Below are 57,671 nucleotides of genomic sequence, written 5' to 3' on the forward strand. Positions count from 1 at the left end.
AGCGCCTCAGCCTTCGCTTCCAAGTCCTCCGTCAACTCGTTGCGTTCGGCCTGCTCTTCCTCGAGCGAATACTTCAAGGTGTCGAGCAGGTCCTGCTCCATCATGGCCATGGCCGAAACGTTCACGCTTTCCGCCTCCGAGCTCGGCGCTTCGGAGGGAGGCGGCGCTTCCTCTTCCGTCTTCCACATGGAAAGGATGGTCAGCAGCAGGAAGTCGCAGAGTATGAGTAGTAAGGTCTTGTTCATCGCGTTCGCGGTTGGGCGCGTTTACGACTTTTGCGAGAGGCTCACGATCTGCTCCTCGCTAGCCATGATGAGCTTGGTCTTGTAGGGGCGTACCAGCCGTATCTTGACGATGGCTACGCAGAGAATGCCAAACAGGTTGGAAGAATAGGCAGCCAGCAGGTTGTGGTCGACGAGGTTGATCACCTGCATGACGAGGGCGATACAGGTGCCCGCGATGCCGACGTAGAGGCCGCTGTCGAAGAGGTTTTCCTCGTTCTCCATGAGCTTGAGCTTAACGAGCGGATCGAGTTCGCGCTTTTCGATCTCGCGCACCTTAAGCATGCAAATGAGGAAGACCAATGCCTGGAGCAGGAAGAAGAAGGCGATGGAGAGTAAGGTTGCTGGTTGCATAGATGTGGTAGACGTAGTTTCGACTATTTGAATTTCGCCGGCGACCTGGGTCAGGACGGGCATGACAAAGCTGAAGTTATAACCTTCGAAGGAACCGGAGGCCGAGAGGTAGGGCTCGCTCAAGACGGCGAAGATCAGCACCGAAGCGGTCGCCCCGAAGAATCGCTGCGTGAAGGCGAGCGCCGGCGAAACGGTTTCCCGGTAAAAGCGGCCAAACAGGCTGACTCCCCATAGCGCCACGAAGGAGCCGATGAAAAACGAACTGTACTTGATCCCCAAGGACAGCTGCGGGTTCCGCAAGCTGAAGGGGGAAAGCGCGACTTGGATCTTGGAAACCACGGATCCCGAATCTTCGAGGGCTTCGTCTTCGATCGGCAGCTGCTCCCGCAACGCGAGCTCGTAGCCTTCCACGCCCGTCCCGAGCGCAGACTGCAGGCGCTCGAAGCCGAGATCGCCAAAGTCCTCCAAATAGGAAAAAAGGTCGCCGAGTTCCGGAGCATTGAGGCTCATGGCAAAAACGAGAGCCTTCTGCCCGCTCTTGCGGTGGAGCAGGAATCGCAAGCGCTTGAGGGCGTCCGCTGACTCCAGCTTGGCGAAGGCTTCCTTGAGCTGCCCCCAGTCGAAGGCGCGCATCAGCGAAAGCGAATCGAGATAGAAATCCTCCAGCGAGCCGATGCTTCCCGTGGCCTTGGCGTCCAGGATTAGCCCTCGCAACTCGCTGCGCAGCGAATCGGTGAAATGGTCTCCCTGCGCCAAAAGGCCCAGTCCGAGGAGGGTCACTTCCAAGGGTCGCCCAGAGGTGCTGGAAACCGGAAACAAGCGGCGATAGGTCGTAAACTCGCCGGTCGCCAAGAGGTCTTTAACCAGCGGGTTCTTGGAATTCCCCAGCAAGTTAGCTACCGAGGAACGGCAGGGCTTCGCCAACAAAATGCCTAGCACGCCGGGCTCGGAAGAATAGGAATCCAGCGGAATGTCCTTCAAGGCCGCCTCCAGAAACGGATCCCACGCCCCCCAGCGAGCCAGTTGCGGATTCGCCTCCAGCTCCATGCTTACTTGGGAAAGCAGCAGCGACGCCTTGGCCTCTCCCAGCTCCTGCGAAGCCTCCGCCACGAGGCGGGCCGCCCCGAAATTGCCATCCAGCAGAAGGTCGCGTCCTCGCTCCGACAGGCTCTCCCCCGACTGGCCCGCTTCCCTCACCACCCCGAAGGGCACCGACTTGAAGCGGGATGGGACCACCCAACCGACGCCAATAATCAACACGCCCAGCAACAGCAGCAAACTGCCGGCGAGAGCGTGCGAACGGAAAGGTTTGGAGGGATTCGACATCAGCTAAGGGGCGCGAAGAAAGAAATTGATCTAGATTTGGCCTAAGTGTTGGTTAGGTCAAAAACGAAGACCTATGCTACTACAAATAGTTCAATACGGAGATAAAGTGCTGCACCAAGCGGGCGAGCCAATTACGGAGTTCGACGAAGAGCTGCGCACCCTCTTCCAGGATATGGTGGACACGATGTACGAAGCAGAGGGCATCGGACTCGCCGCCCAACAGGTCGGACTCGCCAAGCAATTCTGCGTGGTGGACCTCACTGGCTGCGATCCGGATTTCGAATACACGCTCGACGGAGGCAAGCCTCCCCTCGACCTCTTCATGCCCATCGGCATGTGCAATCCCAAGGTGGAGATCATCAAGTCAGAGCCGCTCGTCTACGAAGAAGGCTGCCTCTCCTTTCCCAATATCCGCGGCGACGTGGAACGCATCGAGTCGATCCGTTGCGAGTACCAGGACATCGAAGGCAACCCGCACGTGATCGAAGCCGACGGACTCCTCGGGCGCTGCATCCAACACGAAGTCGACCACCTCAACGGTATCCTCTTCACCGATCGCATGAAGAAAAAGGTCCTCAAAAAGATCCAACTCCCCGTAAACGCCCTGAAAGCGAAAACGCTCCAACGCCTGAAGCGGCGCGGAGCGTAGAAAAAGTACAGCGAGTTCGGGAATCGAGCGACCCGATCGCGCAGGGCCAGGCAAGATAGGATCCTACCGCCGCGCACGCGAGCCGAAGCTCCGCGTCACGGCCTTGTTGGAAATCTAGAGCAGGTCGGCAGCCAGTTCCGCCAGCAGCGAACGTTCGCCCTTGGTAAGCTGCACGTGGGCGGCGATCCCTTGATCCTTCATCCGGTTCGAACAGTAGACCAGCCCGTTGCTTCGCGAATCCACATAGGGATTGTCGATCTGGGCCGGGTCGCCGATCAGCACGATCTTCGATCCCTCCGAAATGCGAGTGATCACCGTCTTTACCTCGTGCGGCGTGAGCTGCTGCGCTTCGTCGAGGATGAAAAAGCGATTCGAGATCGAACGGCCGCGTATGAAACAAAGAGCCTCGATTTCGACCAAGCCGCTGTCCAACAGCTTTTCGTAGGGCTTCTGCGGCCCCTTGCCCGGAACCGAGGTTTCCTTGTCCTTCATCTTGTTCCGCTGGCGCTTGTTTTCGAACTGCGGATCCTTCGGCTCGCTGCTCGGAATCAAAACTTCCAAGGCATCGTAATAAGGCTGCAACCAAGGATTCATCTTCTCCTCCAGCGTGCCCGGAAGAAACCCGATCTCCTTGCCGACGCCGATCACCGGACGCGAAATAGAAACCCCGTCGTATTTGCAATCCGAGGACGAAACGGCCTGGTGAATCGCGCAAACAGTAGAGAGCAAGGTCTTGCCCGTACCCGCCTTTCCATAACAAGTGATCAAGGAAATCGTATCGTCCAGCAAGGCATCCATAAAGAAGCGTTGCTCCAGGTTTCGCGGACGAATCGGAACGCCGCCCGGCGCTTTGACGTACTCCGGAAGAATCAGCTTTCTCAATACACCATCCCCGTAGTGCCGAGCTGGAATGGTCTTCCCTTCTTCGGAAACCAACAGCACGTACTCGTTTACGAAAAGTTTTCCTTCCTCGTAGTCGACCAACTCGAAAGCGCCTTCGGAAGCGAAGCGCTGTAGTTCATATTTCGATACTTCAATTTTCTTGTAAGATCGAAACTCCGGCTCTTCCGGTGCCTTGTCGTTCAGGTAGTCCTCCGACTCCAAGCCAACTGCCCTCGCCTTTAACTGCACGTTTATATCCTTGGAAACGAGGATGGTCGGAGGCGGCAGATTCTCCTGCACAAAAAGGGCTGCCGCGATGATGCGGTTATCTTTCTTCTCGAAGTCCAGCAAGGACTTGAACTGCTTGAAGCGCTCAGGCACTTGCTTGGCGGAGTCGTGTATGTATTTATTAATTACAACCGACAAGGTTCCTCCTGTATCAAGAGTGACGCCTTCAGCCATCGACCGGGAATCCGGCAGCAGCTCCCTCAGCATTCGATGGACCCGGCGAGCATTCCTGCCTCGCTCGGAGCTTTGCTCCATCTTGATAGAATCCAATTCTTCCAATACTTCGATCGGAATAACGAGATTGTTGTCGTCGAATTTGAAGATGCAGTGCGGATCATGAATCAAAACGTTTGTATCCAAAACATACGTCTTTACGCGATTCACGGCAGACTTGCGTGACTTCAACTTTGAAGAACCGGCAGGTGATCCCATGTAACAACAAACCTAATACAACTCGCGGAATTGTCCACTCATAAATTCGTTACGTTCGTTTTTCATTCAAAACGAAAGCGCCACACGGACACGCAAAACTCCTTGCCGGAAAGGCTTCCGGCAAGGAGCGAAAAAGACAGCGTTGCCCCGAGCTAGCAGCTCCCGCGCCGCGGCCTGCGGAAAAACGGGGTCCGCTCGAAATTGACACTACCGCCCCTAGCGAACCCCACCCGAAACATAGGTGGCGTAGTCGACGCCGCCGCTCGCGAAGGCTTGCCCTTGGATATCGATGAGCACCACCTGCTCCTGGATGGCACCGCTCTGCTCCCGCAGCGCCACAAACTCGTAAAAGCCAGCCCGCAAGGGCACCCCCTCCAGCCTAGCCTCCTCCGCATTGAAAACCAAGCCGAGCGGCAAGGAGCTCTTCTCCCCTTCCGCATCCTTGCCCACTGCGCACGAGACCGGCCCAGCACCTTCCGCTTCCGCAAGCTCGAAACGGAAACGCTCACCTACCCGCGCGAAAACCATAACGCAGCGCGACTTGCCGCAATCGCTCTCGCTTAAGCTAACCGCCGGACAAGGTTCCGCCCCGGTTCCTCCGTAAGCGACTGGCTGAAGCGAGCAGGCAGCCGCAGTTGCGGCAACGAGAAGAGAAGATCGGAAGTTTGAAGGTACTTTCATTTGGGTGACGGGTATGAGCTTAGCCTAAGTTTCGATTGCGGAGCAGCGACGCTCCCGCATCGCACGAGTGACCCTTCCTCCATCGAAATTGCTCCCCGCCTTTCAACTTCCTGCCGTCGATCCAGCAGAATCTCCCTGAATTTCGGCAATTGCGTGGTTCCCAGCGCCTAGCGCATCCCTAGGCCTTAGCCGAAACGCCCCTACTCGCCGCTACCCAGACAAGCCCGTACCGCAGCCTTCCTGCCCCTCGAAACCGTACTGCTCCAGCATTCCATCCACGATCTCCGGCAAGGACTGACGATTCTCCGAGCTGCCGCCAAACTCAGCGCTGCACTGGAGATAACCCAAGATGGAACTCGCAGTCGCCCACCTGCCCTTGGTCGCCAGATGGGACTCCACGCTCTCGAAGGCGCTCAGCCAAGCTCGTAGGTCAAAGGCCGACTCGTCCACCAGCTCCTTGAGCTGGTCCAAAAAGCCATCGATTCCTCCCGCCTCATCGGAAACGCCCACGACCAACGCATCCACGGTCCGCGAACTGTTGAAGCCGTCCAGCAACAACAGAAGCGACGCTTCCGAAGCGCCCGAGGCCCGGGCGCTCTCCAGCGAACGTTGCCAAAGAAGTGTTTGCGATACGATGGAGCCACATTTCGCCGCCAGGGCGTTTCGCAGGGCTTCAGGTAGTGCAGGGTTACTCATAGGACGCGAACCATCTGGCAAGCCGACCGCCGAAGGCGAGCCTCAAAAATGCCAAGCCGGCCCGAGGCCTAACTCCAGCTCACAAGCTTCGGGTGAGGCGAAACGAGAGGTCGCGAGAGTCGCCCTCCAGGCGAAACCCGTCTGCTCGCAAGCGCATGCGCGAAACGTTGTGGGCATCGAAAAAGGGCGATTCGGCGGTGGCCGTGGTCGGCGCGTCGATCGAAACCGTACGCAAGCTCAGATAGCCTTGCTCGCGACCGCTCATGCTCTTCTCGAACTCGAGCGATCCCACGAAATGCTTCGACGTCAACTGCTTGTCGCCAGTGAGCTTCACGACTCCCTTAACGAATCCGCCGTCGTTGCGGACCTCCGTGATCACGAGCTGAACGTCCCGCGAGTTGGCGGCATCCTCGCCGAGAATGGCAAGACCATTAAAAAAGGCGCCTTCCGACAAAGCCATTTTGACCCGTTCGCGCTGACGCTCGTTCTCTCGCTTGAGAGCCAACAGGTTGCCTTCCTCGCGCGCTCGCATCCGATCGATGCGGGCCACGTAGTTCTGGGCCGCTAGCGAATAGTCCTCGTAGACCTTGGCGAACTCGGGCGAATGGATGTCATAAGCATTCTCTCCAAACGCGTACTTGGGATCGCCTTCCGGCCACTCCAGGTCGCCCTTGTAGCCGCTCACCTTGATCCGTGTGAGAGCCCAGTCATCCGCCTCGCTCTCGCGCTGCAGACCATAAGTCACCCGCAAAGGAAGCACTTCCTCCTTCTTAGCCGAAATCTCGTAAAGGCGATTCCAGGGACGATCCGGAAAGTGCCCGATCTCCTCCGGAAAATGATCCCGCGCGTAACCGAGCGATTCCATCAGCTTCTCTTCGTCGTAGCCCTTCTCCTCCTTGAGTCGCGACTCCAACACCGGACGGTACAGGTTCTCGCGCAAGCGAGCCCCCACCACCGCGTGCAAGCGAATTTCGTTTTCCGAGACGCGCCTCACTTCGCTGTCCACCCACTGCATGCGATAGAGCCCCTGCTCGTCAAACTTGCTCAAGGCATGTTTTCCGATCTCCTCGATCTCCAGCAACAAGGCCGAACCATCGATATCGCGACCGTCGTAGTACTCGACGATTTGCTGCTTCCAAACCGCCAGCACGCCTGCCAGCCCGACCAAAACCAAACCGGCGGCCACCGCCATCGAGTGGGTGACCCGCCAAAGCAAGCTGCGCTTGGGCATTTCGACGACATTCGCCGCAGCCACCTTCGCGTCGTCGCCATCCTCGGCGCCAATCACCTCTTCGCCGCTGATCTCCTCGGCACCGTCTTCCGCGCCTTCCTCGACATCAAGCTCGGCAAAGCCTTCGCTAAAATCATCTAGCGAGATCTCGCCTGCGAAGGGGTCTTCGATCACCTCCTCCGAATCTTCCACCTCCTCGGAGCCGGTATCGGGTCCATCGGCAATCACGGCCGCATTGCGGTCCTCTTCCGGCGGCTCGTCGTCGAGGATCTCGACCGGCGCAGGTGGAGGGGGAGGCAAGTCTCCCGCGCGATCGGCAACATTGCCCGGAGCCGGAACGTCCTCTTCGTCATCATCCTCGATAACAGCGACCGCTTCACCGTCTTCGGTGATCAGCGAGGAAGGATCCGGCAAAGCGACAACCTCGTCGTCCTCGTCACCATCCCCTGCCGCATCCGCAATCATCTCGTCCGGGGAAGGCATGGAGATGATCTCGTCGTCGTCATCCTCGAGCACATCGAGCAAGGCGCTGGCCCCTTCGGCCGGCTTTTCGGAATTTCCGTTCAGCAAGCTGCCTGCTTGCATCAATAAATCTTCGGCGGAAGGCGTGGATTTAACAACGCTGCTGGCCGCGGCCGCCTCTTCGGACTCCGCCTCAGGCTCCTCCTCAACTTCCACCAAAGCCGGAACCTCCGGCACTGGCAGCTCGACCAGCTCCTCCTCGTCATCGTCGAGGATGTCCAAGCCCGGAGAACTCGCCGGAGCCTCAGCGTCCGATTCCTCCCCTTCGCTCGCCTCATCGATCAAACTAGAAATATCTTCCTCATCCAGATCTTCGTCGACCTCGACCAAACCAGGAAATTCGGCTCCAGCTGCTGGTTCATCGGAAACGAGGGCCTCCGTTTCGAGTGCATCGGATTCTTCCCCGCCAGACACAGCAGGCTCTTCCTCTAGAATTTCCGTCAGGCCGGGAACTTCTTCCTCCTCTACTTCCACCAGCCCGGGAACTTCGGCTGCGGGCTCCGGCTCCTCCTGCTCCTCGGGATCATCCTCGACCACCGACGCCAAGAGCTCCGACAAATCTTCGTCTTCCTCGTCGTCGCCAAGGGTGGCTTCGATTTCGGGCGTTTCCGCTTCACCCGCCACGACCGGAACGTCATCGGCACCTTCCGGAGATGCGACTGAAGACTGCTCCGCTTCAGCGCTCTCCGTTTCATCCAACTTAGCGGAAAGGTCGCCCTCTTCAGCAAGGTCTTCCTCCACCGCGCCTAACAAAGCCGACAAGTCCTCCTCGTCTTCGGCCTCGGCTTCCTCGAAAGCCGGAGCTTCCATCGCTTCGGGCGCAGCGAGCTCTGGAGTTGCTTCGATGTCGGATTCCGAATCTTCCACCCCTTCCGCTAAGGCTTCTTCGATCAGCTCATCGCCGCCTGCAGACGCCGAAGCCTCTTCATCCTTCTGCAAAATCGGATCTTCGAGAAGCTCCTCGCTAGGCCCCTCAACCAACGGGTCCGGCAAAACCTCCTCGTCTTCAGCCGAAAACAAAACCTGCTCGCGCCCTTCGACCGGAGCCGCAGGTTCAACGGCTCCCAAATCCTGATCCAGCGACTCAATCGCCTTTTCTTCGGCTACTGCAGCAACCTCTTCGGCTTCCTCGACCGACTCCTCCAATCGATCGACTGGCCCTGAATCCGCTGGCGATTCTACCGCGGCAGTCACTTGAGGATCGACCGTGAGCTTCGATTCCCCAGAAGACCCAGAAGGCTCTGCCCCCGCCGCTTCTTGACGGCCCGAGGCGCCTATCGTTGCCCCCTCGCTCGGCTCAGCCGTTTCGGAGGATTTTTTCGAAGGCGGAGACGCAGGAACCTCCGCAGTCGATGGCGCTTCCGCCTGTGGTAAAACCTCAGCTACAACGGGAACCTCAGGCTCACCATCGGGCGCGACCACCGTGCCAGCCTGCGGAGCTGGTTGCGGCGCCGGCTGCGATGCAACCGCTGGGCTTGGGTCCGCAGGGATCTCAACGTCGGAAAAATCTGGAATCGTCTTCGCTGCGGGCTGTTCGCGAGGCGAAGCAGGCGGCGGCTGGACAGGCGCCTCCGAAACCGGCGTTTCGGAACGGGCAGGTTCACGAGGAGGTTCCGGATCTGCCGGAATCTCAAAATCCGCGGGCGGGCTCGGAAAAGCAGGAGCTTCCTCCAGTTCGTCCCCTTCGATAGCGTTCGGATCGACGGAGTTGCGAAGCGAATCGTCCGGATCGGCCATCTTGAACAAATCGTCCGAACTCGCCGAAACCTCGCTGGCCTCGTCTTCGTCGAGATCCACGAAACCGCCAGCTTCGTAGTCCTCTACTTCCTCCATCAAATCGTCGATCACGTCATCGAGCCCCATGCCGCCCAATTCCGATTCGATTTCCGCGAAAACGTCGGCTCCTAGATCGTCATCGCCCAAAACCCGACTCGAGCTCGGCTCGGGCTTGCGCTCCACCTTCTGCACCGGCTGCGCCTCCGGCTCCTCCCGAGCTGCTTCCGTCGGCTTGGCAGCTGACGCGACTTGAGGCGCCGAACTCGGCAAATCGTCGATTTCAAATACGTCCAATTCCCGATCCGATTCATCAAAATCGGCCCGAGGATCAGGCTTAACGTCATCGTCCCCAGCGACTTGCTCAGCAATTCCCTTCAGCTCTTCGTCGCTCGATCCAGACATGGAGCTATCGCTCTTGGAAGCGGCGCTTTCCTCGCGCTCAACTTCCAAGTCCGATATGTCGAACTCGAAGTCTGGAGAATCCGATTGAGTCATTTAGGTTTATTTCGGAAAAAGCGGTCATAAATAGAAGTGGGGACCGCATATTCCCTTATCGGCTGCGATCCAGTCTTGTTTAAGGCCAATCTCGACTGCATTCCGGTAGCCCAAGCCCTCTTTCCATTCCACATGAGCGACTTACAGATCCAAGATCTCCAAATAAAACAAACCTTCCTCGAACGACACATCGAAGAGCAAGATCGCGTCATCTACGCGATGCAAGCGGAGCTCGGAAAGCTGGCCAAAGAGATTCAGAACCTCAAGGCCCGGGCCGACTCCAATTCCGACGGCGACGACATGCCAGCCAACGAAAAGCCGCCTCACTACTGACACCTCCAAGCCGCGCTTTTTCTAATCGACTGAGCCCCAACAGCCTTCCAGTAAGAAGCCCTCCCGATGGAAGTTTCCTTTGTCGTACCAGTCCACAACCACCTCGACCTGACCCAAGAGTGCCTCGCGTCCCTGCAGGCCACCGTCAAGGGAGTCGACTATGAGGTGATCCTCGTCAACGACGGCAGCGACGAAGCCACCGCCCAAGGCCTTCGCCAACTGGCAGGAGACCGCGTCAAACTGGTCGAAAACAAAGTCAACCAAGGCTTTGCCCATGCCAACAACCTCGGCGTCGCCCACGCGCGCGGACGAATTCTAGTACTGGCCAACAACGATCTAAAATTCCGTCCCGGCTGGCTGCCGCCCCTCCTCGCCGGCTTGGATTCCGAGGAGCGGGTCGGGCTCGTCGGCAACGTGCAGTACAGCGTCTCGACCGGCAAGATCGACCACGCTGGGGTAACGGTAGACCCGAAAGGAAAAGCAAACCACGTAAAACGCCCGAACAGAACGCGACTCTGGACTCCCAAATACACTCGGTCAAAAATCGTCACCGGAGCCTGCTGTGCCATAAAAAGAGCCCTCTACAATGAAATTGGCGGTTTTGACGAGGCGTTCCTTAACGGCGGTGAGGATATTGACCTATGCTTTCGACTGAAAAAGTTAGGCTATCAAATCCTCGTAGCCAATCGCAGCATAGTCGACCACCACGTCAGCGCCACCCGAACTGAACCCAACAAAAGCAACGAATGGAACTCGCGACTCCTGCAACGCCGCTGGGGCAAGGAGCTAGCGCACCTCGCCGCCTCCAGCTGGCCGGACCGCTACCTCGCCCAAGTCGCAGCGACTCGACATCCCAAGGCCATCGACTGGCAACTCCTTAAGGAAGCCCTTCCCCGCTACCTCACTCTCAAAAAAGGTCCCGCCGAGCCAGCTCTCTACCACGCTTACTGCGAACAAGAGCGCAACGAACGCCACTGGAAGTCCACCCTCGACGGAATCCCCGACGAGGTGATCAAAAAGGAGGAACGCCAGCGCCACGGATCCCCGCTGCGCGACCAATATACCTGCAAAGGCCTCTACGCCGAAGCCACCGAGCATGCAGGGGCTTGGATACGCGAAACGGCATCCATCAGCATCCCCCGCGGTACCCTCGTCACGACCCTCAGCATTTCCGGACATGCCCACGAAGCCAGCTGCCATGAAGACTCCGGCAAGATCGGGCTTTCCCTCAAAGTCAACGACGCCGCCATCAACGCTCGCTACCCCATCGAGCCCGGCCCCTTCAAGGTCGACTTCGACAACCTCCCCGCCCGAGCCTGCGACAAAACGCGACTTGAGATCACCCTCCTCGGAGTCGAACGCAGCAATGCCTTCGCCTTCCTCGGACGCAAACTCGCCAAAGCCAGCTACATCCCCCAACGCCTGCGCAACTACCTCGCAAGATTTCGCGAGCAAAAGCTCAACAAGCGACTCGCCATCCACGGGATCCACCTCAACGGGGAAGACGTTTTCGACTTCAAAAAGGACCCCACTAACCCCCTCAACACCGACTACGTCATCAAGCACGCCCGCATGGGAGTAAACCTCGTCGGCTGGTTCAAGGCCGAACTCGGAATCGGCGAATCCGCACGCGTCGCCGCCAAAGCCATCAAGCACAGCCAACTCCCCTACTCCCTCGTCGACCTCAAGGTCAACTGCCTCGCCTCCCAAGGCGACCTTACCTACGCCGACGAACTCAGCGACTCCAACCCCAACCCCATAAACATCTTCCACATCGACGCTCCCCAAAGCGCCGACATCGACCACCACCACGGAGCCGACTTCCGAAAAAACAAGTACAACATCGCTTACTGGGCCTGGGAACTCCCCGACTTTCCCGACCAATGGACCCAATACATGCGCTACTTCGACGAGATTTGGGCCCCTTCGAACTTCGTCCGCGACTCCATCGCCATCAAATCCCCCGAACCGGTACTCACCATTCCCCACTGCATCGACTTCTCCATCCCAGACCGCGACTACCGGCAAGAGCTCAAGCTGCCCCGCGACAAGTTCCTCTTCACCTTCGCCTACGACCTCAACAGCTACCAAGAACGCAAAAACCCAAAAGCCGCGATCGAAGCATTCCGCCAGGCCTTCGCCGGCAGCGACCGAGCCAATGACGTCGGCCTCGTCATCAAAGTCCACTCCGCCGCCAACAATCCCAAATCCTACCGCGCCCTACGCGAACTCCTCGACGGGCTCCCCAATATTTACCTCATCGACAAAACCCTCTCCCGCGAAATGACCTACGGCCTCATGAAGGCCTGCGACAGCTACATCTCCCTCCACCGCTCCGAAGGCTTCGGCCTCACCGTCGCCGAAAGCATGCTGCTCGGAAAGCCAGTCGTCTCCACCAACTGGTCCGCCACCAGCGAATTCGTCAACGCCACCAACGGCTGCCCCGTAGACTTCAAACTCATCCCCCTGACTAAAAACCACGGTCCCTACAAGGTCGGGCAAATCTGGGCAGACCCAGACCCCGAGCACGCCGCGAACTACATGTACAAGCTCGTATCCGACTCCGACTACGCCGCAACCCTCGGGCAACACGCCCAAGCCACGATCAAGGAGCTCTATTCCAAAGAGCGGATCGCCAGCCTTTACCGCAAACGCCTAAGAGCCATTTCCCTTTGGTAGCCAAAGACTTCTGCAATCAAACGAAGGCGTACTTGGAAATCACATACAAGGCACGAAAGCCGTCCCGAGCTCCAATCTTCTTCCCCTCCTCAAAGCTACGCCTCGCGTAGCTGATCGGGACCTCCAAAAATCGCAGATCCATCGCCGCCGCCTTCGCAGTGATCTCCGGCTCCACCCCGAAGCGGTCCTCCGTGAGCTCGATCTTGTCGAGCACCGCCTTGGGAAACATCTTGTAGCACGTTTCCATGTCAGTCAGTTGTAGACCCGTGAAAAAGTTTGAATACATAGTAAGGCCCTTATTGACAAAACGGTGCCAAAACGGGCTAACCGACCTGATCGACGGATGAATAAACCGCGAACCATAGACCACATCAGCAACTCCACTTTCTAAAAGCTCGAGCATGCTCCGCAATTCTCGAGGGTCGTACTCCAAATCCGCATCCTGAAACACCACAAACGTCCCACTCGACGCCTGAATGCCACTTCGCAATGCAGCACCCTTTCCCCGATTCACCTCATGCTTAACAACCACATCAATCTTATCTCCCAATTCCCCGTCCAGAAGCTCTCGCGTACCATCACTTGAGCAGTCATCCACAACCAACAGTTCCAAGTTTCCGATACCACAGCCTCGAACCGCCGCGACAACCGAGGCTAAAGTCGAAACCTCATTAAAGACAGGGATGATTACAGAAAGCAAAGGCATGTGGCGAGCATCATTTCATGAGCGAAGAAGTGTCAATTCAACAAAATTAAGCCCGACCAAGACCTCACCATCAGCATCCTACACACAACAAAAGGCTAAACAAAACAGTCGAGTCCTTTTGGTTAAAGCTCTCATCGAAAGGTACAATCCCAGCTCACAAATTTACACAACAGCCCCTAGCACCTGTGAACATACTCTTTGCCAACTACGGAGACTACTCTACGAACAGCCTAAATCACATCGGACCGTTCGCAAACTACCTCTCCTCAAAGGGCCATGACTGCATTGTAGCAGTTAGATCAATAAACGATACCCTACGTTTCCTAGAAGAGAAGCGGTTCAAGACCTTCACCTTCGCTGACATTCTAGCAACTCCCTTCCACTTCCATGACGGAAACCCAGCCAACATCCTGCACGCATGGACACCCAGAATCAACGTGCACACCTTCACATCCAAATACAAATCCTCCTACCCCAACACCCCCGTAATAATACACTTCGAAGACAACGAGGAAGCTATCTTAGAAAAGCACTATCGCAAGAACATAGCTGATCTCTCAAACGCTGCATTCACCAATATACACGTCGCATGGGAGGAGTCACTTTCGCACCCTATAGACTACAAAGCCTTTACGCGAAGTGCGGACGCGTTCACATACATAATCGACCCTCTAAAAGAATTCCTTCCCACAAACAAACCGTCTTGCAGGATCTTCCCAGGATTAGCCCCAAGCAGTCCCTTTAAAGCCACTACCATAAGCCTTAAAGAAGAAGCTCTTTTCACAGAATCCGAATTCATCATAGCATACCCCGGAGGGGTGTCAGCAAGCAACCTTAACGACATACTCGACCTCTACAAAGCAATAAAGAAGCTACAGAACAAGGGGCATTCGATCAAAATAGCCAAAACAGGCCCAAACAGCAATGCTATCGAAAGTAGCCTACCTTTCAACATAGACGAAGTATCCATCGATCTCGGATTTCTATCAAAAAAGGAACTAAACGCCCTCCTAAACAGGGCTTCATTCCACGTACAACCAGGAAAGGATGACGAATTCAACAAATATAGACTCCCGAGTAAACTCCCAGAATTTTTAGCGACAGGAAAAGCCGTAATAACCGGAAACACAAACATCGGCCCATCCCTTAAGCAAGCAAACGCCTGCCTGCTTCTAAACGAAAGCACCCCAGAAGAAATAGCAGAAAAAATCGAGTACCTCATCCAGAATCCGACGATTAGAAAGAGAATCGGAACAAACGGGAGGCGATTCTCAGAAGAAAAATTCAACCTCGAAGTGAACGGAAAAAAACTCGAGCAATTTTACGCAGATGTAATCAAAGAAGCAAAATCAGATACATTTCCGAGCCGAAACAACCCCCTTGCACCATCACGGATCGCACGCTCTCGCTTCGCCAACACACTAATCAAAACCTTCAAGTCATTGCGATACACAGCACGACCAAATTTCAACATACCACTCCCTAAAAAAACACCAGAACCCGAACGCAAGCCCCCCCAGCCCCAAAGGGCGATTACCTATGAGGAGTGGATTAAAGAGGAAAAAACGCGAGATAAAGCCTTTGAAAAGGCATTTTCCGAAACGTATAAAACCTCTCACTTTAATCCGTTAATCTCAATCGTTCTTCCAACATACAATCCTCATATTCCCTTCCTCGTGCAGACGATCGAATCTGTACTCTCCCAGACATACAAAAACTGGGAACTCTGCATAGCAGATGACGCAACCCAAAACGTAGAAACCAAACGCCTGCTAACGTCATACGCAGAGACAGACGAAAGAATAAAAGTATTATTCAGAAAACAAAACGGAAACATATGCAAGGCAACTAACTCCGCAATCACCCTATCACAAGGCGACTTCATTTCCTTCCTAGACCACGACGACACACTCGCTAGAAACGCGCTCGCGCGAATTGTGGACAACGTGAACAGAAGCCCAAACGGGAAACTGTTCTACACTGACGAGGACAAAATAGACGAAAACAATAATAGACACTCACCCCACTTCAAATCAAACTGGAACCCAAACCTACTGCTTGGTCAAAATTACATTTCACACCTTAGCACATACTCTAAAAGCCTAATAAACGAGCTAGGAGGGCTAAGGTGCGGAACAGATGGATCCCAAGACTGGGACCTAGCACTGCGAGCTTCCCAAATAATCGACCCCAAAGATATCATACACATTCCTGAGGTACTATACCACTGGAGAGTTCATGAAGGCTCTACGGCACTTTCTCTCGACACAAAGCCCTACATAGAAAAATCAGACCAGAATTGCCTAGCTCATTATTACCGTTCCCCTCAAACCCCACCCCGCATAACGAAAACAAAATCAGGGCACTGGAAACACACCCACCCGTCCAGCAGTTCCACCCCCATATCATTACACTTCCACTTTGAAAACGATTACTCATTCCTAGCCGATTCATTCGAGCTCATCCAAAAATCGAAAAAGTGCATACTAACCAAGCCATTTCTTTCCTACAATCCCAACACAACAGTCACGCCCTCTCTATTCGCCCCTTTCAAATCAAAACTTCGAACGAACATCTTTCCCGCCCCAACCCAAGCAGAAGCCCTGAACACAGTCTGCGAAGAGTCTCCCAGCGACGCCATCATAATTAGCCTCCGAGAGAGCACGGTCCCGGCATCCATCGAAGACCTACTCAGAATATCCGCCCAAGCACACCGACCAGAAATAGGTTCTATTTCAGGAAAAATAATAACAAAAGATGGCAGCCTGTACAGCGTTGGACTCGTAGAGACAAACAAGAGCCTCATCGAACGGCTGTTCAACGGCTTGAGCATCACAGACGATGGGTACTACCAAAGAGCTTTCCTCCCTAGCAACTACAACTTCTGTGACCCCTATGGCTTCGCCTTTCGAAAGTCAGTCTGGATGGAAACCTCCGGATTCAATACCAAAATCGCAAACGATAGAAGCATCCTTGATTTCTTTACAAAATCCAGAATATCAGGATACCAATGTCTCACCGACGCTCACTCGATCCTCTTAACCTCCAACGACCCAATCAAAGAATCTTACATTAGAATTGACGACGAACCTAACTCTCAAAGGAGTTACGACCAATCTAGGGATCCATTCCTAAATCCAAACCTCCAGCTAATTGACGGTAAACTCGCCCTGAAGAACAGGCCCCTCCCCCAACGAAAGCATTTTGATGTGGAACAGTAAGAAGAAGAAACCAAAGGTACATCTAGATAGCCCAAATATACAAATATTCGGAGAGCGCACAACATTTTCTGGCTGGTATGCTGGCAGCGGCACCATCAAAGACATAAAATGGAACGGCTTCGACGTAGAAAGCTTCGAAACACCAACTCGAAAGGATGCAGCCGAGGAGCATCCACACCACAACGTCATATCCGGATTTCACTTTGAAGCAGAAACATCCGAATTCAGTGGAACCTCGGAAATAACAATTGCGATCACGGATTCCAAAGGAAATTCCGACTCATTCCAGTTTCAACTCAAAGAGAACCCTTCCTGGCTGATTAAAAAGGAAAAACTGAAAAGGATCCCGAAAATTCTCAAAAGCATAGAAAACAGCGAAAAAACCGACACCCTCTACGACTTCCTCGACCAACCACTTAAAGAACTTGCAGGTGTCGTCCCCTCCACAGCAACCTCCTCGCACCCCTACACGGACGAAATGTGGAAAATGATCGATGAAGTTAACGAGGATGGCTGGATACTCGACTGCGGGGCAGGTTATCGGGAGACACACAAAAAAAACCTCATTCATTTCGAGATAGAACCATACGTATCAACTGACGTACGAGGCGTCTGCGAAGCCCTTCCCTTCAAAGACGAATCCTTCGATTTAGTCCTTTCGCTTGTAGTTTTAGAACATGTTAAAGACCCCGCAAAAGCAGTTCGAGAAATGGAACGCGTCCTCAAACCAGGTGGAAAGATCTGGATAGACGCAGCGTTCATGCAACCATTCCATGGCTACCCCAGCCACTATTTTAACATGACTCGCCATGGCTTAAGGAGCCTTCTGCCTTACAACGTCCAAGCAATCGAAGAATTCGTTCCTAAATACGGATCACCGATTTGGTCACTAACGTGGATCGTTGAAAGATACGCACAAGGACTCGCCGAAGACACGAGAAAAGAGTTTCTCGAGCTAAAGCTGAGAGACCTCATTTGCCACCCCGAGAAACTTCTCAACGAAAATTGGGTAACATCCCTATCGCCCGACGCCAGCCAAGCCCTCGCCGCAACGAACACCTACATCGGGGTGAAACGTTAAACGAGCCGCAACCCTAAAATCGATCGCTATTCTAAAACGTGAACACGGACAAGCTCTCCGAACAATTCCTTCCCATAATTATAAAGTTCCACATCAAGGCTATTTTTCCGGGCAGCAAATTCCCTAGCACTGTCAGTAAGATCGGAATACTCCGACGGCTGGATCGTTGAGTTTAACCGTCCGAGCCCAGAAACCTCGGGCCACCCAAAAACCCTAGAGACCAATTTCAAAGTAACATCAAGCTCCTCGGTTAGCCCCACCATCGCCATTTCCCTCAATCGCTTCTTAGCAAGGGAAAGACTGGGCGTTTGGCTAGGATCTATTTCAGAAGTCAAAACTCGCGTCTGCCAGTTGTCTACCTCAAGTGAAATATCATTATCAGACCTCAAGTATTCCTCGAATGACATTCGCTTGACCACCTCGTGACGCCCATGCGGAAACCTGCTAATATGATCATACGTGGACCTCACCCTCGACAGGGGCTCCCTCAATACAGTAAAGAAGCGAGTCCCCCTCGGCAGCACATTCTTTATTGAATACCAAAAATGCCCCCGAAACAGGAGAAACTTTGAGATATACGATTTTTCAGCCGCCTCCAATTCGTCCATCTGCCGCACAGGACAAACGAGCTTCGGTGGTAGCATCTTATCGAAAGCCGATAGCAAAGAAGTACCGCCTGTTTTCCCTATGTGCAAGAAGCAAACGGGACACTGCCCCCCCCCTTGCTCTGCAGAATAAACATTCCGTTCGGTTTCCATATATCAAAAACAATCGAAGAATTCGCAAACAAGGATTCCAAGCCGCCTCAACTCACCCCAACCCCAGGCGAGCGAGTTGAGCGTTATACAGCGCCAGGTCATTTACATTACACCGTTCAATTTCCTCGCGTACCGAAACAGAAGCCTCAGTCGCACCATAACCACAAATATCACGAGAGGAATTCTCCAATGGCAGGTCAAAAACAGCCCGTCCGAAACCTTGCTCCATCTTTAGCGCAGAACACAGCATCGGCATACACTGCTGCGACTTCTCAAGAATTCCGACAAAACGGAACTCTTGCTCCTTCCCACAAAGATACTTGGTCATACCGTCCCGCATCCAATCCAAACGAGCGAAATCCAAAAGCCCCATTTCCTTCTCTAAAACAGTCCTAAAGTAACCGTTTCCCTGATCACCAAATCTTAATATGTGGTTATAATAAGAAATCACACGATCCACTGGATGCCGCAACCAAGTGACCTTCGTAACGGAAAACGGACAATCGTCCAATGCATCGACAGCGCCGTGCGCATGGAAACAATCTTTCCCGAACAAACGCTCCGTCAAAGCGTCGGCATCAGATCTCTCCCACCTTTTCGAATAATCAAACAAAACGGCCCCCGAAAACGAAGACTGAAGCCAGATCCTAAAACTCGTACCTCCGCACTTGGGAATATGGACACTGTAAACCATCTACAAAACGACCCCATCTACAACAAATAGAAAACACCGCCTACAAAAAAGCAGGCGGTGCCAATCTAAAGAATTAACTTTCTATCAATTTGGGGAGATTTCGTAAATTTCGATGAGAGCAACTCCTGTCGTATCCCCCACTCCATTTACAATTGCAGTATAAATGCCTGGATCAAAATCACCTACAACTACGCAATCTTCAGATCCAGAGTCAAATGGGGCAAGCCCCACAGACAATGCAGCGTCATTCACTTCCGATGGAGTCAAACCATCGCTTCGAGTTTCCCAATTATCGTTAGAACCATACTCATCCCAGCCACTACCGTTCCAACGAAGAATCTGAAGAAATGGATCAGCCAAAGTATTTTCAGCAGTGAAAATGTCGTCAGGTACTTGGTCGCGCAACCCAGGGCCATTAGCACGAATAATAACCTTCATTGGGACCTGCCCATGTATATTAAAAGACCCTCTCAAAGTCTCAACACCCGTGCCGACAAGTCCGCGAGATGCCAAACCAGTCAATCGCGCGTCAGCTGGAGAATCTTCTAAGTAATTCAAGTCATACACCTGCACCGAGGCCACTCCACCTCCTTCCATTGGGTTCTGCACACGATTCGTATAACCACCAAGGATCTGTCCGACGCTTGCGAGCAAGGCCGAATCTCCAGCCCCCGCATTGAGAGCCTGAGCCCCATACTTCGACTGTGCCGCAGAAATCGCAGCAGCCTCCGTCGAGTCAACATCCCAATCGTCGTTTTGAGCAATCTGGCGATCGACCCCAGTTGGAGCAATGCCATAAAACAGAGTCAAAAGCGTATCAATAGGCTTCGGCAAAGCACCAGGCATACTAGGCCCAACAGCCTGTATGAGAACCGGCATTTCCTCCGTTCCCGTTACCGCCAAACCGATACCACGACGAGTGTCAACGTCGTCCCCCATAAAGCCTCGAGCTGCAAGATTGATAATCTTAGACCTCTCCGAAAACAACTGTTCCAAAGACTCCCATACCGCGTAACCAAATCCATTCTCAGCTACCACGCGATACTGATAGGTTGCACCCGGCACAAGCGAGTCATCCACAAATGAATTAACACCACCAGCAACCGAACCAAGCTTTTCCCAAGAAGAAGATCCCACCTCCCTACGCTCAACCGAGTACCCTTGAGCCCCGCTTGAAACGTCCCATTGAATAGTATTCGACGTAGGACTCGTCTTCGAAGGATCCGGCATAACGTCGGACAACCCCAAGTCTGCATTTTCATCCAAAGTGGCCGCCGCCACGTACTGGCTCGCAAAGCTCGACTGATTCAAAACAGAGCCCTCGGCAAAAAACTGAAGACTGTAAAGGTGCGTATTATCCGCCGGCATCGTCCATGCATCTCCGGTCGATTCATCCCTAGGATCTGCAAACACTCCAAATTTCGCAGTACCTGGCTGGGTCGCATCAGTATCTAACGCTGGATACCAAAACAGAGCGAGCCGATCGCCTGCTGACCAGTTTGCTGCATCGTAGTTCGCAATCAGCTTAGAAGCTAAAAATTCCCCATCAAGGCCACCGCCTTCGGAAAAATTCCACCGAGCCACCTCCATATCGTCCGCAGCGGGGAAAAAGCTAGTAGAATTTGGCAAATCGAAACCATCGCCTTCCGTATCTACAGCCAAAATGACCAAACCACTGTTCAATGCCACTCCAGCGTCATCCCTCAGGGTTCCGGCCGCTATGTTAAAAGAAATGCTCCCGTATCCGACGCTCGCCAAAGCTAATGACCCGAGACAGATACCAAATTTTGTTACGTTGTGCATGATTGTAATCTCTTTTTGTTAGCTTTGAGAAGGCAGGCTCCAAGTGTTCGTCCAGTAGACTACCTCGTCTTCAATTGTCGCGACTTTCCTCACCACCACGGCTGAGGCAGCCGGTACGATGGCACTGTCCAAAACGTCTCCTGAGGTATCTACGACCCCATCTACGACCTGCCTCCATCCATCGCTGTATAGGCAGTAAATAACATCCGGAGTAGGATTCTTGCCGCTTGGCTCCTCTGGGTAAATGCGAACCGTATCTTTCACCGCGTCTGCGGCGCTCGTTACGCTAACCACCGTTTCCAAACCGAGATCGCCAATCGCAATCGCCAATGGACGCGGGACGCCCACGAGGTTGTCCGTAGCTCCGGCGCTCTTGGACGCGATCGGAATTTGGACCTGCGAGAGCATCACTTCTCCGAACAGGAAGAAGGAGACGTCCACGCCACTGTTGTTCCGCACTACGAACCCTTCTCCAACTGGCAAAACATCGTCGTCATGGGACTCCCACAAGGGAGAGCCTACCTTGCGCCAGCCCGGCTGGCTGATGATGTTGCCGCCTTCGTCCTTCGCGATATCGCCGTAGTAGTAAATCGCATCGGGAGCCAAACCTTCTACGCCGGCAGAATTGTCGTTCGAGAAGAGGATCAAATCGGGATTACCAGGATTGACCTCGACCTTTCCTCCTAGGCCATTGGGGAACATTTCCCCCAAGGTGAGTGCGGGTATGATGGACGCGGTTTCGCTCGCAGCAGCCCCAAGCTCGGAACCGGGATCGTTGACCGTCAATCCGGTCGCGGTATTGGCGGTTATCTCGAAGACGCGTCCGGACAAGCTTCCGCCCTCAATCAATAGGTGGTGCCCCTCCGAGTAGGCGTCAGTCTCGAAGCTCGCTCCGGAGAAGGTGACGCTCCCCGCCGCGGCAGCCGAGACATCGCTCCTGAAAACAGCGGAATTGTTAAAGCTCGGCGTCACGTAGAGGTCGCTCCCCGCAGGGGCCTTCATTGAAACGGCACCGATTATACTAGAATAAACTTCTTGAGCCGAAACAGACGTCACCGCTAGGCAACACACTGAGCCGATCGACAAGAGAGACCGGGTCAAACTTTTCTTTTTGATCATAATTGGAGTATTTAGAGCTTCGGGTGGCGAGGCTTGCCGGGCACGGCAACTGAAAATATGTTAGTGAACTCAGTACGTTGCAAGTTAGCAAGTGGATTCTAAGTACTATCGCTAATACATCAGAATCGATTGGCAGACACGCTACGCAGTAACTAGTTCGACCCTCCCGCGACATAGTTGAGCACTACCACGAAAATAAGCAAAAGTCCGTAAGAACGAAACGCTCAACACCCCACTACAAAGCGCTTCATTCCCCCAGCCCGCCTGCCTGAACGCTCCGCACAGGCAAACGGGAACCTAAAAAGACCGCTAGACAAACTCGTTCCAGCCTCAGCGCCCGCAACACTGCTTGAACTTCTTCCCGCTTCCGCAGGGGCAGGGTTCATTGCGGCCGACCTTCGGCAAGTTCTTCTTGATAGACACCTTAGGCAGCTGCACCCGACTTCCTTGGGGCGAGCCCCCAGCGGGACGCGCCGCTACCGGACCCGATGTCTCCGCGCCGCCGCCTTGGGCTACCGCCTGGCGGGCAAGCATGTTCTTCACGTTTTCGATCGCGACCAGATTGGTGGCCGTACGGAACAGACGCGTACAAACTTGGGAACGGACATTGCCCATCAGCTCCTCGAAATAGGTGTAGGCCTCGTTCTTGTACTCGTTGAGCGGATCCTTCTGGCCATAGCTGCGGAGCCCCACGTTACGACGCAAGTCCTCCATTTCGGTGAGGTGCTCCTGCCAGCGTCCGTCGATCGAACTCAGCAGGACATAGCGCTCAAGATGCTCAAGAGCTGCCTCGTTTTCAGCGGTCTTCTTGATCCGGTACGCATCGCGTATCGCGTCCAACACGAACTGAAGCTGCTGCTCGGCCGACTTTCCAGCCAGGACCTCTTCCTTCAATCCGATAGGGAAGTGAGAGTTCGCCCAAGTGATAAACCCGGAAAAATCGCGCTCGGCATCGGCGAGGCGATCCGCGACCTCCTCCTCCACTAGCTCCATCACCGTTTCCAGCGGCGTATCGCTCTGCAGGGCCTCGTTGCGCAGGGCATAGATGATCTCTCGCTGCTTATTGAGAACGTCGTCATACTGCAGCAAGCGCTTGCGCACCGAATAGTTGCTGCCTTCGACCTTCTTCTGGGCCGTTTCGATCGAACGGTTCAGCAAGGAGTGCTCGAGCGGCTCCCCTTCCTCCATCGAACCATGCAAGATCTTGGCCATGAAGCCCGAATTCGCGAAGAGGCGCATCAAGTCGTCCTCCAAGGAGATGTAGAACTTGGAACGCCCTGGGTCGCCCTGACGGGAGCAACGACCACGCAGCTGGCGGTCGATACGACGCGATTCGTGGCGCTCGGTGCCGATCACCAGCAAACCGCCAACCTCCTTGACGCCCTCGCCCAGCTTGATATCGGTACCGCGACCGGCCATGTTGGTCGCGATCGTGACCGCCCCCTTCATGCCCGCGCGAGCGACGATCTCCGCTTCCTGCTGGTGGAACTTAGCGTTGAGAACGTTGTGCGGAATGTTTTTGCGGCGAAGCATGCGCCCCACCAACTCGGAGGCTTCCACCGAAACCGTACCGACCAAGACCGGCTGCCCCTTCTTATGAGCCGCCTCGACCTCGTCCACCACCGCATTGTACTTCTCGCGGCGGGACTTGTAGATGACGTCGTTGTCGTCAATGCGGATACAAGGACGGTTTGTAGGAATAACGGCTACCCCTAGATTATAGATGTCGTGAAACTCTGTCGCTTCCGTTTCCGCCGTACCAGTCATGCCCGCAAGCTTCTCGTAAAGGCGGAAGTAATTCTGCACCGTAACTGTCGCAAACGTCCGCGTCTCGCGCTCGATCGTCACGTTTTCCTTGGCTTCCACCGCCTGGTGCAGCCCGTCGCCCCAACGGCGCCCCGCCATGACGCGGCCCGTGTTCTCGTCGACGATTACGACCTTGCCGTCTTGCACCACGTACTCGACGTCCCGCTCGTAAAGAGCGTAGGCCCGCAGCAGCTGGCTGATCGCGTGGATATCCTCGCCCACAACCTCCAGCGCCTCCTGCTCCTTGAGCTTGATAGCATCCTTTTCCTCGTCGCTTAGCGAAGCGTCCTTGTCCAACTCGCTGAAACGAGTCGCCAAATCCGGCAGCACGAAAGCATCGGGATTGTCCGGACGCAGCGTCTTGCGCCCCTTTTCCGTCAAGTCCGCCTGGCGTTGCTTTTCATCAATCACGAAGAACAGGTCTTCCTTCAGGTCGAAGAGCTTGTCCTTGTTCATGTCGCTGTGCATCTCGAGATCCGTCTTGTCGAGAAGCTTGCGGTATTCGCCGTTTTCCAGAAGGCGAAGCAGTTGCTTGTTCTTAGGCATGCCGAGCTTTACCTGCAGCATCTTCAGGCCCAAATCCCACATGTCGCGGTCGTCCTTCTCGAGGCTTTCCTTCACCTCGGCGATCAAGCTATTACAAAACTTGTTCTGGGCGTTCACGAGGCTCTCGATGGAGCCTTTGAGCTTGGTGTAGGGCTGCTCGCGCTGGATGGGGGCCGGACCCGAGATAATCAGTGGCGTACGCGCCTCGTCCACCAGGATGGAGTCCACTTCGTCGATGATCACGAAGAAGTGGTCGCGCTGGACCTGCTCCTCCTTGCTGTGAGCCATGCCATTGTCGCGCAGGTAGTCGAAGCCGAACTCAGACGCCGTTCCGTAGGTGACGTCGCAGGAGTACATCTCGCGCTTCACCGGAGGCGGCTGCTGGTTCTTGATGCAGCCGACAGTCAGACCGAGATACTTGAAAAGGTGCCCCATCCACTCCGAGTCGCGCTGGGCGAGGTACTCGTTCACCGTTACCAACTGCACGTTGCGGCTCGCCAAGGCGTTCAAGTAAATCGGGAGCGTCGAAACGAGGGTCTTGCCCTCGCCGGTCGCCATTTCCGCGATTCGACCTTGGTGCAAGGCCATGCCGCCGATAAGCTGCACGTCGTAGTGCACCATGTCCCAATGCTGCTCGCGTCCGCAGACGATCGCCGACGTTCCGACGAGGCGGCGGGCCGCGTTCTTGACCGTCGCAAAGGCTTCCGGCAGCAAGTCGTCCAAGGATTCCCCATTCGCGAAACGCTCGCGGAACTTCGCCGTGTGGGACTTCAGCTCCTCCTCGGAAAGTGATTGGTACGAGACTTCAAGCTCGTTGATTTTGGCGACAGCAGGCTCGCAGGACTTGAGCCACTTCTTGTTGGAGCGGCCCGCGAATTTCTTGAAAAATGACGATAGCATTAGAGCTTGGGTAAATTAAGGTAGATCCGGCTAGAGAATTCAGGACAGGCTTGCAACGAAAACGTTCGCCCAAGGCTCGGGCTAGGCCATTTTACCCCTGCAAACCATTCCGGAAGTAGGCGATCGTTTCCTTCAATCCCTCCTCCAGCGAAACCTTCGGCTCCCAGCCCAGAGCGCCTTTCGCGATCGAGATATCGGGCTGGCGCTGCTTCGGATCGTCAGCCGGCAAATCCAGATAGACCAACTTCGACCTAGACCCCACCAGCCGCAACACCGCTTCCGCGAGCTCTATCATGGTAAACTCGCCCGGATTGCCCAAGTTCACTGGCCCCGTCGTCTCGTCCTGGTTCATCAAGCGGACAAAACCCTCGATCAAGTCGCTGAAAAAGCAGAAGGAACGCGTCTGGGAACCGTCGCCGTAGATGGTGATATCCTCTCCCCGCAGGGCCTGCACAATGAAGTTGGAAACGACCCGACCATCGCTCGCCAGCATGCGCGGCCCATAGGTGTTGAAGATACGAGCGATGCGGATATCCACGCCATTCTGACGGTGGTAGTCGAAAAACAGGGTTTCCGCGCAGCGCTTTCCCTCGTCGTAGCAGGAGCGAATCCCGATCGGGTTCACGTTCCCCCAATAAGACTCCTGCTGCGGGTGCTGGTCGGGGTCGCCATAGATCTCCGAAGTCGAAGCCTGGAAGACGCGCGCCCTCACCCGCTTGGCCAAACCGAGACAGTTGATCGCCCCCATCACCGAAGTCTTGATCGTCTTGATAGCGTTGTACTGGTAATGCCGCGGGGAGGCCGGACAAGCGAGGTTGTAGATCTGGTCCACCTCGAACTTGAACGGGTCGATCACGTCATGCCGCACGAACTCGAAATAGGGATTCGAAAGCAGGTGCACGATATTCGCCTTCCGCCCCGTAAAGAGATTGTCCAAGCAAATGACCTCATGACCGTCGCCGAGCAGGCGCTCGCAAAGGTGACTCCCTAAAAATCCGGCTCCTCCGGTAACTAGAACTCTCATATTCGTGATCGGCTGCAGCAGTCAGAAAACACGAGAGCACGAAACTCGCGTCCACCTGTCAAACCAGGACAGCCCCTAGGCCTCTTCCTTCTCCTCCTCTGTCGGCTTTCGAAAAAAGCTGTAATTGGCCAAGAACGATACCCCCATCAAGGTACCCAGCTGCCTCAATGGCCGCATGGCCCCGATCGCCTGCGTCAAGGTCGCCGCCTTCGGCTCCGCGATCCCCAGCAGCAACACTCCCGTAGAAATCACCACCGTGTGGTGAACCAAGGACATCACATGGAAAACGCCCACCTGGTCCTCGAAGCGCGACTCCACCCAAGAAAACAGCAACCCGCCCAGGATCGGCGCCACCGCCGCCGACAAGGAACTCGCCGCCAAGTTGAAGCTGATCGCCGCCGTCTTGGCCTCCGCCGGGATCAACTTCAGGATCATGCTGAAGGAACTGAACAAAAAACCAGACCCCGCGATCCCGCCAATTCCCCAGATCAAGTACAGGATCCCCACTCCCGAGGGCGTAGCGAACTGATGCAAGTACCCCGCCCCCATCCAAACCGTCAGCGAAACCATCAAACTGATCCGACAGCCATACTTGTCGCACACCCGCCCCCAAAACGGCATCATCAAGGCTCCCGTCGTCGTCGCCAGCATGGCCAGCCGAGCCACCTCCTCCACGCTCATGCCCAGCACCTTATAATAGAAGACCGGAAAGAAAGGCCCCATCACATTCGCGGCAAAGCCAAAGGTCGCGCCGAAACCCACGAAACGAAGCAAGGCCCTGTTCTTCAAAATCACCGCAAACTGGGCCGACAGCTTCGCGCTGCGCTCGTCCACGATACGCTTCGTCGGCAGGATGCGCAGCTGCAGCACGATAGAGACCGCCCGCATCGCTACCGACGCGAAGATGATCATCTGGAATCCGAATATCGCATTCTCCTTCCAGTATCCAAGGAACCACGACGCGCTCACCAAAAACGCCACAGTGCTGATCTGCAGCAAGCGGTTTCGCCTTCCCAAATACCTCCCGCGCCCCTTCGTCGGCAACCACTCCTGCACCCAAGACGTCCAGCTCACGTTCACCAACGCGAAGGCCAAGGCCCCCAAGGCGAAAAGACTAACGATCAACACCGGAGAATGCCAATCCCCGCCCGCCGCGATCCGCGGCAACGCATAGCCCACCGCCACCCAGCAACAGAGGTGGATCCAAGAGAAAATCAGGCAAATCGCCTTTTGCGACAAGCGACGTGTCAGCCAAGGCAAGGCAAACAGCTGAAAAACGTTCGCCCATGCCGGCAACGAAGCGATCACTCCGTAAACCGACTCCTTCAGCCCGATCGCCCCCGTCGCCATGCTGGCCAGCAAAAAGTTTCCCGGCATCGCGAAGAAAACCAACGGCATCGCCAGCAAGCCCTCCACTACCGAAAGCCGCATGTTCACCCGCAACTTCGACTCCGCCCTTTCCGATTCTACGCTCATGTCCCCATCCCTCAACTACATGCCCAGACAGCCTCAGCCGTCATCCCTTTCGCCCGATTCGTAACGCTCGATCCAAGCCCTGCTCCAGCTTGCAAAGTCGCCCGCCTCGATATGCGAGCGCACCTGCTCCATCAGATCCAAGTAGAAGTGCAAGTTGTGCAAGGTCAGCAAAGTACAGCTCAACATCTCCTTCGCCATGGTCAAATGACGCAGGTAAGCCCGCGTAAAGTTCCGGCAAGTATAGTTGTCCATCCCCTCTACCAAGGGCTTCAAATCCGTAGTGAAACGGGAATTACGAATATTCTTCATCCCGTCCGGCGTGAAAAACGCCCCATTCCGAGCCACCCGGCTCGGCAACACGCAGTCAAACATATCCACGCCCGCCGCGATCATCTTCAGCATCTGCGGAGGCGTCCCTAGCCCCATCGTATAGCGCGGCTTGTCCTCCGGCAAAAACGGAGCCGTAGCCCGCACCTGCTTCAGCATCTCCGGCTCCGGCTCGCCCACGCTCACCCCACCGATCGCGTACCCTGGAAAATCCAGTTCCGCCAACTCCTCCGCCGAACGCCGACGCAATTCCTCGAACTCCGATCCCTGGGCAATCGCAAACACATGATGCCCCGTATCCAAAAATCCATTATCGGTCGCGATCTCCTTGCAGGCCTTCGCCCAACGCGTCGTACGCTCCACCGCCTTAACGCAATCGTCCTTCTTGCATGGATACGGCGGACACTCGTCGATTACCATTGCGATATCCGAACCAAGGTTCGCCTGGATCGTCATCACCTCCTTCGGACCCAGAAAAACCTTCGAGCCGTCCAAGTGCGACTGGAAGGCCACGCCCTCCTCCGTCAGCTTGCTCAGCTTCGCCAAGCTAAACGCCTGGAAGCCGCCGCTATCGGTCAAGATCGGCCCGTCCCACCCCATGAACTTATGCAACCCGCCCGCATCCCGAATCAGCTCCGAGCCAGGCCGCAAGTTGAGATGATAGGTATTGCCCAAGATAATCTGAGCGCCCACGTCCTCCTTGATCTGCCGCGGCGTCAAACCCTTCACCGTCGCCTGGGTTCCCACCGGCATGAAAATCGGCGTTTCGATCGTCCCGTGCAGAGTCTTCAAACGCCCGCGACGCGCCCCCGTCTCGGCATCCTTCTTAATCAACTGGAAATGTTCGCTCATAAAAACCGAGCCACCCTAGCCTCCACAAACGCCCGAACAACCTAAATCTTCCGCAAGAGCCCCACGTCGCGAAGGCAAGGTCCACGCCGCCGTTCCCCGACTTATTCACACTGCCCGCGCCAAGCTTGACCCACCCTAGGCCACCCTATTTAAACCAGCCCTAACACTGCCCATCATGCTGCTTGTCATCGACAACTACGACTCCTTCACCTTCAACCTCGTCCAGTACTTCGGTACCCTCGGCGTCGAGCAGCGCGTCTTCCGCAACGACCAAATCACCGTCGAAGAAGCCCTCGCCCTCACCCCCGAGCGCGTCCTCATCTCCCCCGGCCCCTGCTCCCCCACCGAAGCCGGCGTCTCCATCGCCATGATCGAAGCCTTCGCCGGCAAGGTTCCCCTCTTCGGCGTCTGCCTCGGACACCAGTCCATCGGCCAGCACTTCGGAGGCAAAGTCGTCCGCGCCGACCGCCTCATGCACGGCAAGACCTCCCCCATCTCCCACAACGGCAAAGACCTCTTCCGCGGACTCCCCCAAGGCCTCGCCGCCACCCGCTACCACTCCCTCATCGTCGAACGCCAGAGCTTCCCCGCCTGCCTCGAGATCACCGCCGAAACCGCCGAAGGCGAAATCATGGGCCTGCGTCACCGCGAACTCCCCATCTGGGGCGTACAATTCCACCCAGAATCCATCGCCACAGAAAACGGGATGGAAATCCTCAAAAACTTCCTTACCCTCTGATCTACCATGAGATGCCCCAAGTGCGGATCTGAGCTAGACAAAGTCATCGACTCCCGAGCCTCCAAAGACGGCTCCACCATCCGCCGCCGGCGCGAATGCCTCGACTGCTCGCACCGCTTCTCCACCACCGAGCAAATCCTCCGCGAAAACCTCTACGTCACCAAGCGCGACGGACGCCGGGAAGACTTCGACAAAGCCAAGATCATCTACTCCCTGCGCCGCGCCTGCCAAAAGCGCCCCGTCGACGCCGAGCAAATCAACATGCTCGTCGAAGACATGATCGACTCCCTCGAATCCGAATACGGCATGGAATTCCCCTCCTCCGTCATCGGCGAAAAAGTCCTCTCCAACCTCAAGGCCATCGACCCCATCGCCTACATCCGCTTCGCCTCCGTCTACAAAGACTTCAAGAACCTCGACGAATTCCTCGACGAGATCGGCGACCTCAACACTCCCAAAATCCTCTAGTCCCACCCCTCAAAACCTTTCCTTTCCCCTTGAAACGCGGCGCCCACAAAGACTTCTCCAAGCTCCAGATCATCTGCGCCCTCTTCGCCGACGACATCGGCGACGACCTCTACTTCGCCCGCCAAATCAAAGAATCCATCGAAGCCACCCTGCCCGAAGACCAGCGCGACACGCCCGAAGCCTTCCTCGCCGCCGCCCAAACCCTCGTCGAGCAAACCGCTCGCAACCCCGGCCGCGCCATCATCGACCTCATCCCCGCCCCCGACGCCCAAGGATTCTCCGAGCTCGCCCTCCGCGCCCGCCTGCTCGAAGCCATCAAGCGCACCTGCCGCTTCGAAAACCCCCTGCTCGTCCTCACCGGCCTCAAAGAAGCCATTTGCCCCCAAGGCAAACGCTGGACCGCACGCCGCTCCGTCGAATACCAAAACGCCATCGCCTACGCCCGCGACTTCTGCCAATCCCGCACCCGCCCCTCCAGCCACCTCAACCTCATCATCTACTAGGCAGGGCGGTCTGGCCCAGACCGCCGCCACAACCCGGTCCGTAGGAGCGTCCTTGTCACGCGATTCCACCACTCGCCACATCCAACCAAAACAATCCGCGTCCATTTGCGTGAATCTGCGGTCCAGCAACAAACCAATGTCCGAAAAAACCATCTTCCAAAAAATCATCGACCGCGAGATCCCCGCCACTATCGAGCACGAGGACGAACACTGCATCGTCATCCACGACATCGCCGCCCAAGCCCCCACCCACCTCCTGCTCATACCCAAGAAACTCATCCCCCGCATCGGCGAAGCCACCCCCGACGACGCCCCCTTGCTCGGCCACATGATGACCCTCATCCCCCAGCTCGCCGCCAAGCTCGGCTGGAGCGACGGCTTCCGCACCGTCATCAACAACGGCCCCCACGGCGGCGAAGCCGTCCCCCACCTCCACATCCACCTCCTCGCCGGCCGCCAAATGGCCTGGCCCCCCGGCTGATCCCATCAAGCAAACCCACTCCCCATCCCGCTCGGCCACCCGCCGAGCTTTTCCATCTCCACTTAACGACTAGCACCCCCTCCAACTCCCATGCCAACCATCGCAATCATCGGCCCCGGCGCCATCGGCGGCACCCTCGCCTCCCTCCTTCTCGAAACCCCGCAGAACACCGTTTCCATCTGCGCCCGCACCCCCTTCGAGCAACTCCAAGTCACCGCCGGCGGGAAGACCATCCACCGCACCGTCACCGTACACACCGACTCCGACGCCACCGCCCCCGTCGACTGGATCCTGCTCGCCACCAAAACCTACCAAGTCCCCCAAGCCGCCAGCTGGTTCCCCAGCCTCTCCGGCCCCCAAACCCAAATCGCCGTCGTGCAAAACGGCGTCGAACACCTCGCCAATCTCGCCCCCTACTTTCCAGCCGAACGCACCGTCCCCGTCATCATCGACTGCCCCGCCGAACGCAAAAGCCACGGGCAAATCGTCCGTCACGGAAACGTCCGCATGGACATCCCCAACACCCCAAACTCCGCCGCCTTCGCCCAACTCTTCACCGACCCCGCCGTCACCGTAAACCTCACCGACGACTGGACCACCGCCGCCTGGCGAAAGCTCTGCACCAACGCCGCCGGAGCCATTTCCGCCCTCGTCAACCAACCCGCCAACATCGCCGCCGCTCCCCAAGCCGCCGCCATCATGGAAGCCCTCATCCGCGAAACCATCGCCGTCGGCCGCGCCGAAGGAGCCGCCCTCGACGACTCCCTCATCCCCGCCATCATTGCCAACGCAGCCGCCGCCCCCGAAGGCTCCATGAATTCCCTGCACGCCGACCTCGTCGCCCGCCGCCCCATGGAATGGGACGCCCGCAACGGCGTCATCGCCCGCCTAGGCCAAAAGCACCGCATCGCCACCCCCTATAACCAAATGGCCGCCCAACTCCTCTCCCTCCTAGAATCCCAGTAAGCGCCCCTCGCTCGCCCCCACCAAAACAAAAGAAATCCCCTCCAATACCCCGTGCAAAAAACATATCAACGTTGATACGAAAACTGCACAACCCCCGCTCCGCCGCCCGCCCCCTCTGGTTCCATGACCGCCAAGCTCCTTCTCCAGATGCCACTCCTAAACGTAGCCGCCGCCTCCCCCCTCATCGTCGCCCACCGCGGAGCCTCCGCCGACGCCCCCGAAAACACCCTTCCCGCCTTCCAGCTCGCATGGGAGCAAGGAGCCGACGCCATCGAAGGCGACTTCCATCTCACCCGCGACCGTCAGATCGTCTGCATCCACAATCCCACTACAGGCAAATACGCCAACAAGAACCTCACCGTCCGCAAAACGAAGCTCGCCGACCTCCAAGCCCTCAATCCAAGCCCCAATCACTTTCCCACCTTCGCCGAAGTCGTCGCCACCGTACCATCCGGCAAAAAGCTCTACATCGAGATCAAGAGCAGTCCCCAGATAATCCGCCACCTCCTCAAAGAAATCGACGCCTCCGGCATCGACCCCGATCAGCTCGTCGTCATTGCCTTCTCCGGCCGCGTCATAAAAAAGATCAAGCGAGAACGCCCCTCCCTCAAAGCCATCCTGCTCGCCACGCCGCGCGACCGCTCCAAGGCCCGCACCCTCGAGCCCACCCCGCAGCAGCTCCTCGCCGAGCTCAAACGCACCGGAGCCGACGGCATCAGCCTCTACGCCAATCCCGACATCGACGCCGCCTACCTCGCCCCCATTCACGCCGCTGGCTACGAGCTGCACACCTGGACCATCGACGACCCCGAAACCGCCCGAAAATGGCTAGACCTCGGAGCCCTCTCCCTCACCACCAACACCCCCGCCCCCCTGCGAGCGCTCATTCAGCAAAATCGATGACGAAGAGGCACCCATCGATGCCTCCGAATCAAGTCACTTTGTATTCTACGAACAATTACACAATGGAAGCCCCACGTCGCTTCGATGCAAATTGATCATCCGAAGCACGTACTCAAACGAAGTATCCCTGGAAATAGTAGGCTCAACATCCATCTCTAAATTTGCGGAATAGACAGGGAAGGATGTGAAGTACTCTCTCCAGCGAGTCTCCAAGGAAATACGATCCTCCTCGAGAAACCATTTTTTCCAGTCGCCGCTGCCACCGCTCCGATTCACTCTCTCGAATCCTGCAGGCACGGAAAGTTCCTGCTTCAACTGAATCCCCAAATAGCGCTCCAACCCCTCGCGCCGACCGGCAATCAAATCTTCGTAGGATAGCGTAAAGAACTCATCCCCGTATTGAGCGGAAAACTCACAGTGACACCTAAGCTCCTCTCCCACGAAGTGGAGGACATCGAACCCACCCAATTCCCGAAACCGCTCGCAAATAGAAAGGAATGAGACCGATTTCGGCGAAGCTACTTTCCGTTCAAGCAATTCCAGAAACGAGCATGCATTTTCATCCTTCTCAAAACCACCACCGTTATAGGGAGCGTACAACAAAGCGCTCACCAAACGGTCGAACGGATGCCGAGTCAGGAAGATCCGCTTATCGTAGCTGGGGAACTTGTGGACCTCCGTTCCATAGTGCAGTGCAGCAAGCGACTTCACGATGAGATTCGGCTTTTCATCTGAAATCGTCTCCAGTCTCGCTGGCTCAAAGACCAGCTCATGATCAGGCAAGGACTTTTGCAAGGTACCTGCCAAAGCGCTAGAGCCCGTCTTGCCTGAAGTAAAAATGAGAATTCGCATTGCGGGAATGCTGCCAGAAAAGCCACCTCGATTGGAATCCCTAAAAACCCTCTCGCCCCTCCGACAAAGTACACCCTTGTCATCATTCCGCTCCGGCCCCATTAGGGACCCCGACAATCTCCAATTATCATGAGCGAAGCGAAAAAACCTGTACTCCTCGTCATCCGTGACGGATGGGGAGCCAACCACAACGCCGCCCAAGACGGCTACAACGCGGTCAAGCTCGCGGACACCCCCGTCTCCGACATGCTCTCCGCCAAGTGGCCCCGCACCGAGCTCGCCGCCTGCGGACTCGACGTCGGCGTACCCGAAGGCATCATGGGCAACTCCGAAGTCGGCCACCAAAACATCGGCGCCGGCCGCATTGTCGACCAAGAGATCGTCCGCATCACCAAAGCCTTCAAGGACGGGACCGTCACCGGCAACAAAGCCCTCGAAGGCGCCTTCGCCAAGGCCAAGTCCGGCGGCAAGCTCCACTACATGGGCATCGCCTCCGACGCCGGCGTGCACGGCCTGCTCGAGCACCTCTACGGCCTCCTCGAAGAAGCCAAGAAGGCAGGCGTAGAGCAGGTCTACATCCACCTCTTCACCGACGGCCGCGACACCCCGCCGCACTCCGGCAAGGCCTTCGCCGAACAGTGCGAAGCCAAGTGCAAGGAGCTCGGCATCGGCCAAATCGCCTCCGTTTGCGGACGCTTCTGGTGCATGGACCGCGACGAACGCTGGGACCGCGTCGGCAAGGCCTACAACATGCTCACCGGTAAGGAAGCCGAGCGCACCGCCGCCTCCGCCCCCGAAGCCATCCAGTACTACTACGACAATCCGACCTCCTCCTCCAACGTGGGCGACGAGTTCGTAGCCCCCACCTGGATCGTCGACGCTGACGGCAAGCCGCTTGCCACCATCGGCAACGGCGACGCCGTCGTCTTCTACAACTACCGCGGAGACCGCCCGCGCGAGCTCGCCAAAGCGTTCATCCAGGACGACTTCGACGGCTTCGACCGCGGCGAAAAGCTCGACCTCTTCTTCGTCGCCATGACCGAATGGCAAAAGGGCCTCTGCGAAAACGTGGTCTTCTTCAAGCCGGAGAAAATGAAAAACGTGCTCGGCGCCTACCTCGCCGAAAAGGGCCTCACCCAGTTCCGCTCCGCCGAAACCGAAAAGTTTCCGCACGTCACCTTCTTCTTCAACGACTACCGCGAAGAACCGTTCCCCGGCGAAGACCGCGGCATGGCCAAGTCCCCCAAGGTCCCGACCTACGACCTGCAGCCCGAAATGTCCGCCGACGAAGTCACCGAGCTCGTCAAGAACGCCATCCTCTCCGGCAAGTACGACTTCGTCCTCGTCAACTACGCCAACCCCGACATGGTCGGCCACACCGGCAACCTCGAAGCCGTCAAGAAGGCCTGCGCCAAGGTCGACGAAGGCATCGGCATCCTGCTCGAAGCCATCGACAAGATGGGCGGCAAGGCTCTCGTGACCGCCGACCACGGCAACGCCGACCAGCTTTGGGATCCCACCGTCGACGGCCCGCACACCGCCCACACCCTCAACAAGGTGGAAGCCGTCGTCTACGGCGCCGGACTCGAAGGCAAGGAGCTCGTCAACGACGGCGACCGTCGCCTCGCCGACATCGCTCCCACCATCCTCGCCATGATGGGCCTCGAAAAGCCGGCCGAAATGACCGGCATCAACCTCATCAAGTAAGCGATTCCGGGCAAGCGGCCCGAAGCCGCGGCCTACACCGTTTTCCAGCGGCGCCGAGCACCAGCTCGCGCCGCTTTTTCACGTAACCAAACTTCAACTACAACGCCGTCAGTTGGTATCCGCCTCGCGAATCGAAGCGCACTTTCAGCAACAAGTCCTTGCGGGCATAGAAGCCGTTTTCGCTTCCCGGGCGAAAGCGAGACTTCTTCACCAAGTCGAGAGCCAGCTTCGCAGCCGAAGGGTTCGTTTCCGACAGAAGCGTATGGTCCACACTGAACCCGCTGTCGTTCACTCCGACTGCCACCAGCACCTCCTCGTCGGAAACCATCCAAGCCATGGACGCGGGCAACGGCTGCTGCGGCGCCGCCACCAGCTCCGGTTCGCGGCATCCCGCATTGCGCAACGGCAGCGGACGATGGTTCCGCTTCCCCAGAGCCATGGAAGTCGGAGCGAAGTAGATCTCATTGCCACCTGAAAAGAAATGGTAGTGGTAGATGCCCCTATCCAAATCGGTAATCGCCAGCTCAGGCGCGATCCTCACCTGCTGGGCCTTGCCGGCCTGCAAGTCGTCGATCTCGAACGGCAACAAGAACTCCCTACCGTCCTGGGCAAACAGCTGCAACACCACGAAACAGTCCGTGTAGTCGCGACTGGGCCTCACCTTGGCGCTAAACTCGAAGCTCACCTTCTTGTTCCCCTCCACGACGCGCCCGACCGGCCGGTTCAATTCCAGATAGCCGTCCGCGAACGAAGCCGCCGACTCGAAGAAATAGGACCTAGCCGCGATGCGTTCGACGCCAGCTCCCAGGTCCACCACGCAAAGCGACTCCTCGAAAGCCAGTACCTCTAGCTTCGATTCCAAGTCGAAAGGGTTGGGAACCATCAACTGCCGCTGCGCGGAAAGAGACGCCGCTGCAGCAACGAGCAACGCCAAGGCAAACGAGAAACGGAAAAGCCGCCGAAACGGCAGCTCATTGGGGTATGAGAGCATTTAAACAATCTCCTGGTTATTGGGGTTTCGGAGAGAGTTTGATAAGTTGTGCGAGTAAGGAAGCGCCCTTCGTCAAATTCAGCAAGCGCGGAAATCAAATCGGATGCGTCGCTTGGAAAACCAATTCAAGCGGCGCGACGCTCCAGCCCGCGCTACAAACGAAGAAAGGCGGAGAAGCCCGAAGGCCTCTCCGCCTCTATTAGGAGGGCGGGAAATTCGTTTTTGTCGCCGGCGGCTACTTCTTCGCCACCAATCCGCTGAGCAAGGTCAGGAACTCGTCCATCTGCGGCTTGGTCCCGATGCTCACGCGAGCCCAGTCCGCATACTTGCTTTCCGGAGCTCCGGAAACGCGGGATCCGCTAATCAGGATACCGTTCTCCCGCATCGTGTCCCGCAGCAGCTGCTGGTCGATGCCGGAGTGGAAGTAAACGAAAGCTCCATCTGGCTTGGCGTACTCGATGCCCATCTTGTCGAAGGCATCCGTCACGTACTTGCGCACCGTCTGGTAGTTCTTGATGTTCACCGCCAAGTGCTCGGAGTCCTTGATCGCCTCGCAGGCCGCAATGGCTGCGATGTAGCTAGGAGCCCCCATGTGGAAGACGCTGATCTTCTCGAGGATGTCGGGATGAGCCACCGCGTAACCGATACGGAATCCTGCCAGACCATAGCCCTTGGAGAAGGTGCGTGTCACGATCACGTTCTTCTTCAACCGAGCCAAAGGAGCGCAGGTCGCCATGGCAAAGCTGGAGCTGGTCAACTCCAAGTACGCTTCGTCCACGAAAACCAGGATGTCGTCGGGAATGCTCATCACGAACTGCTTCAGCTCCGCAGAGTCAGCGAGCACGCCAGTCGGGTTGTTCGGATTGCAGATGTAGACGATCTTCGTGTTTTCGTCGATCGCCGCCTTCAGAGCCTTGAAGTCGTAGCCCATGTCCTCGCTAAGAGGAGCAAACTTGACGTCGCCGCCGCGCTGCTCGAACTTGCGAACGAGCTGCGTATAGCCCATCTCCGTGGTCACGACGTTTACTCCCGGCTCCGCGTAGGCGAGCGCCGTCATCATCAGCAACGGGCCAGAACCTGCGGTCGTAAGTATGTAGTCCGTGGATACACCTTCTTTCTTAGCGCAGAGCTCTTCCAACTCCGATACGTTGTTGCGATTGTAGTAGCTCCCGCCATCGAGAGCCTTCATCATCGCCATCTTGGCCTTTGGCGTGTAGCCAAAAGCGTTTTCGTTACTGCTGAGACGCACTGGGCTATCCTCAAGCGTCGGAGCGGCTTGCCCCACAAGCGAGCTTGTGAGCAAGGTTCCGGCAAGCGCAGCAGGGACAACCCAGCCGCGGATACGTCTTTCGACGAGAGTAGACATCTTTTTCATAGTGTGGTGGTTGTTAATTCGAACCGCCCTCGAATCTTATACCAAATTGTATCCAACGTGTCGCTACATACGTAGAGCGGCCTGCTCGATGCGGAGCAGGTAGTCTGCCACGTAGTCCTTCGGATCGATCTGTTGGGCCTCGCGCAAATACTTGGCGGCGGCGGCATAGTCGCGCTTGCCTACGTTGAGCTGGGCAAGGGCGATGTAGGCCTGGTGGGAGTAGCCTTTAAGCTTGGTCGCGTTTTCCGCATAGTATTCCGCCTTGGCGAGATCTCCGCGCTTTTTCTCGAGTTCGCTCAGGGAGAGCAGCGCCCCCCCGTTGAGAGGATCCTTCTTGACTAAGGTGGCTAGGAAACCGGCAGCTCCATCGGTGTCGTCTTCCTGCATGGCGAGGCGAGCCTTCACGTTGAGCACGCTCATCTCCTGAGACTCGGTCAATTGCGCGGACATGACGGACTCCAGGTTCGACAGCAAAGTCTTCGCATTGCCGAGCTGGTCCATGTAGATAAGGGAGTTGACCACTTCGATGATTCGCGCCGGACGAGCCCCGCCCAGCTTCATGGCCTCGGTATAGCTATCAACCGCAGGCTCGACCAATCCTTCGTTAACGAACAGATCGCCTAGCAAGGCCAAGGACGGCCCGTCCGCCTTGCCGAGGTCTTTAACCACAGTCAGGTTCGCGGCAGCCTTGGAACGCTCGTTGACCGCCAGAAACTGATTCGCTTGCAGCTTCCACCAATCCGCCTTGTTGGGCTCGGCTTTGATGAACTCATAGAGCAATCCAATGGCCTCTTGCGAACGCTCGAGGGCGATCAAGCACTGCAGCTGACCCAGCTTCCAGTCCTTGCTGTCCGGAGCGAGCATGATCGCGACCTTGTAGGCGTCCAACGCAGTGGATGGCATATCCATGTTCAGGTAGCAGTATCCAATCAGTCCATACATCGTACCGTCTCCCGTTTCGATCGAGAGCGACTTCTGCAGCCCTTTCAATGCATTTTGGTAATCATTCTCGGCCACGAAGGCGCGACCCATGTTGTAGTAGGCCTGCGCATAGTTCGGGAATTTCTTGATAGCCGTTTGGTAGGAAGCGACCGACTTCTTAGTCTGGCCTTCCTGGTAATAAAGGTTTCCCAAAATGTAGTCGAATGCCGCGCTGCTGTCAGGGCCCACCGAGGATTCCAGTCTGGCGATCGCCGCCTTCGGGTCGGATCCGATCAACGGAACGATCTCGTCGAACAAGCCCTTTTCCTCGGCCGTGATGTTGGGATTCGTTTCCGACTTGGCTACGTAGCTTTCGGCAAAGTAGGCCCGGAACTCGGGGTTATCGAAGGATTGCTCAGTCAAGTCGTAGACCTGAGCGTGAAGCGACGAGGTAAGCAGACCCGCCGAAATTGCTAACGTTTTAAGATACGAACGTGTATTCATCGTGATAAAGTTTGTAGAAAGTTACTGCCAAGTGATTTTGATATTCTCGAAAACGACGCGAGCCTGCACAGGCTTCCCCGCGACCGTCGGCTTTTGATAGACCCAGCCTTCGAAATGCTCGCGGAAAAGACGCGTATAGTCCTCGTCGATCGTTTGCTTAACCGAAGAGATAGTGACCGATCCGTCCGCATTGATAACACCTTCCATGGTGATAAAGCCTTCCTTCTTCTCGCGCTTCATGCGTGGGCTGAACTGGAAAGGCGGCTTGCGGATAACCGATACAGGACTGTCCAGATCGCTGATCTCGAAGAGGCTGATCGCGTCCATCGTTTCCGATGCGCTGACTCCGACCTCACCTAGCGAGAAACCGCCCGCCAGGGCATTTCCAACGCCGGGATTCAAGGCCATGTTCAGCTGCGAGAGCGAGAGCTGCGGCGGCGGAGGCTGCATCTCCGGCGGCGGATCCTGCTCGGGCGGCGGCTCGGGCGGCGGCGGCTCGGGCGGGGTGAACGCCGGAGGCGGAACCGTCACGTCGAACTCGCGCACCTGCAGGTCCGGCTTCTTCAAGCCAGCCAGGAACTGGGTGAACGGCAACATGCCGAACATCGCCAATACCGCGAGGGCTGCCAAGGCTCCAGAGCCCAGAGGCACCTTCTTGAATATCGGCCCTTTGTAGATTTTGTAGGGTGATCCCATGGTAAATTAAGAGGTCTCCTCGTCCCCTATCCGTCTGTGGCCAAGTTCACCGTGTTCGCCCCGGCCAGCTTGCACTCGTCGTGCACGCGAGTGTAGAGATCGATCGAGGCAGTTTTGTCGGCTTGGATGATCACCGGCATCTGATCCTTGGATACGAGCTGGCGCACGATGGAACGAACGCCGGACAAACCGACCTCCTTGCCGCCGTACACGATCTTGCCCTTATCCGTAATGGCGATCAGGATACTGTTTTTCTCCAAGTCCGATGCGGAAGCCGCTTGCGGCTTGTTTACCTCGACCCCTGTTTCTTCAACGAAAACGGTAGTTACGATGAAGAAGATCAGGAGGATGAAGACCATGTCGATCAAGGGAGAGATATTGATCTCATCGCTTTCTGCTTCGCCCTCTAAAATGGAACGTCTTGCTTTCATAATACCCTAACTTGCTAAATTGTGTTTCTCTAATTTGAGGATGGTGAGGATCTCCATTCGATTGAAGAAGGAGTCCAACTCGCCGATCTGCTTCTTGACCACCGTCATCATCACGTAGGCGGGGATCGCTAGCACGAGTCCGGTCTGCGTAGTGATGAGGGCCTCGGAAATCCCGCCTGCGACCAAGTCGATCGTGTTGCCACCGGCGCTAACCGACAGGCCGAAGAAAGTACCGAGCATACCCATGACCGTGCCGAGCAATCCGGTAAGCGGAGCCGCGCCCACGAGTATGTTGCAGAAGTAGAGGCGGCGCTGCAGCACCGGCAGGTGAGCCACGCGAACTTCGTCGAAACGGGCTCGAGCTCCGTCCAGATCCTTAACCCCTCCCTGAGTGTATTCGATAATCTCTGCCACGTCACCCTTGGCATCGCCTGGAACATCGATCCAGTGACCGAGTTCGTTGGCGTCCATCAGGTAGAATTTCTTCTTCTTCATGTAGAGATAGAGCTCGAAGATGGCGAAGTAGATCACCCCTCCGAGTATGGCTAACGGGATCATCAAGGCGCCCCCCGCCATCCATAGATCTATCGTTTCCTGAATGATCCCGTTCATGCTAGGCGATGGTCTTGATGCCGTTCACGAAGCTGATGGACATCTTCTCCATTCGGGAGAGGTACCCCTTCGCCTTTCGTGAAAGAATCGCGTACAGGAGCAAGGCGGGGATCGCTACGATGAGTCCGAACTCCGTAGTGATCAAGGCCTCCGAGATACCGCCCGAGAGGGACTTAGCGTCGCCCGTACCGAATATTTTAATACGGTTAAAGGTGTTGATCATACCCGTCACCGTTCCTAGCAGTCCGAGTAGCGGTGCAACCGCAGCCGTGACCGAGATGAATGGCAGCAGTCGCATGACCTTCGGCTGCGTTTCGACCATGGACTCGTAAAGGATCTCTTCGACCAGCTCAGGGTTGTGGTCGCTGTACTTCACCCCTTGCTGAATCATCTTGCCCATTGGACCTGAAGTGCTGTTCGCGACGTGGGCGGCGCCTTCCTTGTCCTTATTGGCAAGCTTGGCGAGAACCTCGGCGAGGAAACCTTCCTTAGGCTTGGGCAATGACATTAGCTCGAAGGCCTTGAAGGCTGCAACCGCAAGAGATACAAAGGCGAAACCAAGAATCGGATACACCCAGATACCACCCTTTCCGATGTGCTCTCCGATGCTTTCCTTCGTGGCTTCGATAGCCATGGCATTGTCCAAGGTCGCGTCGATCGGGAGCGAACCCTCTTGGCCCGATGCGATCGCCAGAAGGCCTGCATCGAATTCGCCTGCCATAATCGGCATGACGAGCGGCTCAGTCGAATTGCCCTGCTCGACGAGTCCAGCAGTGCCGCTCTTGCCGGCGAAGTAGGTGATCGGTCCGAAGCGAACGAAAGTACCATCCTCCAACAAGCCATCACTCGTTATCGCCTTGCCTGCGTAAGTCGCGCCGCCGGAGAGGCTTTCCATGCGAGCGAGCCCCGCTTCGATAATCGTCTTCTGCGCTTCAAGCTTTTCGACCGGCGAAATGTGCGGGTCTTCCGCGGCAATTTCGCTGGCGGTGATCTTCTCGCCGTAAAACTCGTACTCGGAAGGATCGAGCTGCGAGCCGAAGGTGCGGCCGAACTCTGCCGAGAGGTTGATCAAATAGTCGACCATCTCGCCCTGAGCCTTGATGCTTTCCTCGTAGCTCGACAAGTCGGAGCTTTGATTGTCGCTGATGCGCTGAGCGCGATTCGCATCCCGACGCAGATCCCTGAGTTCCGCGAAGAGCGCGTCCCTCTCCTTCGTCAACGGGATCTTCTCCTTCCCGATCGATTCCCGAAGGTCGGATAGCTTCTCGAGCGAAGCGTCCAACTTCTTTTGAGCGTTGGCAGATGCCGTATCCAGGGCGCTTTGTCCCATCAGCGGCATTGCAGATACCAGTAGCGCTACGGCTAGCTTTGAAAACTTGTTCATGTAAATTGTCCTCCTAGAAATTTTTAAATTTATGGCGTTACGATCTTGGCAGGCATCCCGAGGAAGCTTGCGTCCACCGAGCGGTCGTAAATGGCGACGAGCTGAGAAACTTTTTCGGCAATCGCTGGCTCAGGCTTCCAGTCCCATCCCTCTCCGGTGGAGGGATGTCCGTACCCGGCGTATTCGCCCGTTCCGTCGACGAAGTAAGCGTATGCAAATCCGAAATACAGCGTGGTCACTTCCCGCGACTCTCCGCCTACATCTTGAATTCCGGTGTCCTTGGTGACGACGCTTTGGAACTTCTCGAACTGCGACATGATCGCGACCACGTTCTGGAGGCGAATGGTGATCGGCGTGGTCTCTTTTTGCTCCTCGCTAGGGATGCGCTTGAGGAAGGTCGCTATTGATTTCCGGAAGGCATCGGGCCAAGTGAGCGCCTGTTCCTTGATTTGAGATTCGTAGGTTTCGACGGCGGCGGTCATTACCTTGGTCGCTTCGTCGAGGTTTTCCTTTTTCTCGTCGAGCTCGGCCCGCTTCTTTTCTCCCGCGGAAGCGGTTTCCTCGGCCGTCTTTATGATGTCCTTCAAGCTAGCGATCTCAGTCTCCATGAACTCGATCGAGTTCTCGATAACTTCCTTCTGCTCGACCCAGGCAAACTTCTCTTCCGAGATTTGCTTTTCGAGGGAGATCCACTCGCTAAGCACGTTTTGAGTATCTTTGACGACGTCTGCAGATACTGAATACGTGAATGAAATAGATAGCGTGGCGGCTGCGGCCATGCATTTGAAAGTCTTAATGTGTAAACCTAGCATGTTGTTTGTTGCTTAAAGCTTTGGGTAGGGGGTTATTTTGGAAAAACCGCGGCGGGACTACCCGGCACCGCCGCGGCTGAGTTTCCTATTATTTCAGATCAAATGACTTGCGTCAGGAGAGCTAGAACTTGGTCTCCATGCGCAGGACGAAGTTACGACCACGGTCCGCGAGGACCTGACCATCTTCGTCATTGTAAGAGCGAGCGTACCAGATGTACTGATCGAAGAGGTTCGATACGTTGAGCGAAACCTTCCAGCCCTCGAGCGGAGTGTCGGAGCGACCCGTGTAGGCGATGCCGCCGTCGAATATGGTGTAGGAATCAAGCTGCTGCGTGTTCAACGTGTTGACGTAAACGTCGTCGTAGAACTTGCCGCCGAAGTTGAAGCGCCAGTCTCCCTTAGTGTAGATCGCGTCGAAGTTAGCAGTAAGGAACGGTGTATTGCCCAGGTCGTTGCCGCCAATAGCTTCGTAGATTTCGTAAGCGAGAGGGTCGCTGGTCGCCTCCACTCTGTAACCTTCAGCTGCGGTCGGCACTGGATCGCCTTCGGCGATGAATACGACGGAGTCGAGCAGATCCTCTTGGAAGGTCGTTTCCTGGATCGCGATGGATCCACTGAGCTTCAGCCCTTCGATACCTGTCGCGATGTCGCCAGAGGCTTCAACACCCCAAGAGTCAACACCACCCACATTCTGGTAAACGCTGTTACCGGCGGCACCTGCGTTTGCAGAGTCGATCGGTACCGCAGAAGCGAGGATTCTGTCCGTATAGCTAACATGATAGGCCTGAACCGTATAGCTGCTGCTACCGATGTTGCCGCGGATACCGATGTCGAAGTTCTCGGAGTACTCTGGCTTCAGGATATCCGGATTGAAGGTATCACCCGCTGTAGTGATCGTACCCGACGTAGGCGTTGCCATATTTTCGGAGTAGTTGAAGAAGACTTCAGAGCTGTCGTTGAGCGTGTAGAGAAGTCCGAACTGCGGCAGGAACATATCCTCGTACTTGGTAGAACGGAAGGTCTCTTCATTCTTGAGCCACTCACCGATAGAGAGGAAACCATTGGCATCGCGATCGAGCGTGAGAGCCTTCGCACCGATGATAACTTCGAGGTCACCGTCCATCGTCGTCCAAGTATCTTGTACCCAGAACTGCATTACATCCTGGTCGATATAGCGAGTATAGTTGGTGAAGTTGAACTGGTCGTAACGGAAGTCCCCAAGGATCGAACCACCGTCAAGGTTGTAGTTCGGACGCTCAGTGCCATGGTGGTCGAACTCGTACCAGCCACCCACGATCAGCTTGTTGTTCTCCGTTTCCCAAGTATAGGAAGCCGTTAGGCCGTAACGATGGCCACCGAAGTTTTCATCACGCGCAGTACGTCCTGGGACACCTGGTACGAAATCGACACCCGGAGCGTAGGTTGGAGTTCCAGGAGCAACGATGGCATGGTCCTCACCATACTCGGTAACAATGGTGCCATCTTCGCCGATAGCGTTGCCATCCGCGTCATACCAAAGCTGACCCCAGATATCGGTACGGCTTGGATCATTCATGTACGCAGCGCGCACCTGAGTCTGAGCGTAAGCCTGGTCACGTCCCCAGAGACCGTAGTTATTCTTGTCCTGGTAGTAGGTGACGACTTCCATCGACTTTCCGTCTTCGAAATCGAAATCGAAGTTAAAGCGCTGCAACGTATCCATACGTCCATTACGCCATTTGTCGTAGTAGATCGCATTCGTTCCTTCACCTGCTCCCACCGACGAATCGATGTAGGCAACCGGACCCAAGTTACGACCTTGGTCGCTCAAATCGCCATAATTGAAGTCACCCAAACCTGGGTAGTCCCAAGGAGTGTACTCGATGTAGCCCTGGCCGGTACCGCGATAGTTTCCAGCTTCCGCATCCTGCCATTCCCCAAAATCGAGGCCGGCCGTGTCGAAGTCGTCACGATCGTTGTAGGTGATGGCGTAAGTGATGTCCAACTTGTCGGACGGCAACTCGTACTTGAACTTCGCCTCATAGCGTCGAGCCATACCCTTGCCAAGCCCATCTAGGCCACGAGGGGTGAACTCGAAATGAGAACCGCTGACGTACCCCGTGAAACCAGGAGCGATTTCGCCCATCTCGTACTTCGCGAAGAGACTGATGTGATCGAAGCTACCATAAGCCGCGCTGACATACGCACCTTGCTCCTTGGAGGGATCCTTGGTGAAGTACTGGAGCGATCCGCCGAGAGCCTGGTAGGCTGGAGTCGTCACGTCACCCGCACCCTGGGAAACCTTGATCGTGGTCAAATTCTGGGAATCGACCAAACGGCCGATCGGGCTCCCGTAGCGTGGGTCGGAGGTACCAACCGGCACGCCGTCGAGCGTGACGCCCAGGTTCGCGATGTTGAAAGCGCGGACGCGGACGTCGTTGCCAAACTCGTAGAAGCCGAAAGGGTCACGCGTTACCACGTTCACCCCAGGGATCTTATCGACCATCTTTTCAGGCAAGGCGCCTGGCATTGCGATCTCGAGGGCCTCGAGGTCGAGGGAGTTGTTCGCACGGCTCTCGCCCTGGCCAACCGCCGTGAAGGTTTCGAAGACTTCCATTCCGGAGCCGGAATCCTGGGCAACAGACTCGAAGGAGAGTCCTGCAAGCAGGAGAGCTGCTGCTGCCTTTGCGAGGGTACTTTTTGACCTCTCGCCGCTGGAGGGATGCGAGCACATAGCTACGCCATCCGCGTTTAACGGTGTTGATTTAGACATCTTTTTGTATGGTTTGAGTTTAGCTTAAAACCAAGTGGGGTTTAGCATCATCGATGCCAAAACAGCTCCAAAGCCACCGTTGTGGAACTTATTCGGAACAAATCCTCAATTTACCGCATCGAATGGCATTTTTCCGCCTAGCTGCATCCACAAGTCCTATTAATATCTAGTCGTATTACTTTTATAACTACAGAGTATGTACGGATACCAAGGCTAGCCCAAGAGCTCGCCTAGCCAGCCGCGCTCCCCTTATATACTATAGTTGCGCCCGCTCCTCAGAGCTGAACCTGCCAGCTCGAGCGCCTCACGATCAAAATAGAGCAGATCGGATTTTCGCCCCCTTTGCTCAATTGCCAGCGCTTAAAACAAATGGCTCCCCCGCCCCGCTTGTGGCGCAAAGCCTGCTCGCGGCGTGACCAGAAGGGCGTCCCTGCCCCTCGCAAAAAGATGTCTAAATGAAACCTTCCATAAGCAACCCCTCACTGGTTGCGGGAGCGCTGCTATGCTCGTGCCTTTGGGCCCCTGCCGCGCATTCGCAAACCACCGCGCCAACTCTCAGCCAGAGCCTCTCGGCTCCCTCCGCAGCTCCCGCGACCAGCGGACAGACGGACGAGACCAATTCCAGCCCCCGCGAACGCGGTCGCATTCTGGTCAAGAGAAACCCGATCGCTTCCGAGTATCAAGTTTTTGGCGACATCGGAACCAGCCCCGGGGCCGACGCAGACGGCGAAGGCGTAGACTTCCGCGCTTTCTTCCCCAGGAAAAACCCAGCAGCCACCCCCTCCGATTCGCTTACCCTGGGCTACAGCTTAAACTTCAACGACCAGTCTGGCATCGGTAAAAGTGGATACAACGCTGCCCTCACCAAAGTCCTCGACCCGGAAGGCAAATGGGTCCTCGCCGCCCAATACCGGGACAGCGCCTCGGACCGACTCATCGAGCACTACGAATCCGTATGGCTGCAAACCGGAGACCAAGACACCTACTACCTGGACCGTCCTCGCTTTTCCTTCGACGAAATCCTCACCGAAAACGCCGTAGCCACCGCCCAAATCGGCTTTCGCCCCAACGACAGGCACGAATTCTACTTCAAAACCTCCTACCAGGACTACGCCGACGACTCCTACCGCAACCGCATCGAATTGCAAACCGGAGCCGGCACCATCGTCGAAGGGACCCAGATCCTCGCAGAGGACAACTCGACGATCACAGCCGCTTCCTTCACCGACGCCCGCACCCGCCGCTACTTCGGCGACACCCAAAACCAAAGGACGCGCCTGCACAACACCTTCGGCGGCACCTACACCGGCAGCGACTGGACCATCGACTACTCCCTCTACACCCAAAAGTGGGACCTTAACACCCTCTGGCGAAACTGGAACTTCCGAGACACCGGCATCGACCTAAGCTACCAAATAGACGACCCCTACCTGCCCACCATCACCTTCGACAACGATATTGACCTACAAGACACCAGCGGGGCAGCTTTCTCCAACCTTCGTATTCACAACACCTATACACGCGATCGCGACGCAGCCGCCCGAATCGACGCAGAACGACAACTATCCATCGCTGGAGGCGACTACTGGATACAAACCGGAATACTCCATCGAGAAAAGGAACGCAACACCTGGGAAGACCGGAAGGTATACCTCCCCGTCGACGGAAACAGCTTCACCCTCGAGCAAGTCGCCTTCGAATCGAACGGCAGCCCGATCCTTTCGGGAGCCTTCACACCGCCGGCGGGCCTTTCCCCCGCTAAAAGTCGCGCGTTCATCGACAACAATCCCGACATCTTCGTTAGCAACACCTTCAGCGAGAAAGTCGAAAGCGCGCCCCAGTCCTACACCGCGGAGGAAGCCGTCAGCTCCGCCTACCTTCTCGGCACCCGCAAAGTCGGCGAGTGGACCTACGAGCTGGGTGGGCGACTCGAACGAACCGAAACCGCGACCCGTGGCACCGTCGTCATACCGGAAGCTGTGAACGATCCAGACGAAGGCGACACGCTCGAAATCGTGCGGAACCCTTCAAGCGATACGGATCTGATCATCAAAGACCTGTACTCGCAAAACTCATACACAAACTTCATCCCAAGCGCGGAGGTTTCCTACGAAGCCTCGTCCGAAGTCACCTGGCGAGCGGCCTGGTTCCAGCTCCTCATGCGCCCCCAATACTACAACATCGTAGACTATCGCCGCATCAGCATTCCCACACGCAGTATTTCTGAAGGAAATCCCGAACTCAGTCCAACCGAGATCGACAAGCTCCGTCTCTCCTGGACCAAAACCAACCCCACGCTCGGCTCCCTTTCCATCGAAGGCTACCTCATCAACATCGAGAACTTCTTCTACGGATCCGTATCCGAGGATACCATACTCGAAGAGGGCGACCCTGTGATCTACAGGGTGAGCCGCGTAGAAAACGGAGATACCGCAAATATTAAGGGCGTCGAAATCCAGTGGCAGAAGACAGTCAAGGACTTTGCCCTGTTCGACTCCGCTACCGCCAGCATCGCCTACACTTACTCCGACTCGGAAGCGAGCGTGCAATCGCGGCCCGACGACGTGCTCCCCACTCCCGAACGTTCAGAACACCTCGCGAAATTGAGCCTGAGCGGCACCGCCGGAAGGTTCACCTCAGGCATCGAGCTTAGCTACCAAAGCGAGGCGCTCGACGACCTCGGCAGCTCGTATTCCCAAGACAAATACAGAGAAGCGGTCATCAACTTGAACGCCCGCAGCAGCTACCGGATGGACGAAAAAACGAGCCTCGGCATCAGCCTCTCCAACCTCACCGACCACCCAGAACGCTCCTACGAAGGCTCGCCACTTAGAGTCACCCGAAACCAGTACAGCTCCTGGTTCGGCACCTTCAACGTGACCCGATCTTTCTAGTCGAGCGGCTGCATGACCGCTCTAGAAAAAGAGAGAAGCAACGAATCGAGAGCGTGGAAAACGCTCTTTTTCGTCAGCCTGATCAACTCCGCTCAAGCCGCAATCGCCGTGGTCGGGATTCCCTCCCTCGCGAGCGACGGCCTGCTTAGCGGCGCCCAGGCTACCTCCCTGCTCGCTGCCTTGCCCATCTGCGCCGGCGTCGCTGCCGCCCTGGCCGGACCGATTTCGGACCGCTTCGGACGAAAGCGAACCTTGCTCGCTGGACTCTCCCTGCTGGGCCTCTCCCTGCTTCCCCACGCCTTAGCCACCCATTACCTAGGCCTACTCGCGCTGAGGTGCCTCGCCGGAGTCGCCACCGGCGTCCTCATGGGGCTCCCCTCCACCCTGCTCAGCGACAGCTTTCGTAAAGACCGGCAGCTCGCCCTCTCCGGCAAGACGCTCTGCGGCTACGCGATCGGGCAAACCGTCGGCGTGCCGCTCGGGATCTGGCTCATGGACTGGAGCAGCTTTCTCTGGGTCTGCAGCCTCTACGGCGCCCTCGCCCTCTGCAGCATCCCCTTCGCCAAAGCCTTCCTCCCCAACGCCCGCCGCGAAGCGCGCAAACCGGAAGTTGCCTCCTGGCTGCGCAACTACGCGAAACGCTCCAAGGAAACGCTAAAGGACAAGGACTTCAACCTGATCGCCGCCGCATCCTTCCTCAGCTTCACAGCCCTCTCGGCCTTCTACGTCAGCTTCGCCCTCTGGCTTTTCAACACCGCCCAGCTCAGACCCTCGGAAATCGCCCCCATGTACCTCGCAGGCGGCATCCTCCAGGTAATCGTATTCACCGCAGTCCTACGCCTGCTCACCAAGCTCCGCCCCCAACTGACCATAGCGATCTCCCTGATCCTCAACACCATCATCTTCTCATCCGTCCATCCCGGCCTCGCCAACCTCAGCTCCGCTACCCTCTTCTTCGCCCTCACGCTCGCAGCCGTTTCCCTCCGCATCCCCGGCCTGCAGTACCTGATCAACAATCGGGGCGACCCGCTGCAGAAAGGGCTACGCGTCAGCCTCAACCAGACCAGCAGCCACCTCGGCAAAGCGTTCGGCTCCATTTTGGGCGGCAGCCTGCTCCCTATCCTGGGAATGCATCAAATTGCGCTTTCATGTGGGGTCATCACCCTGGCTTGCAGCTTACTTTTTCTAAGGGATCTATTCAGCGAGCTTAATGCTGAACAAATACGACCCAAAGCTGACGGCAACCAGAGGGGCGAAAATTTCAAAAACCAAAAATTTGAAAAATGGGGTAGCTCTGGCACGCACGTTGCTAACTGAAGATGTCTAGTAAACAGGTAACAAGTGCGAACCAAAGCTGAATCGAAAAGTTAAGTTCAGTCTCTATAAGATCAATTCTATTTTGATGGGATAGGGGAGAATTTTCTTCATGCACAAACGCCAACACGTTCACGCATTGTAATTGATCGACCACTACAGTTGCCTGGGATCCAACTCTAGAGCGCCCGACCTAACAGTCGGGCGCTTTTGTGTGTACAGAGTTCGTGCTCGTTGAAACGAAACGGGACGCGGAGCGAGCGTCACCCTCGCCCCGCTGGCCAGGCGCTATCCGCCGAAAACATCCAGCATCGCTGCCTTGTAGGATTCCATTTCCTTCTGCGTACCGATGCTGATCCGGCACCAATCCTCGTAGGGCGGAAACGGGCGCCCTACCAAGAAGCCCCGTTCCTTCATCATCTTCTGAAAGGAGCGTATCTCGATGCCTGTCTTGTGAAACACGAAGTTCCCAACCGAAGGCGTGTAGTGAAGCCCCAAGGTGTCGAGCAACTCGCAATACTGCTCCCGACCTTCGGCGATCAGGCGCTTCGACTGAGCATGGAACCGATCGTCGTCCACACTCGCGATCGCGGCGATCACTCCCAGATAGCTCGGGCTCGACATCTTATGGCGGCCCATCTTTTCGAGAATCTTAGGATCCCCGATCGCGTAGCCAATCCGGTGCCCAGCCAGTCCATGCATCTTTGAGAAAGACCGGCCAATGACCACCGGATATCCCTGCTTCACCAAGTCGACCTGGGTCTGGGCCTCGAAGTCGGGCAAAAGCTCCAAATAGACTTCATCCAAGAAAACAACGCCCGTATTGCTGGCCTTGATACAGTATTCCCGGATCTCCGCTGGAGTACGAATCGTGCCCGTCGGCGTATCAGGATTGCAAACGTAGCTCAAGGCCGCCTCCTGCTTCTCGACCGCATCCAGCATCGCGTCCAAGTCGTGCTGCATGCTTTTCGTATGGGAAACCCACTCCACATGAGCCCCGCGCTTCTCCGCATGCTCCCCCAGCTGCAAATAGGTTGGCTTGGCAGATACCACTGTCTTGCCAGGAGCCGCGTAAGCCGCCGCCGCGAGGGCTAAGATCTCGTCGCAACCGTTGCCAAGCAAGATATGGTCTGGCGTCACCCCTTCCCGCGCCGCGATGCGATCCTTGAGGATCTCCTCTTCCCGAAAGGGGTAGCGGCAGCTATTCCCCACTTCCCTCATGATCGCCATGCTCACCTTCTGCGACGGACCGAACGGATTCTCGTTCCCCGCCAGATTAATGTATTTTAGTTCCGGATACCGAGCCGCCTGGCTTTGGGCGTCAGGAATAGCCTGGCCTAAGGCCCGGCCTCCCAACGCAAGCCCCAGGGACATGATCCCCGCGTTCCGAATCCAATTGCGACGGCTGATCGCCCCGCTTCCTCGATTTTCAGATAATGCTTCCACCTTTTAAATACCTCCTAATAAAAAGGCCGGCCTTTGCCGTTGGCGGGAGACGCTTTCACGAATTCCACCAACGCCACAGACCGGCTCAACTGAACGAATCGCTGAAATTCAGATGGCTGGCTGAACTTCAAACGATGCAACTGACTATAACCTTAGAGTTTTCCTTGGCCCTTCATCACTTCTTCAAAGACAGTGAGGAAGGTGCTCATTTCGTCTTCGGTGCCGATACTTACGCGGCACCAGTCGAGCATTGGCGGGAACGGACGACCGACCATGATCTGGCGGCTCTCCATCAACGCCTGAAATTCCTTGATTGGCACTCCTGTCTTCATGAAGACGAAGCTGCCCTGCGGGTAAGCGTACTCGATGCCGAGCTCGTCCAAACGATCGGTAACCATCTTGCGGACGCTGCGATAGCTGCCAACGCTCTGCTCGAAGAAAGCGGCATCCTGCAAGGAAGCCACAGCCGCGACGCAACCGAGCTTGTTCGGTCCGCCCATGCTGTACTTGCGGAGCTTCGCCTTCGTATCAGGTTTCATGATACCATAACCGACGCGCAAGCCTGCCATGCCATAAACCTTGGAGAAAGTACGAGCCAAAATGATGTTCTCCCCTTCGCGAACGAGAGGAATCATGCTGTGCTTGGCGAGACCGCCGTCAGCCAATTCGAGGTAAGCTTCGTCCACGAACGCTACGATATTCTCCGGCAATTCGCGGATGAACGCCTTGAGGGCTTCAGGATCCGTAACCGTACCGGTCGGATTGTTCGGATTGCAGAGGTAAACCATCACCGTGTTCTCGTCGATGGCAGCTTTGACAGCATCTAGATCGTACTCGAGCTTGTCGTTCAGCGGCACCAGCTTCGTCTCGCCGCCGAAAGCGTCGAAAGTACGCACCAGCTGCGTGTAGCCCGGCTCAACCGAAACCACGTTCTTGCCGGGAGCAGCGTAGGCCATCGCAGCCATCTGCAAGACTGGGCCCGAACCCGCGGTAGGCACGACATAGTCAGCCGGTACCATTTCCTTCATGGCGATCGCTTCGATCAGGGCCTGGGTCTCCTCCCCGGCATACCGGTTGATGTCCGGCAGTTCCTGCATGATGGCCATCATCGCCATCTGCGAGTAGCCAAACGCGTTTTCGTTTCCGCTGATCTTGATCGGGCCCTGGCTTCCTTCGCTCGAGTCAACCTCGTGCTGGCCAAAGGCTACCTGCGGCGTGAGCGCAAAGGTCGCTGCCGCGAGCAGCGAGGTTATTAGAGACGCGGAGCCTTGCCCCGACTTCTTCGGTACCGTTGTAGTAGACATCTTTTTAATTGTTTTAGGTTAAATCGAAACACCGTCGGTTTAGCATGCCCCGCGCCCAACCAGCACCAAACGCGGAAAAACAGTGAATTCATTTCGCCCCTGCCCTGCCTTATCTATAGTGTACGCCTGTCTGGGAAGAAGCTGCGAATACTGCTTAGACAATCGCCTGTATCGACATTTCTCGGACAAATAGGCACGCGCTTTGCTCATGCCCAACAAAAGGCGCTCAGCGCACTATTTTATACAAAAAGATGTCTACCAAAGCGAAACTCACTCGCCGGAACTTTATCCGGCAAGTCGGGGCGTACGGCGGTTGTGCCTTCACAACTATGACCGCGCTCGGACTCATGACCCAAGCTACTGGCCACGGAGCAGAGCTCACTGGCCTCACGCACATCGGCGGCAAGTCGAAGAAGCGCGTACTGATCCTAGGAGCAGGCATAGCGGGCCTCACCGCCGCCTACGAGCTGGGCAAGCTGGGCTTCGACTGCGTCATCCTCGAGCCTCGTCCCATCCCGGGCGGCCGCAGCATGACCCTCCGTCGCGGGGATACCATCAAAGAGACCACCGGAGCCTCCCAAACCTGCGAGTTCGACGAAGGCCTCTACTTCAACCCCGGCCCGTCCCGCTTCCCCCAATGGCACGTGACCATGGACTACTGCCGCGAACTGGGAGTCGAAGTCCAACCTTTCGTCAATCTCAACGAAAACGCCTTCTACTACGGCGAAGGCGATATCGGCCCCATGTCGGGCAAGCGAGCTCGTATCCGAGAAGTGAAGACAGACCTTCGCGGCTACACGGCGGAACTCTTGGCCAAGGTCGCCGACGACGAAGCGCTCGACACGGAGCTAACCGCCGCCGACAAGGAAGCCCTCCTGGACTTCCTCCACTACGAAGGCGGACTGAGCGGATCGCAAAACGAATACAAAGGCCACAACCGCCGCGGCTACAAGGTCTGGCCCGGAGGCGGCTTGCAGGAAGGCGAGCTGGACAAGCCCTACGAATTCTCGGAGCTCCTCCAGTCCGGCTTCGGAAATCTCTTCCACCGTGCCAACGAGTACCAATACCAGTCTCAAATGTTCACGCCCACCGGCGGCATGGACAAGCTCCCCATGGCCCTCGCCGAACGAGTCAAGGACCAGATCATCTACGGAGCCCAGGTGAAGGAGATCCGCCGTACCAATCCCGGCTCTCGCGTCGTCTACACCGTAAATGGCGAAGACAAGGAGCTCACCGGCGACTACTGCATCTGCACCATTCCACCCACGATCCTCAGGCGCTTGCAAACGGACTTTTCTCCCATGCTCAAGAACACGCTCAACATCGTGCCCTTCCAGAATTCCGGAAAGATCGGCATGCAGTTCAAGCGGCGCTTCTGGGAAGAGGACGACCGGATCTACGGCGGCATTTCATGGACCAACCTGCCCGTATCGGAAATCTGGTATCCATCGTCTGGATTCATGGGCAAGAAGGGAATCATGGGCGGATACTACCTTTTCGGACCGACCTCCGACCAGCTCGGACGCATGAGCCCAGCGGAGCGCCTCGAGTTCGCCCTTTCCCACGGCGAAAAGCTACACCCTCAATACCGTGCCGAATTCGAGAACGCCTTCTCGGTAAACTGGTCGACCATCCCGCACATCGAAGGCTGCTTGGCCCACTTCCCGCAAGCCATGCTCAAAACCTTCTACCCGCTTCTCATCAAGCCAGAAGGCGAGCTATACCTCGCCGCGAGCTGGGCCAGCCACCTCGGCGGTTGGCAAGCCGGCGCCTTCGAAGCCGCTCGAATCGCCGTCAAAAGCATTCACGAACGTACCATGGCGTCATGAAACTCCTTTCCCAAGCAATCGCCGGAGCCTGCCTCGCTGCAAGCTTCGGCTTCTCCAGCGCCTGCGCCAATCCTCCTGCCGACGCTCCCGTGCAGCTAGATCCGGCCTCCGTCGAAAAAGGCAAGCAGACCTACGCCATGTTCTGCCAAGCCTGCCACGGCCCGGAGGACCCAAGCATCGATTCGCCTAGTAACCTCTTCGACAAGAAGTGGTTCCACGGTTCGGGACGGGACGGCGTGGAAAAGACCATTCGCGATGGCATCGTCGACAAAGGCATGCCGGGCTGGGGTCCCATGATCCCAAGCGAGGACATCGACGCCCTCCTCGACTACCTCTTCAGCTTCCAAACAACAGAAACATCTACCGATGAATAACGTATCCACTTTCTCCCGACTCCTCCGACCGGGACTCTTCTTGCTGCTAACAGCTTTCGATCTATCGTTCGGCGGCGAGCTCTTTGCCCAACACCGGGTGACCGAAGGCAACTACGGTGAGTACATCGACACCATTACCGCCGAAGAGTCGTTCTTCACCATCGGCAACATGTGGCTGATCGTCTGCGCCGTGCTCGTCTTTATGATGCACCTTGGATTCGCCACCCTCGAGTCGGGGCTCACCCGCTCGAAGAATACCATCAACATCATCTTCAAAAACCTCTTCGTTATCAGCTCCGGCCTGCTGCTCTACGCGCTCTTCGGGTTTCGCACCATGTATCCGGGTTCTGAATTCAACGGAATAATGTCCCTCGGTTTCTGGATCGGAGTAAATCCTGCGGACTACCTCGATATCATGAGCGCCAAGTACGCGAACTACACCTGGTGGACCGACTTCATCTTCCAGGCCATGTTCGCCGCCACTGCCGCGACCATCGTTTCGGGAGCCGTAGCGGAACGCGTAAAGCTGAGCAGCTTCATGGTATTCACGGTGCTGATCGTCGGCTTTGCCTATCCCGTAGCCGGGTCCTGGGAATGGGGTACGGGCTGGCTCGACCGCAACGGTTTCCACGACTTCGCCGGTTCTTCCGTTGTACACGCCTTTGGCGGTTTCGCAGCCCTCGCCTGCGTGCTCATCCTCGGCCCAAGAAGAGGTAAGTACGGAACCGACGGCCCCAAGAAACCGATCATCGGCCACAGCATGCCGCTCGCCTCGGTCGGCGTATTCTTGCTCTGGTTTGGCTGGTTCGGCTTCAACGGAGGCTCGGTCCTCAGCGCCCATCCTGAGATGATTGGCCTAGTGGTGACCAACACCGCCCTCGCCGGCGCCGCCGGTTGCCTAGCGAGCATGATCACCACCCAATTCATGCTGAAGAAGCCCGATGTATCCATGGCCCTCAACGGCGTGCTCGCCGGCCTCGTAGGAATCACCGCGGGCGCCGATTCCATGATGCCCGCTCCCGCCATCCTCGTAGGAGCCATCGCTGGCGTCCTTGTCGTCTTCGCCATTCTCGGCTTCGAGAAGATCAAGGTCGACGACCCTGTAGGCGCCACTTCCGTACACGGCGTTTGCGGCGTTTGGGGAACCCTAGCGGTCGGCATCTTTGGTGAAGCCCCCTTCCTCTGGCAATTGATCGGCACCCTCTCCTACGCCTTGTTCGCTTTCGTCTTCTCCTTCGCAGTCTTCTACTTGATCAAGCTCGTCATGGGCATCCGCGTCACAGCGGAAGAGGAGGATATCGGACTCGACATATCCGAGCACGGCCAAGAGGCCTACTCGATCGACTAAGGAAACGCCAACGTATCCATAATGTCTTTACTTCCACAGCATAAGTTTCGCTACGTGGCTGGGCTCTTCGTGCTCGCCGCGCTAGCGTACCTCGGCCTGCGTTTCATTGGAACCAACACCAACCAGCGCATCCACGCCTACAAGCAGGCCGCCCTTCCATACGCGGATGCCGTAGTGGTGGAACCGGGCTCCGAGTACTTCTACACTTGGGGCGTCACCGCTAGCCCTCGCATGAAGGAGATCGCCAAGAACAGCGTGGAAAACCGCTACGGCGATACCTACGAGCAAACCTTCAGCGTACTCGCCCAATTGACCAAGGACCTCGCCGAAGTCGGCCTCACCCTCAGGGACGTCGTCAACGTGCGTGCCTATATCGTAGCGGATCCGGAGCCGGACTTCGACGGATGGAACCGCGCCTTCAAGCAATTCTTCGGTACCGCCACCAACCCGCACAAGCCGGCCCGCACCACCGTCGGAATCTCTCGCCTCTTCCACTCCGACTACCGCGTCGAGGTGGAGTTCGTAGCAGTCTTTCCAGACGGACGCGGGCCGCACACCGTCGGCACGCGGCAACACGAACGCTACAGCCGCCTGAGCCGTACCGAGACGAGCGAACGCTGGAAATCCTACGGACGCCCCATCTGGCCCATGAGCACCGGCAAGGCGACCGTCGCCGATACTAGCATGTTCTTCTCCTCCTCCGTGCGGCCTGCCTCCCTCATGCCGAACCCACCTCCCGGGTTCTTCATGTACGGGAACATAAGCCAACAGTCTGCCTCCCTCTTCAAGCAGATGGGCAGCCAGCTCAAGGAAGCGGGCCTCGGATTCGAGGACGTCTTCTTCATCAGAGCTTGCGTCTATCCGGGCAAGGATTCGATCAGCAAGAACTTCGCCGCCTTCAACCAGGAATACAGCAAGTTCTTCAACAACGCTCGCAATCCCAACCAGCCCACTCGTACCGTCATGTCGACCCCCGGTTTCAACTACCGGAACCAGAGCATATCGATCGAGTACTACGCCGCGTATCCAGAGGATAGCGACAGGGAATTCGCAGCGGCTCGCGAGTCCATCGGCTCCAGCCTTGCCGTAGTCGATTCCAAGCCGATCGCTCCCGCTGGCGTATCCGT

45 protein-coding genes (2 of these 45 running past the window's edge) are annotated in these 57,671 nt (G+C 56.5%); 18 read left to right on the plus strand and 27 right to left on the minus strand.

Annotation, left to right across the window (positions count from 1 at the left end; genetic code table 11):
• Nucleotides 1-245, minus strand: the 5' portion of a protein-coding gene (locus tag QEH57_RS16860; protein ID WP_309007939.1) for a hypothetical protein. The gene continues 1,237 nt to the left of window position 1, outside the view; the window shows 245 of its 1,482 coding nt (coding positions 1-245); the start codon lies at nucleotides 243-245; the stop codon falls past the left edge of the window.
• Nucleotides 246-266: 21 nt separating this feature from the next.
• On the minus strand, nucleotides 267-1,961 hold the full coding sequence (locus QEH57_RS16865; RefSeq protein ID WP_309007940.1) for a hypothetical protein: 1,695 nt from the start codon (nucleotides 1,959-1,961) through the stop codon (nucleotides 267-269).
• 73 nt (nucleotides 1,962-2,034) lie between these two features.
• On the opposite strand from QEH57_RS16865, the gene def reads away from it, so the two are divergent.
• Nucleotides 2,035-2,610 carry a peptide deformylase gene (gene def / locus QEH57_RS16870; protein WP_309007941.1) on the plus strand — a complete coding sequence of 192 codons (576 nt, stop codon included), beginning with the start codon at nucleotides 2,035-2,037 and terminating at the stop codon, nucleotides 2,608-2,610.
• A 114-nt stretch (nucleotides 2,611-2,724) separates the two neighbouring features.
• Here the strand turns inward: def and QEH57_RS16875 are convergent, their stop codons facing one another.
• From QEH57_RS16875 to QEH57_RS16890, 4 genes are all read right to left on the minus strand, one after another.
• A complete protein-coding gene (locus QEH57_RS16875; RefSeq protein ID WP_309007942.1) occupies nucleotides 2,725-4,164 on the minus strand; it encodes a PhoH family protein in 1,440 nt (479 codons plus the stop codon).
• 264 nt (nucleotides 4,165-4,428) lie between these two features.
• Nucleotides 4,429-4,893 carry a hypothetical protein gene (locus tag QEH57_RS16880; protein WP_309007943.1) on the minus strand — a complete coding sequence of 155 codons (465 nt, stop codon included), beginning with the start codon at nucleotides 4,891-4,893 and terminating at the stop codon, nucleotides 4,429-4,431.
• Between the two features lie 210 nt (nucleotides 4,894-5,103).
• Nucleotides 5,104-5,589 carry a hypothetical protein gene (locus tag QEH57_RS16885; protein ID WP_309007944.1) on the minus strand — a complete coding sequence of 162 codons (486 nt, stop codon included), beginning with the start codon at nucleotides 5,587-5,589 and terminating at the stop codon, nucleotides 5,104-5,106.
• A 79-nt stretch (nucleotides 5,590-5,668) separates the two neighbouring features.
• Nucleotides 5,669-9,613 carry a hypothetical protein gene (locus QEH57_RS16890; protein ID WP_309007945.1) on the minus strand — a complete coding sequence of 1,315 codons (3,945 nt, stop codon included), beginning with the start codon at nucleotides 9,611-9,613 and terminating at the stop codon, nucleotides 5,669-5,671.
• A gap of 36 nt (nucleotides 9,614-9,649) precedes the next feature.
• Here QEH57_RS16890 and QEH57_RS16895 point away from each other — a divergent pair, with 36 nt between their 5' ends.
• Both QEH57_RS16895 and QEH57_RS16900 read left to right on the plus strand, forming a co-directional pair.
• Nucleotides 9,650-9,946, plus strand: a complete 297-nt coding sequence (locus tag QEH57_RS16895; RefSeq protein WP_309007946.1) for a SlyX family protein — start codon at nucleotides 9,650-9,652, stop codon at nucleotides 9,944-9,946.
• A 66-nt stretch (nucleotides 9,947-10,012) separates the two neighbouring features.
• Entirely contained in the window at nucleotides 10,013-12,625 is a 2,613-nt protein-coding gene (locus QEH57_RS16900) for a glycosyltransferase (protein ID WP_309007947.1), read from the plus strand.
• Between the two features lie 16 nt (nucleotides 12,626-12,641).
• On the opposite strand, the gene QEH57_RS16905 is transcribed toward QEH57_RS16900, so the two are convergent.
• Complete coding sequence (locus QEH57_RS16905) at nucleotides 12,642-13,331, minus strand: glycosyltransferase family 2 protein (RefSeq protein WP_309007948.1); 690 nt, start codon at nucleotides 13,329-13,331, stop codon at nucleotides 12,642-12,644.
• A 185-nt stretch (nucleotides 13,332-13,516) separates the two neighbouring features.
• Between QEH57_RS16905 and QEH57_RS16910 the strand changes: the two genes are divergently transcribed.
• Both QEH57_RS16910 and QEH57_RS16915 read left to right on the plus strand, forming a co-directional pair.
• The gene (locus QEH57_RS16910; protein WP_309007949.1) at nucleotides 13,517-16,552 is read left to right on the plus strand and encodes a glycosyltransferase; all 3,036 of its coding nucleotides are present in this window, start codon (nucleotides 13,517-13,519) and stop codon (nucleotides 16,550-16,552) included.
• A complete protein-coding gene (locus QEH57_RS16915) occupies nucleotides 16,539-17,633 on the plus strand; it encodes a methyltransferase domain-containing protein (RefSeq protein ID WP_309007950.1) in 1,095 nt (364 codons plus the stop codon). Before QEH57_RS16910 ends, QEH57_RS16915 begins: the two co-directional genes overlap by 14 nt.
• A gap of 26 nt (nucleotides 17,634-17,659) precedes the next feature.
• Here the strand turns inward: QEH57_RS16915 and QEH57_RS25015 are convergent, their stop codons facing one another.
• The 8 genes from QEH57_RS25015 to tgt all read right to left on the minus strand — a co-directional run bounded on the left by QEH57_RS25015 (nucleotide 17,660) and on the right by tgt (nucleotide 28,938).
• The gene (locus tag QEH57_RS25015) at nucleotides 17,660-18,040 is read right to left on the minus strand and encodes a hypothetical protein (RefSeq protein WP_343224803.1); all 381 of its coding nucleotides are present in this window, start codon (nucleotides 18,038-18,040) and stop codon (nucleotides 17,660-17,662) included.
• Between the two features lie 403 nt (nucleotides 18,041-18,443).
• Nucleotides 18,444-18,947 (minus strand): hypothetical protein, encoded by a 504-nt coding sequence (locus tag QEH57_RS16925; protein WP_343224804.1) that lies wholly within the window; start codon nucleotides 18,945-18,947, stop codon nucleotides 18,444-18,446.
• A 222-nt stretch (nucleotides 18,948-19,169) separates the two neighbouring features.
• Entirely contained in the window at nucleotides 19,170-20,888 is a 1,719-nt protein-coding gene (locus QEH57_RS16930; protein WP_309007953.1) for a fibronectin type III domain-containing protein, read from the minus strand.
• Nucleotides 20,889-20,906: 18 nt separating this feature from the next.
• Nucleotides 20,907-22,007, minus strand: coding sequence for a TIGR02597 family protein (locus QEH57_RS16935; protein ID WP_309007954.1), 1,101 nt, complete (start codon nucleotides 22,005-22,007; stop codon nucleotides 20,907-20,909).
• 330 nt (nucleotides 22,008-22,337) lie between these two features.
• Entirely contained in the window at nucleotides 22,338-25,259 is a 2,922-nt protein-coding gene (gene secA / locus QEH57_RS16940; RefSeq protein WP_309007955.1) for a preprotein translocase subunit SecA, read from the minus strand.
• Nucleotides 25,260-25,350: 91 nt separating this feature from the next.
• Nucleotides 25,351-26,283, minus strand: coding sequence for an SDR family oxidoreductase (locus QEH57_RS16945; RefSeq protein WP_309007956.1), 933 nt, complete (start codon nucleotides 26,281-26,283; stop codon nucleotides 25,351-25,353).
• A gap of 75 nt (nucleotides 26,284-26,358) precedes the next feature.
• Nucleotides 26,359-27,759 carry an MFS transporter gene (locus QEH57_RS16950; protein ID WP_309007957.1) on the minus strand — a complete coding sequence of 467 codons (1,401 nt, stop codon included), beginning with the start codon at nucleotides 27,757-27,759 and terminating at the stop codon, nucleotides 26,359-26,361.
• A gap of 33 nt (nucleotides 27,760-27,792) precedes the next feature.
• Nucleotides 27,793-28,938: a tRNA guanosine(34) transglycosylase Tgt gene (tgt, locus tag QEH57_RS16955; protein ID WP_309007958.1), complete on the minus strand. Its 1,146-nt coding sequence runs from the start codon at nucleotides 28,936-28,938 to the stop codon at nucleotides 27,793-27,795.
• Nucleotides 28,939-29,113: 175 nt separating this feature from the next.
• Here tgt and QEH57_RS16960 point away from each other — a divergent pair, with 175 nt between their 5' ends.
• From QEH57_RS16960 to QEH57_RS16985, 6 genes are all read left to right on the plus strand, one after another.
• Nucleotides 29,114-29,677 carry an aminodeoxychorismate/anthranilate synthase component II gene (locus QEH57_RS16960; RefSeq protein WP_309007959.1) on the plus strand — a complete coding sequence of 188 codons (564 nt, stop codon included), beginning with the start codon at nucleotides 29,114-29,116 and terminating at the stop codon, nucleotides 29,675-29,677.
• Nucleotides 29,678-29,683: 6 nt separating this feature from the next.
• The gene (gene nrdR, locus QEH57_RS16965; protein WP_309007960.1) at nucleotides 29,684-30,145 is read left to right on the plus strand and encodes a transcriptional regulator NrdR; all 462 of its coding nucleotides are present in this window, start codon (nucleotides 29,684-29,686) and stop codon (nucleotides 30,143-30,145) included.
• 29 nt (nucleotides 30,146-30,174) lie between these two features.
• Nucleotides 30,175-30,648 carry a hypothetical protein gene (locus QEH57_RS16970; RefSeq protein ID WP_309007961.1) on the plus strand — a complete coding sequence of 158 codons (474 nt, stop codon included), beginning with the start codon at nucleotides 30,175-30,177 and terminating at the stop codon, nucleotides 30,646-30,648.
• Between the two features lie 136 nt (nucleotides 30,649-30,784).
• Nucleotides 30,785-31,129, plus strand: a complete 345-nt coding sequence (locus tag QEH57_RS16975) for a histidine triad nucleotide-binding protein (protein ID WP_309007962.1) — start codon at nucleotides 30,785-30,787, stop codon at nucleotides 31,127-31,129.
• 90 nt (nucleotides 31,130-31,219) lie between these two features.
• The gene (locus QEH57_RS16980) at nucleotides 31,220-32,095 is read left to right on the plus strand and encodes a 2-dehydropantoate 2-reductase (protein WP_309007963.1); all 876 of its coding nucleotides are present in this window, start codon (nucleotides 31,220-31,222) and stop codon (nucleotides 32,093-32,095) included.
• Nucleotides 32,096-32,242: 147 nt separating this feature from the next.
• On the plus strand, nucleotides 32,243-32,998 hold the full coding sequence (locus tag QEH57_RS16985; protein WP_309007964.1) for a glycerophosphodiester phosphodiesterase family protein: 756 nt from the start codon (nucleotides 32,243-32,245) through the stop codon (nucleotides 32,996-32,998).
• A 45-nt stretch (nucleotides 32,999-33,043) separates the two neighbouring features.
• Here the strand turns inward: QEH57_RS16985 and QEH57_RS16990 are convergent, their stop codons facing one another.
• Nucleotides 33,044-33,850 (minus strand): hypothetical protein, encoded by an 807-nt coding sequence (locus QEH57_RS16990; RefSeq protein ID WP_309007965.1) that lies wholly within the window; start codon nucleotides 33,848-33,850, stop codon nucleotides 33,044-33,046.
• 129 nt (nucleotides 33,851-33,979) lie between these two features.
• Between QEH57_RS16990 and gpmI the strand changes: the two genes are divergently transcribed.
• Nucleotides 33,980-35,557 carry a 2,3-bisphosphoglycerate-independent phosphoglycerate mutase gene (gene gpmI / locus QEH57_RS16995; protein ID WP_309007966.1) on the plus strand — a complete coding sequence of 526 codons (1,578 nt, stop codon included), beginning with the start codon at nucleotides 33,980-33,982 and terminating at the stop codon, nucleotides 35,555-35,557.
• 97 nt (nucleotides 35,558-35,654) lie between these two features.
• Here the strand turns inward: gpmI and QEH57_RS17000 are convergent, their stop codons facing one another.
• From QEH57_RS17000 to QEH57_RS17040, 9 genes are all read right to left on the minus strand, one after another.
• The gene (locus QEH57_RS17000) at nucleotides 35,655-36,548 is read right to left on the minus strand and encodes a hypothetical protein (RefSeq protein ID WP_309007967.1); all 894 of its coding nucleotides are present in this window, start codon (nucleotides 36,546-36,548) and stop codon (nucleotides 35,655-35,657) included.
• A gap of 235 nt (nucleotides 36,549-36,783) precedes the next feature.
• A complete protein-coding gene (locus QEH57_RS17005; protein WP_309007968.1) occupies nucleotides 36,784-37,923 on the minus strand; it encodes a histidinol-phosphate transaminase in 1,140 nt (379 codons plus the stop codon).
• A gap of 63 nt (nucleotides 37,924-37,986) precedes the next feature.
• Entirely contained in the window at nucleotides 37,987-39,348 is a 1,362-nt protein-coding gene (locus QEH57_RS17010; protein WP_309007969.1) for a tetratricopeptide repeat protein, read from the minus strand.
• Between the two features lie 21 nt (nucleotides 39,349-39,369).
• A complete protein-coding gene (locus QEH57_RS17015) occupies nucleotides 39,370-40,044 on the minus strand; it encodes a hypothetical protein (protein ID WP_309007970.1) in 675 nt (224 codons plus the stop codon).
• Between the two features lie 26 nt (nucleotides 40,045-40,070).
• Entirely contained in the window at nucleotides 40,071-40,475 is a 405-nt protein-coding gene (locus QEH57_RS17020) for a biopolymer transporter ExbD (protein WP_191615856.1), read from the minus strand.
• Nucleotides 40,476-40,481: 6 nt separating this feature from the next.
• A complete protein-coding gene (locus QEH57_RS17025) occupies nucleotides 40,482-41,087 on the minus strand; it encodes a MotA/TolQ/ExbB proton channel family protein (protein ID WP_309007971.1) in 606 nt (201 codons plus the stop codon).
• 1 nt (nucleotide 41,088) lies between these two features.
• Nucleotides 41,089-42,471 carry a MotA/TolQ/ExbB proton channel family protein gene (locus QEH57_RS17030; protein WP_309007972.1) on the minus strand — a complete coding sequence of 461 codons (1,383 nt, stop codon included), beginning with the start codon at nucleotides 42,469-42,471 and terminating at the stop codon, nucleotides 41,089-41,091.
• Between the two features lie 29 nt (nucleotides 42,472-42,500).
• Nucleotides 42,501-43,250, minus strand: coding sequence for a DUF3450 family protein (locus tag QEH57_RS17035; protein ID WP_309007973.1), 750 nt, complete (start codon nucleotides 43,248-43,250; stop codon nucleotides 42,501-42,503).
• Nucleotides 43,251-43,404: 154 nt separating this feature from the next.
• The gene (locus tag QEH57_RS17040; protein ID WP_309007974.1) at nucleotides 43,405-46,035 is read right to left on the minus strand and encodes a TonB-dependent receptor; all 2,631 of its coding nucleotides are present in this window, start codon (nucleotides 46,033-46,035) and stop codon (nucleotides 43,405-43,407) included.
• A 455-nt stretch (nucleotides 46,036-46,490) separates the two neighbouring features.
• Here QEH57_RS17040 and QEH57_RS17045 point away from each other — a divergent pair, with 455 nt between their 5' ends.
• Nucleotides 46,491-48,929, plus strand: coding sequence for an outer membrane beta-barrel protein (locus QEH57_RS17045; RefSeq protein WP_309007975.1), 2,439 nt, complete (start codon nucleotides 46,491-46,493; stop codon nucleotides 48,927-48,929).
• 12 nt (nucleotides 48,930-48,941) lie between these two features.
• A complete protein-coding gene (locus tag QEH57_RS17050) occupies nucleotides 48,942-50,246 on the plus strand; it encodes an MFS transporter (protein WP_309007976.1) in 1,305 nt (434 codons plus the stop codon).
• A gap of 285 nt (nucleotides 50,247-50,531) precedes the next feature.
• Here QEH57_RS17050 and QEH57_RS17055 read toward each other — a convergent pair whose 3' ends face one another.
• Together QEH57_RS17055 and QEH57_RS17060 are read right to left on the minus strand one after the other, a co-directional pair.
• The gene (locus QEH57_RS17055) at nucleotides 50,532-51,617 is read right to left on the minus strand and encodes a histidinol-phosphate transaminase (RefSeq protein WP_309007977.1); all 1,086 of its coding nucleotides are present in this window, start codon (nucleotides 51,615-51,617) and stop codon (nucleotides 50,532-50,534) included.
• A 224-nt stretch (nucleotides 51,618-51,841) separates the two neighbouring features.
• Nucleotides 51,842-52,993, minus strand: a complete 1,152-nt coding sequence (locus QEH57_RS17060) for a histidinol-phosphate transaminase (RefSeq protein WP_309007978.1) — start codon at nucleotides 52,991-52,993, stop codon at nucleotides 51,842-51,844.
• Between the two features lie 329 nt (nucleotides 52,994-53,322).
• Here QEH57_RS17060 and QEH57_RS17065 point away from each other — a divergent pair, with 329 nt between their 5' ends.
• The 4 genes in view from QEH57_RS17065 to QEH57_RS17080 are tightly spaced (at most 21 nt apart) and all read left to right on the plus strand, a layout consistent with a single transcriptional unit that may run on beyond the window.
• Nucleotides 53,323-54,822 (plus strand): flavin monoamine oxidase family protein, encoded by a 1,500-nt coding sequence (locus tag QEH57_RS17065; RefSeq protein WP_309007979.1) that lies wholly within the window; start codon nucleotides 53,323-53,325, stop codon nucleotides 54,820-54,822.
• Nucleotides 54,819-55,196 (plus strand): cytochrome c, encoded by a 378-nt coding sequence (locus tag QEH57_RS17070; RefSeq protein ID WP_309007980.1) that lies wholly within the window; start codon nucleotides 54,819-54,821, stop codon nucleotides 55,194-55,196. The genes QEH57_RS17065 and QEH57_RS17070 overlap by 4 nt, the downstream gene beginning before the upstream one ends.
• The gene (gene amt, locus QEH57_RS17075; RefSeq protein WP_309007981.1) at nucleotides 55,189-56,544 is read left to right on the plus strand and encodes an ammonium transporter; all 1,356 of its coding nucleotides are present in this window, start codon (nucleotides 55,189-55,191) and stop codon (nucleotides 56,542-56,544) included. Before QEH57_RS17070 ends, amt begins: the two co-directional genes overlap by 8 nt.
• Before the next feature lie 21 nt (nucleotides 56,545-56,565).
• A protein-coding gene (locus QEH57_RS17080; RefSeq protein ID WP_309007982.1) for a Rid family hydrolase crosses the window boundary here: on the plus strand, nucleotides 56,566-57,671 show its 5' portion. It continues 325 nt past the right edge of the window; the window shows 1,106 of its 1,431 coding nt (coding positions 1-1,106); the start codon lies at nucleotides 56,566-56,568; its stop codon lies beyond the right edge, outside the window.

The organism is Pelagicoccus sp. SDUM812005 (assembly GCF_031127875.1).
Classification (GTDB): domain Bacteria; phylum Verrucomicrobiota; class Verrucomicrobiia; order Opitutales; family Opitutaceae; genus Pelagicoccus.

Excerpts from the sequence above, each read along its gene's own strand:
- QEH57_RS16865 (WP_309007940.1), bottom strand. The coding sequence starts at position 1,961 with ATGTCGAATCCCTCCAAACCTTTCCGTTCGCACGCTCTCGCCGGCAGT.
- def (WP_309007941.1), top strand. The coding sequence starts at position 2,035 with ATGCTACTACAAATAGTTCAATACGGAGATAAAGTGCTGCACCAAGCG.
- QEH57_RS16880 (WP_309007943.1), bottom strand. The coding sequence starts at position 4,893 with ATGAAAGTACCTTCAAACTTCCGATCTTCTCTTCTCGTTGCCGCAACT.
- QEH57_RS16885 (WP_309007944.1), bottom strand. The coding sequence starts at position 5,589 with ATGAGTAACCCTGCACTACCTGAAGCCCTGCGAAACGCCCTGGCGGCG.
- QEH57_RS16890 (WP_309007945.1), bottom strand. The coding sequence starts at position 9,613 with ATGACTCAATCGGATTCTCCAGACTTCGAGTTCGACATATCGGACTTG.
- QEH57_RS16900 (WP_309007947.1), top strand. The coding sequence starts at position 10,013 with ATGGAAGTTTCCTTTGTCGTACCAGTCCACAACCACCTCGACCTGACC.
- QEH57_RS16905 (WP_309007948.1), bottom strand. The coding sequence starts at position 13,331 with ATGCCTTTGCTTTCTGTAATCATCCCTGTCTTTAATGAGGTTTCGACT.
- QEH57_RS16915 (WP_309007950.1), top strand. The coding sequence starts at position 16,539 with ATGTGGAACAGTAAGAAGAAGAAACCAAAGGTACATCTAGATAGCCCA.
- QEH57_RS25015 (WP_343224803.1), bottom strand. The coding sequence starts at position 18,040 with ATGTCATTCGAGGAATACTTGAGGTCTGATAATGATATTTCACTTGAG.
- QEH57_RS16930 (WP_309007953.1), bottom strand. The coding sequence starts at position 20,888 with ATGCACAACGTAACAAAATTTGGTATCTGTCTCGGGTCATTAGCTTTG.
- QEH57_RS16935 (WP_309007954.1), bottom strand. The coding sequence starts at position 22,007 with ATGATCAAAAAGAAAAGTTTGACCCGGTCTCTCTTGTCGATCGGCTCA.
- secA (WP_309007955.1), bottom strand. The coding sequence starts at position 25,259 with ATGCTATCGTCATTTTTCAAGAAATTCGCGGGCCGCTCCAACAAGAAG.
- QEH57_RS16945 (WP_309007956.1), bottom strand. The coding sequence starts at position 26,283 with ATGAGAGTTCTAGTTACCGGAGGAGCCGGATTTTTAGGGAGTCACCTT.
- QEH57_RS16950 (WP_309007957.1), bottom strand. The coding sequence starts at position 27,759 with ATGAGCGTAGAATCGGAAAGGGCGGAGTCGAAGTTGCGGGTGAACATG.
- tgt (WP_309007958.1), bottom strand. The coding sequence starts at position 28,938 with ATGAGCGAACATTTCCAGTTGATTAAGAAGGATGCCGAGACGGGGGCG.
- QEH57_RS16960 (WP_309007959.1), top strand. The coding sequence starts at position 29,114 with ATGCTGCTTGTCATCGACAACTACGACTCCTTCACCTTCAACCTCGTC.
- nrdR (WP_309007960.1), top strand. The coding sequence starts at position 29,684 with ATGAGATGCCCCAAGTGCGGATCTGAGCTAGACAAAGTCATCGACTCC.
- QEH57_RS16975 (WP_309007962.1), top strand. The coding sequence starts at position 30,785 with ATGTCCGAAAAAACCATCTTCCAAAAAATCATCGACCGCGAGATCCCC.
- QEH57_RS16980 (WP_309007963.1), top strand. The coding sequence starts at position 31,220 with ATGCCAACCATCGCAATCATCGGCCCCGGCGCCATCGGCGGCACCCTC.
- QEH57_RS16985 (WP_309007964.1), top strand. The coding sequence starts at position 32,243 with ATGCCACTCCTAAACGTAGCCGCCGCCTCCCCCCTCATCGTCGCCCAC.
- QEH57_RS16990 (WP_309007965.1), bottom strand. The coding sequence starts at position 33,850 with ATGCGAATTCTCATTTTTACTTCAGGCAAGACGGGCTCTAGCGCTTTG.
- gpmI (WP_309007966.1), top strand. The coding sequence starts at position 33,980 with ATGAGCGAAGCGAAAAAACCTGTACTCCTCGTCATCCGTGACGGATGG.
- QEH57_RS17000 (WP_309007967.1), bottom strand. The coding sequence starts at position 36,548 with ATGCTCTCATACCCCAATGAGCTGCCGTTTCGGCGGCTTTTCCGTTTC.
- QEH57_RS17005 (WP_309007968.1), bottom strand. The coding sequence starts at position 37,923 with ATGAAAAAGATGTCTACTCTCGTCGAAAGACGTATCCGCGGCTGGGTT.
- QEH57_RS17010 (WP_309007969.1), bottom strand. The coding sequence starts at position 39,348 with ATGAATACACGTTCGTATCTTAAAACGTTAGCAATTTCGGCGGGTCTG.
- QEH57_RS17015 (WP_309007970.1), bottom strand. The coding sequence starts at position 40,044 with ATGGGATCACCCTACAAAATCTACAAAGGGCCGATATTCAAGAAGGTG.
- QEH57_RS17020 (WP_191615856.1), bottom strand. The coding sequence starts at position 40,475 with ATGAAAGCAAGACGTTCCATTTTAGAGGGCGAAGCAGAAAGCGATGAG.
- QEH57_RS17025 (WP_309007971.1), bottom strand. The coding sequence starts at position 41,087 with ATGAACGGGATCATTCAGGAAACGATAGATCTATGGATGGCGGGGGGC.
- QEH57_RS17030 (WP_309007972.1), bottom strand. The coding sequence starts at position 42,471 with ATGAACAAGTTTTCAAAGCTAGCCGTAGCGCTACTGGTATCTGCAATG.
- QEH57_RS17035 (WP_309007973.1), bottom strand. The coding sequence starts at position 43,250 with ATGGCCGCAGCCGCCACGCTATCTATTTCATTCACGTATTCAGTATCT.
- QEH57_RS17040 (WP_309007974.1), bottom strand. The coding sequence starts at position 46,035 with ATGTCTAAATCAACACCGTTAAACGCGGATGGCGTAGCTATGTGCTCG.
- QEH57_RS17045 (WP_309007975.1), top strand. The coding sequence starts at position 46,491 with ATGAAACCTTCCATAAGCAACCCCTCACTGGTTGCGGGAGCGCTGCTA.
- QEH57_RS17050 (WP_309007976.1), top strand. The coding sequence starts at position 48,942 with ATGACCGCTCTAGAAAAAGAGAGAAGCAACGAATCGAGAGCGTGGAAA.
- QEH57_RS17055 (WP_309007977.1), bottom strand. The coding sequence starts at position 51,617 with ATGTCCCTGGGGCTTGCGTTGGGAGGCCGGGCCTTAGGCCAGGCTATT.
- QEH57_RS17060 (WP_309007978.1), bottom strand. The coding sequence starts at position 52,993 with ATGTCTACTACAACGGTACCGAAGAAGTCGGGGCAAGGCTCCGCGTCT.
- QEH57_RS17065 (WP_309007979.1), top strand. The coding sequence starts at position 53,323 with ATGACCGCGCTCGGACTCATGACCCAAGCTACTGGCCACGGAGCAGAG.
- QEH57_RS17070 (WP_309007980.1), top strand. The coding sequence starts at position 54,819 with ATGAAACTCCTTTCCCAAGCAATCGCCGGAGCCTGCCTCGCTGCAAGC.
- amt (WP_309007981.1), top strand. The coding sequence starts at position 55,189 with ATGAATAACGTATCCACTTTCTCCCGACTCCTCCGACCGGGACTCTTC.